We start from the raw sequence: 57,252 nt of genomic DNA, 5'->3' as shown, positions 1-57,252 counted from the left end.
TTCCGTGTCGATCGCCCGTCAGGAACTCGGGTACTGGGGAGGGGACGGTTCGGGGGGAAAGGAACGGCCACCGTCGTTTCGCGGAGGCCACTTGTTAAGCGAAGACAATGGAAGGTTTCGTTAGCGTCGCGCGCCGCCACCGTGGAAGCCGCCACCTCCATGGAAGCCGCCAAAATTGCCTCCATTGTGGAAGCCTTCGAAGCCTCTACTGTTGTGGAAGCCTTCGAAATGGCCTCCCCCGTCCTGAACTCCGTCGCGGTGAGCGATCACGTGCCCGTAGCCTCCACGGTTAAACCCGAAGCGGTTCCCATAGTAGCCTCCGCCATAGAATCCGCCCCAGTAGGGGTAGAACCCGCCGCCCCAGCCGAAGGGATAGAAGCCAAATCCGAACGGGCTGGCGAACGGCCCAAAGCCCATGTAGGCGTAGTCATAGGCCCATGGATCCCAGTGCCAGCCCGGACCGGAATAGGCACCGCCGTAGTCGGCCGCAATCTGGTTGTTGGCTTCGGCCATGTACTCGGAGCGCAGGCTGTTCCAGTTGTACAACTCATCTTTGGCGTCGTTCTTGTTGAAGTCGGCGGGCTTTTCGTTTTTGAGCGCCGGGCCCTCATTCAAGGCCAGTTCGTGATGGCCCTTGATTTCGCGCCACTTGTTGTCGCCTACCTGGACGTGTGCTTCTCCGTCGAAGGCCATCGCTTCAGGCTGGTTGGCGTCGAACTCGTAGTATCCGCGTTTGTTCAGGCGCGTTGTGACGCCGGCATCGATTATCTGCAGATCGTTCTGGTCGTGGATTTCGTCAACTTCAACTCCGGCGCGGCCTTTGTCGAGCTCTACTTGTGTGAGCGCAAGGTCAGGCGAAATCATTTTTGCGGCGCTGTCGTCATCGAGGCGCAGAAAGATGCCCGGCGTGAGGAGAACCTCAGCTTTACCTTTGCCGGTGGTGATTTCTTCTCCAGGCGCAAGGGCTTGGTTTCCAACGTCCTTGGAAGTTAGCTTTGATCCGTTCAAATAGACAGCACCTTCCACATAATTGACCGTGCCGGGAACGGCCTGCCTAGTTTGATCCGAGCCAGAATCGCCCGTAGTCACAAACACGGCGCCCTGACCCGCAGCAACCAACGGCAATCCCATGAGTCCCAGACCGAGCAGCGCGAACATCGTTATTGATCGGCTTTTCATTTCATTTGTCTCCACCCTTACCTCATGCATGCCGTACCTGCGCCAAAGTTCCGGTGGCGCGGCGTCATCGATTGCGTGAAATCAAAGCGAAAACTGTGCGGATCTGGAACTTTTTCGCGCCAGATTCATCGTGGACGGATGGGCCGCTATGCGTACTATTTGCGGCTACAGCCGGGCTAGAAATGACACCGAATGTTCAGGCCCCGGGGAATGCATTCCGTTAGAATCGATATTTCAGGAAGGAAGTCATGATCGATCCAGGCGCTCTTGCAGCAGCAATCACCAAGCAAACCGTTGTGGCCATGAAAGCGCATGATGCTGAACGTACCGGCACTCTGCGCTTGATCAAGGCGGCGCTGATGAACAAGGCGCTCGAGAAGAATGCAGTACTGACGCCTGCTGACGAGCAGCAGACGCTGACCATGATGATCAAGCAGCGCCGCGACTCGATCGTACACTTCACAAAGGGGAACCGCCCGGAACTGGCAGCCAAGGAAGCGGCAGAGATCGTGGTGATTGAGGAGTTTTTGCCGAAAGCGCTCAATGAAGAGGGACTACGCACAATGGTGGCCGAAGTGGTGGCAGAGCACGCGAACGCCACGGGGCGCGCTGCGACGCCCAAGGACATGGGGCCGGTGATCAAGGCCGTTCAGGCGCGGTTGCAGCAGGCGGGCGTGCGCGCCGAGGGGCGCATTGTGAGCGAGATGGTGAAGCAGGCGCTGGCAGGGTAGTGATGAGCGACGCGGCGAGGGTCACGTTTTGTCCTTGCGATCGTCACCGGCGAGCCGGCGCGGATGCTCCTCGTGGAGTTCGTGGTGGAGCTCATCCACTTTTTCCCTCGCCTTTTCGAGGGCGCGTTTTCCCGCTGGAGTGATTTTGTAGAGCCTGCGCCGACGGCCTTCAACGCGATCAAACGCCGATCGAAGCAGGCCTGCTCGCTCCAGGCCGTGCAGAAGAGGGTAAAGCGTACCCGGGCCGATCCGATATCCGTGATGCTCCAGTTCCTTCATCATCGCGAGTCCAAAAATGGGCTCGTGCACCGCATGGAGCAGAACATGGATGCGGATCAACCCGTCGAAGAGTTCCCGCTTTTGAAGGGCCACGAGAACAAATATACCTCCGTGCATTTGCCGCGGTCTTGACTATTATCGAATCTCGATATAACGTCGGCTGGAGATGGCTTCCTCAACTCGAATTTTTCCCCAACCTCGAGAAAGATCGCCGAAGAAGTCCGGTCGCTGCCGGTGGATGGCCTTGCTGATCTTGATGGTCGGGCTAAGCGGATCGAAGCTTTGGGCGCAGGGGCCGCCGTTCCAGGTGGACGATCCGGTGCCCGTGGATTTCAAACATTACGAGTTTTATATCTTTGGCGCGACCGATGGAACCCCGGCGGAGACGGATTACACCGGGCCCGCGTTTGAATTCAACTGGGGGGCGGTGCCGCGGGTTCAGTTGCACGCGGTACTGCCGTGGGGCGGGATCAATCCCGCAAACAAGGCGGTCTATGCTCCGGCTGGAGCGGGGCCGAGCGCCAAGGGCCTTATAGATATGGAACTGGGGGCCAAAATCGCGTACATCAAGGAGTCAAAATACATTCCGCAGATCGGCACCTTCACGATGTTCGAAATGCCAACGGGCAACGCCGATAAAGGGCTGGGTGTAGGCCACATCTGGTACAAGCTGCCGTTGTGGCTGCAGAAGAACGAGGGCAAATGGCTGTTCGACGGCGGAGCAGGCGAGACGGTGGTGCCGCAGACAGGGTTCCACGATTATCCGTACGGCGGATTTTTGTTGAAGCGCGAGATGAATAAGAAGCTGGACCTGGCGGTGGAAGTTTTTTCGCATGGGAGTGAGGGGCCCATTGTGCCGCAGGCGCAGGCTTCGACGATGCTCGATGCCGGGGGGTATTGGCATTTGAAGGGCGAGGAGGCGATGCAGCTTCTTTTCGCATACGGGCACTCCATCGCTGGCCGAACGGAAAACTATGCCTATCTCGGGCTCTACTGGACATGGGGCAAAGACGATAAGAAGACCGACGACAAGGACAAGGGCTCCGATGAGAAGAAGACATCGCTGTTGAAGAACGCGATGTTCTCAGGCCACTCGCTGAAGAACGGATTCTGATTCAATCGGAACACGCACTGGCAAAGTGGGAGTAAGCGCCATGGAGTTCACGACGCGCGGTTTCTGGACGATGGTGCACGGCATGGGATTCGGCGCGCTCTATCTGCTTGCATGTTCGTTTGCAATTGTCGAGTTGTATCGGCGTTACAGGCCGCGATCGTTGCAGTCGATCTCTGTCGCGGATGAGACGTTTCTCGGTACGTGGCTGGTTGCGATGGCGGTGGTTGCGTGGATCACGGTACTCACGGGCGCATACATAATTTATCCGTGGTATCGCGCGGTGGCGCCTGCGAGCGCTGCGCTGGCCGCATTTCCGCAGGCGCTGCTCAAGTCAAATCCGAAGACGATTGGCTGGCACACGATGGGCATGGAATGGAAAGAGCATATTGCGTGGTTTGCTCCCATTTCGATCACGATGGCTGCGGCGGTTTTTCTGCGATATCGAAGGAGTCTCACGAATCATCCACAACTGCGTGCCGCGGTGCTGATTTTTGTGATGGCATCGTTTGCAAGCGCGGGTATTGCAGGATTTTTTGGCGCTGAATTGAATAAGCATGCTCCGGTTGATGGTGGAAGCGCGATTCAGCTGATGCGCGGAGGGCAATGATGATGGGGGACGATCAGGTGAGCGGCGTTGCTGCGAGGATGATGCCGAATGGTCCCGGCGCGGCAGCCGTGCTTGCGGCCGGCATCGGCTGCTTCACGCTTGGATTTGTTTCAGTGCTCGCGGACAAGGTGCCCACGCTCGCTCGGGGGCTTTCCTTCTACAGGCCCACTGGCCCTCTGTCGGGGGTTTCAACGGCGTCGATCGTTGTTTGGCTCCTATCGTGGACGATCCTTCATTATTGCTGGCAGAGGCGGGATGTGAATGTACGGTGGACAAACGGAATTGCATTTCTACTTCTGTCGTGCGGGGCGCTGCTTACGTTTCCGCCGATTGGGGGCTTGTTCTGACTCAGCAGAGATGAAACGCCGGAACCGATGCCATAGCTATGGCCTCGGGTTCCGGCGAATCTAATTGATGCGGGTTTGCGTTCAGTTCAAATCATCTACGTAGTGGCCTATCAGGACCGTGTTGCCATTGGTCGGATTCTTGAGCAGCAGGCCGACGACGCGCACGTTGGTGGCCGCGGAGATATCGTACAGTTGCGTGAGACCATCCCGAAATTCGCAATTGTCTGCGATGTAGACGGTGACGATTTGCGGAATGAGCAGACCGGCGAATCCGTTTACCTGCATTTGGAACGAGTCGGTGCTCGAATTCACGCTGCCCGGGACGACGGTTCCATTAAAACCCCAATGGCGCAGCACGACGCGCTTCACTGTGACTGCGCTTGCGCTGGTTGCGCCGCTGGCTGGACCGCCGACGGAGATGTGCTGGCCGGGAAGCAGTCCGCTCTGATTGAAAACGAATTGCGCGAGCGGCCCGTGCATCCAGTAGATCGAGTATTTTTCTGATCCGCTAAGATCGATAGTCGCAAGCTGGCCGAGAGTGAGGCCGGTGGTTGTGGGCAGAAGGCCGCGCACATAGAGGTCGAAGCTCGACGCTGGGCCGGAGGCCGGGTTGACGTAGGTGACCTGGCCGCTGGCGTAGAAGCCACTCTGCGAGAGGATGGCAATTTCGTCGGCGTCGATGGTTGCGTCAGCGCGATCGAGGAAGCCGGAGACTTGAATGATGGAACTGGAACTGAGGTCGCTGAAGGTGTCGCCTCCGTCCCATTCCGTCGTACCAGTAACATTGACTGTAAATTGGCGGCCATGCGGACCCTGGATCGTGATGGTCTGCTTGCCTGCGTCGGTGTTGACGACGGCCGCGTCAAATTCGTCGATGTAGGCGCCTTTGTCGTTGTTGTTGACGCCGTTGACGGTGAAGGTGGGATTCACATCGCCGGTGATCTGGCCACCGCTGACGCCAATGGATTTTCGGAGATTGAAGTCCATGTGCAGGCCAACCGGCGCTCCGGTCTGGGCCACGATCATCGGCTTTGTAAGTGTGTAGGTGACGGTGGGATTGGTGATGTTGGCTGCGATGGACTTGATGGTCGGTTCGGCAGTGCCGGTATCGAGGTAGCCGATGGTGCCGTTGCTCAGCGTGATGGCAACGGAGGAGTAGGTGCCCACCGGGACATCATTCATGTCGATCAGCGTCTGCAGGCCGTTGAAGCGCGCGAAGTCAACGGCGGGCGAGCCGCTGGTTAACTGCACGGCGTTGCCGTTTGCGTCTGTTGCAGTGATGCTGATCTGAACGTTGAAGGAAATGACACTGGCCATCGGCGCATCGGTGCCGACGACGAAGGAAGAACCAGTGACCGTGTGCGTGTTGTTGTTGGGGTTGGAGGTATAGCTGCTGCCGCAGCCTGCTGCCAGAAGAGTGGCAATCGTCAATGCGACAAGAGACGGAAGGACGTGCCTTCCCGACTTTGAAATAAGCATTCCAGATTCACCGCGCTTTCTGCGAATGCCCGTGGCCTCACGGAGCGTTTCGCGGGTTGGGGCACAGCATCGATTGGGGTAGGTTGTTGGCTGTGTCCCTATTGCGCGGAACACGCGTATGCGGAAGGAAGTTGCGAAATTCTTAAGCTATTTTTAAGGAGACTTACGCACGTAACTAAAGCGAATCGAAGGAGATTACCCTAATGTCGGAAATTTTGTGCGCAAGGCTCAACTTGCGCGCCAGTTATCCGTCTATCAATCTCTCGCGCTGTTCAAGGAAGCGACGCACGGAGGGGTCTCGTTCCAGACCGATGGCAATCGAATACGCATGGCGGGATTGTTCCCGAGCGTTTATGCGTGACAGCAGATCTGCCCGCGCTGCCCAATAGGGTTGGTACTCGACGAGGCGCGAGTCTGCGGCTACAGTCGCCCATTCTTCAAGCGCGCGCTGCGGACCGAGAGCGATTGACGGCGGCGATGGGAGAGCCGCTGATCGCGGGCAAGGCATCGTGGATCTCGACAATTGCCGCCCAATCGGGATGACCGACGATGACGCGCGAGGCGCCCGGATTTCGGCAACGAGGGATTCTTTTTCTGCGCGGCGCTTCGCCTGGAATTAGTACATCCGCGAGTCGCCGGCTGGGATTGGGGCGAACTTGAGCAGGCCGAGTTCGCCGGCGAGACGTTCGAGCTTAGCGCGCGTGGCGGGCATCGGGGGGACGAGCGGCAGACGGACCGTGTCCGATGCACGTCCCATCAGATTCAGAACCGTCTTCACCGGGCCGGGATTGGACTCCCAGAAATTTGCCTCAAAGAGTCGTCCGAAGCGGCGTTCAAGCTCGCGGGCTTCGGCCCATTCATCGTGCAATGCCGCGCCGACCATGCGCGCCATTTCCGCGGGAATTTCGTTGGAGGCTACGCTGATGAGTCCCTGCGCGCCTACGCCGATGGCGGCCAGGGCCAGGTTGTCATCGCCCGAGAAGACCTTGAAGCTGGACGGAAGAGAGTGAACCAGTTGGGCGATTTGCGGCAGCTTGCCGCTGGCTTCCTTGATGGCCACGATGTTTGAGGCGGCTTCAGCCAAACGCACGACGGTTTCGGGATCGAGATTGACGCCGGTGCGGCCAGGCACGTTGTAGAGGCAGACGGGAATGGGGTCCACCAGTTTAGCCAGGGCCAGAAAGTGCTGGAACTGACCTTCCTGTGTGGGCTTGTTGTAATAAGGATTGGCGGAGAGGACGGCATCGACGCCCGAAACCTGGCGCAGCATAGCAGCCTGACGGAGCAGAGTACGGGTGCAGTTGTGGGTGCAGCCGGCCCATACAGGTACGCGGCCAGCGGCGGCGTCGATCACGATGCGAACGGCGCGCAGCCACTCGGCTTCATCCAAAGTCGCGGCCTCGCCGGTGGAGCCGCAGGCCACAATGAAGTCGATTCCCGCGTCAATCTGCCAGTTCACCAGGGACCAGAGCGCTGTCTCGTCGATCGATCCGTCCGCCTTGAAAGGCGTGACGATTGCCGTACCGCAACCCGTAGTTTCCATCACTGAGAAGTGTATATCGGGCGGAGGCGGGTGTGATGAAGAGCAGGGAACAGGGACGAGGGACGAAGGGAACGGGGACAAGGGACAAAGGGACAAAGGGACAAGGAACAAGGGACAAAGGGATTAGGGACAAAGGGATTAAGGGACAAGGGAGCGGGGATTTGGACTGCGACTAGTTGTATTCGGTTTCCAGAATTGACATCAGGCAGAGATTGCACCAGTGATCTTCACGTCGGGCGGCTTCGCGCATGAGGCCTTCGTACTGGAAGCCGAGGCTTTCGTAAGGGTGCCTTGCACGGGCGTTGTCTTCATAGACGTCGAGAAACAGCCTGTGTGCACCCAGTTCACAAAAGGCGATGCGCATCACTTCCTTGAGCATACGACGGCCTAGTCCGCGCTCCGGTACGGCAATCACGATGCGCTTGAGTTCGATGGCGAGCGAACTTTCCTGGAGGCCGCGCAGAATGGCATAGCCCTGCACCTCGCCCCAATCCGTCTCGCTGACGAAGTAGCGCGCATTGCCGCCGGCGAGGGTAGCGCGATGGCGATCCTCACTCCATTGACCTACAAATTCGCGGGCCATGGGCGTGCGCTCGAGAGCAAGGATGGCAGGGATGTCGTCCAGGGTGGCGAGGCGGAGAAGCATGGTGGATCAGTCCATTGTAGTCACGCGGAGAGGGAACTCCCGGTCTCCGAGCTTCACCTTTTCGATCGGAGTCCGGGTTTGCATGGCACTTTCCCCTGCGAGAGTCGGGTTAGCCGCAGGGTGTTTGCCAGTGGGCGATACGTGACGAAAGGCATGTATCTCCTAGTACCTAGTAGTTCCATCGGGGGTACGAACCCATATACCATGACCGTTACAGACCGGAATCCAGCCTGCGCCGTTCATCGGGAAAATCCGGGACCATACGGTGCATTTAGCTGAATTCAAAGGATCTTGATCTGCGAGGGCTGGAATCGATTCGCAGGCGGTTGTCACTTCTTTTCCCAGATCCGTTTGCAATGCCGATTGTCTCGATGGGATTTCATGCCCATTTTTGACGCGTCTGGCCTTGCACCATGTCGACCCCAGAGCTGCGGCCGGACGGCAACAGCAGCGGCATTGGCCATCGACATTGACCGTTAAGAAGGATCGAGGATCATGATCGCCAGAGCTGAGATGTCGACCAACGCGCAGAGCACCCAAGCCGAACAGAGCGCCTCAAAGGGCATGTCTGTCGCCCTGATCGGCCCAAACGACGCGCATCGCAAAATTGTCGCGCGTGCTCTTGCTTCATCCCAGGGACGCGAGGTCCACGAGTTCATCGACTATCCAAGCAACCTGAACGACCTGCCCGCCATGGTCGAGCAGAGCTTCGACGTTGTGCTTGTCGATGTGGACACCGACGAAAGCTACGCGTTGCAGATCATCGGGAAGCTGGCCGAGATCGGGCAACCGGTGATGGCGTATTCCGCGCGCACCGACCAGGAATTGTTGGTGAGCTGCATGCGGGCCGGGGCTCGCGATTTTCTTCCGCTGCCGACCGAGAATGCGCCGGAAGAAAACCGTTCAGAACAGAACCATCCAGAGCAGAGCCGTACAGTGCCGCCTGCTGCTGCACCCGTGGCCAAGCCGGCTGCTGCCGCCGCACCTCCGGTTGCTGCACGGCCCGTAGAATCGAGACCCGCGCAGGTGCCCGTGGCTCCTACGGCTCCCGCCGTGCGTAGCAACGTGAAGCCGATTGCGCCGCAAAACCGGCTTGATCCGGGCGCCGAAACGTGGTTTGCGCGAGCCCAGGAAGAAAACAAGATTCCCGCGATTGCTCACAAAGATCCCGCGATTGCGCAGGTCATCGAAGAGATCACGATCGGATCCCGTTCACAGAATTCCGGGTCTGAGATGTCCGCCACTGAGAAGGCTCCATCTGAATTCGACGCTTGGGACGCTGCCAATTTGCGACCGGCGCCGCCGGCACCGACGCCCATCAAGCGCGCTGAAAACCGTCCGCGTCCCGCTCTTGTTCCGGAGCGCAGGAAGACCGAGGCTCCGGCTCGCACGGTGCCGAGCCTGGATTCAACCCCGGCGCCCGCGATCGAGCGGCCGCCGGTTGCGGTGGAACTCTTCCGCTCTTCCCAACTTCATACGGAGTCTGAACCCGACGAAGCCGCGGAGAAACAGGGTGCCAAGTGGATCAAGTGGCTTCTGATCGCTGCCGGTCCCATGGTGCTTGCGCTTGTGCTGCTGGTGGTCTTTACGCGGCCCTCGGCTCCGAACCCGGCGGCAAAGCCCGTCAAAGAGGCGACGCCGACCCCGGACCTGAACCAGGCAAACCTTATCGTGAATCAGCCGGTGAATTCATCTGCCAAGCCGATCGCTGGAACGTTGGTCGCGAAGCCGGCTGCGACTGCAGCAGACGCAACCGCTTCAACCGAATCCGCACCGGTTTCGCCGGATGCGATGGCTGAGCAGCTTGTAGCGCCGACACGAATCGCAGGCTCAATCAAGAAGCCGGCGTCGGCTGACGCGCCCCCACCGGCAGCTCCATCTGCAGTGTCGATGGACGATAACGGCGGAGTTCCGGGTTCTCTATTTAAAAGCGCGAGCAAGGCGAAGGTCGCGCCTAACGTGGTGGCGATTTCCGCCGGTGTTGCGGATGGCATGATCCTGCGCAAGACGCCGCCCATTTATCCCAAGTTTGCCCAGGACGCGCACATTACGGGCAAGGTCGTTTTGAAGGCGACGATCACCAAGCAGGGTACGCTTGAGGGAGTGCAAGTGCTCAGCGGCCCGAAAATGCTGGCTCCAGCCGCGGTCGATGCGGTGAAGACATGGAAGTACAAGCCTTACATGCTCGACAACCAGCCGGTATCGGTGGAAACCAATATCACCATCGTTTTCGGCATGGCGGGCAAGTAGGCTTCAGTCCTGCCAATGAACTCAGTTCTCTGAAAGGCGCTCGATGTGGTCGATGACGACAACATCAACGGGCGCCTTTGCAGGTTCGAGCTTGAGGCCCAGTTGATCCTGAAGAGCGGTGAAGATGGATGGGCCGGTGTCCGTCTCATCGTCGGGCGACCACGTGAGGTCGATGTCGTAAAGCCCCGTAAGCCCGGTCTTGTCGATAACGACACGGTCAACGGCACCGCCGAGACCAAAAATCAGACTACCAATCTGGCTTCGATGGAGCGTGAGCTTTCCCTGGCCTGCGTATGAGCCGCCCTGTTCGTCGGGGGCAGCCTCTTGCAGCCTCTTTCAACGTCGGTCCCCGCTTCGCGACGACGAGGTTGTAGACGGGAAGATCACGCTTCTCGATGTGGAACTTCAAGCCGAAGCGATCTTCGAGGATCCGGCGAAAAAGCAGGTGGGACTGCAGATGGCGCTTTTCACGATCCAGACTGTGGAATGCCGCAGAGGTCTCGGCGTCCATCTTGGCCTGTATATCGAAGTGCTCGGAGCTCACCCAATCGGGCAAGCCTACGAGCTGATTATTTGACTTGATCTCGAATGCGCTGAGAATGACCGAACCGAGAGTCATATTTCGCAGCTCAAGCTCGTCAGATGGCCAACTCATCGAGCCGGAGTTATTCAGCGAATGGTTTGGTTTGACGGAAATGACGTCCCATGTGAGGGGCTTGGGCGTGGCGTTGGACGCAGGGGCAGGCGTTTGAGAGTGAGCGAGAAGGACTGTGATCGTGAGGTAGACAGCGCCCGCAACGAGGATGCTCTGCACGACAAAGCCTCCAGCGATTTTCGAACCCAGAAATATCGAACAGGGAATTTGCACGTGCGCAGAGCTATAGCTTATCGAAGATTTCGCGGAACTCCCAGACACCGGATTTGCTGCAAAGCCATTCGGCGGCGCGGACGGCTCCGATGGCGAAGCTGCGGCGCGAGTGGGCGTCGTGGCGCAGTTCGATGACGTCGTGTTCGCTTTTTGCGGTGACGATGTGTTCGCCGTTGGCGTCGCCGACGCGTTGTGAATCGATGCGTACTTCGATGCCGGGCTGCACGGACTGGATGATCTGCTTGAGGGTGATGGCAGTGCCGGAGGGCGCATCGAGTTTGGAAGTATGGTGCGTCTCGCGGATGGAGAATTTGTAGCCTTCGATGCAGGCGAGCTCGGCGGTGAGGCGAAAGAGTTTTTGCACGCCGATGGAGAAATTGGTTCCGTAAAGCAGACCGCCGCTGCGGCGTTCGGCGATGGCTTTCAGCTCAGGCAAGTGCGCATACCAGCCGGTAGTGCCGACGACGATGCGGCAGCCGAGCGCGAGAACGGCGCGGATGTTTTCGACGGCGGCATCGGGTGTGGTGAAGTCGATGATCACGTCGACGCCGGCAAGGTTGGGCGCGGTGAGGGCCGAGGCGTGCTGATTTTCGTTGATGTCGAGTGCGCGGACGCCGTGACCGCGCTTGCGGGCGACTTCGGCGACGAGTGATCCGGTCTTTCCTTTGCCTAGAACGAGAAGAAGCATGTTCGATTCCAGCCTTCAGCCATTAGCTATCAGCTTTCAGCTTATCGTGAGGGCCCGGCCGCCTTGCTAGAAAAAACATGCACCAGCCGTCTCCGCAAACTGGGGCTGCAAGCTGAAGGCTGAGAGCTGACGGCTTGCTTACGAAATGACGGCGGCTTTGCGGGATTCGGTGTCGAAGATGGTTGGGTCGGGCTCTTTGAAGAAGGCGGCGTGGAGGGAGCGGACGGCTTCGTCGGCGTCGTCTTCTTCAATCATGAAACTCATGTTGATTTCGCTGGCACCCTGGGAGATCATACGCACGTTGACGTGCTTGATGGCGCCGAAGACCTGGGCAGCCATGCCGCTTTGCCCGCGAATATCTTCCCCGACAAGGCAGACAAGCGCCTTTTTCCCTTCGTATTTCACGTCGGCGAGCTGGCTGAGGTCAGCGGCGATGAGGGGTAGCTTGTCATTGGAGTCGACGGTGAGGGAGACGGAGACTTCACTGGTGGAGACCATGTCGACGGGGCACTGGTGCTTGTCGAAGATGTCGAAGATGGCCTTGAGATAGCCGTGCGTCATGAGCATGCGGCTGGCGACGACGTCGATGATGGATAGCTTCTTTTTGACCGCGATGGATTTGAAGGGACTGCTGCAATGCGGCGCGATGGAGATGATGCGCGTGCCTTCGTTGGCGGGGTTCCTGCTGTTGAGCACCAGCACGGGGATGTTTTTCCGGACCGCGGGCAGGATGGTGGCCGGGTGCAGGACCTTGGCGCCGAAGTAGGCGAGTTCGGCGGCTTCTTCAAAGCTGATGACCTTGACGCGGAGGGCGTCGGGGCAAACGCGGGGATCGCTGGTCATGATGCCATCGACGTCCGTCCAGATTTCGATGGCGCCTGCGGCGAGCGCTCCGCCGAGAAGGGCGGCCGTGAAATCGGAGCCGCCGCGGCCGAGCGTAGTGGTGATGCCTTCTTCGTTGGAGGCGATGAAGCCGCCAATCACCGGGATCTTGCCATGGTCGAGCAACGGGCGCAGATGTTCAACGGCGCGTTTCTCGATGGGGACGTCGAGAGGTGCGGCTTTGCCAAATTGCGAGTCGGTAACGATGACTTCGCGCGCGTCGACGTGGGAGGCGTTGATGCCGCGCTCGATGAAGGCGGCGGCGATGATCCGGCTGGAGAGACGTTCGCCGTAGCTGACGACGAGGTCGGAGATGCGCGGCGTGAGTTCGAGAATGGCAGCGAGGCCGCGGAGGATTTCGTCGAGCGAATCGAATTTCTGCTCGATGAGATTGCAGAGCGCGGAGGCGTCTGCCGGCGTCTTGATGAGGGCGCATGCGGTGTCGCGGTGGCGTGCGCGCAGGCGGGAACTGATGGCGAGGGCGCCGGTGCGGTCGCCTTTGGCTGCGGCGGCCGCTGCGCGGAGAAGCTGGTCAGTGACCTTGGCCATGGCGCTGACGACCACGACGGTTTGTTTGCCGGCGGCGACGCGGCCCGCGACGATGGAGGCGGTGCGGTTGATTGCGGCCGGGTCTTCCACCGAGGTGCCGCCGAATTTCATCACGACCAGGCTCATGCGAGCATTCCTATCGTTCAAGTGAGCAAACCGGATTAGGGCAGAGTCACAATGCTGCCGACAGTCCTTCAATCACGGAATCAACTGTTTCAATCGTCTTCTTGCGCTGCAACGATCCTGACTTGTCAGACGGGGCCGCGGGGTCCAGTTTGCCGAGGCTCCTGAGCAACTCCGCGTTGAGGATGGCGGCGCCGGCGGCTCCGCGAATGGTGTTGTGCGAAAGCAAGGTGAACTTCCAGTCAAGCACGGTACAGGGGCGCAGACGGCCGACGGTGACAGCCATGCCGCGTCCGCGATTGCGATCGAGGCGGGGCTGGGGACGGTCGGGCTGCGGTGCGAATTCGATAGGCTGCTCGGGAGCCATGGGAAGATGCTGCAGCTTGAGGGGTTGGAATTCAGACCAGGCGGCGAGTATGTCCTCTTGGGAGACGGGTCGGCGGAGTTTATCACCGAGCTTGATGGAGACGTTCTCGGTGTGGCCGTCTTCGACGGCGACACGGTTGCAGTGTGCGCTTATTCTTGCGGCAAGTGGGGTGACGTGGTTGCCGTCGAGATGGCCGAGCAGCTTCAGCGTTTCGGCTTCCATCTTTTCTTCTTCGCTGCCGATGTAGGGGATGACGTTGCCGAGGATGTCCAGGGAGGGGACGCCGGGGTAGCCTGCGCCGGAGATGGCCTGCATGGTGGTGACAAAGATCTGTTCGATGCCGAAGCGTTCTTCGAGGGGCTTGAGGGCCATGACGAGGCCGATGGTGGAGCAGTTGGGATTGGTGACCATGTAGCCGCCGGATTCGCGGCGCGAGGGCTGTTCTTCGATCAGGTGCAGGTGGTCAGCGTTGATTTCGGGAATGACGAGGGGGACGTTGGGCGCCATGCGGTAGGCGCTGGAGTTTGAGACGACAGCACAGCCGGCATTGGCGAATTTCGGCTCCAGCTCGCGGGCTATGGCGGCGTCGAGTGCGGCGAAGATAATTCCAGGTGCGCCCTGGGGCTCGGCGGGTGAGACGGTCATGCGCGCGATGCGATCGGGAAGAGGGGTGTCGAGGCGCCACTTTGCGGCTTCGCCGTAAACCTTGCCGCTTGACCGGTCGCTAGCGGCGAGCCAGGTGATTTCAAACCACGGATGGTCTTCGAGCAGTTGAATGAAGCGCTGGCCAACCATTCCGGTCGCGCCCAGGATGCCAATTGGATATTTGTTTTGCATGACGAGTGAACACTTCAGTGTACAGGAAGGGAGGACAGGGAACAGGGACAGGGGTCAGGGTTCAGGGGATAGGCGAACGCCACGTATTGGGGGTGTGGAACACGGAGAATTGACCTTACGGAAGCAGGAACAGAGAACCGGGGTCAGGGATTGGCAAAGCGCTGCGATTGTGCCCGTAAGCCCCATCATGTATTGTTGTTGCCAATTTTTGTGTGGGATCGATTTGCAGGCTTCGATTCAATAAAAATGTCAGTTGCGCCTGTGGTGTGTATGATGGACGACACAGCAGGCCACCGTTCCCCCGCTACCTGCCCAGGGTGTTAGAGTGCCGGATCAAAGCCGGCTTCCCAGCTTCGCTCGCCCGCTGCGAAGCTCTCACCTGGAAAGGCAGGCATTTACGAGCGTTCATCTGGTTAATCCCAGCGACAATTCCTTTGGCACAGCAGTCATCACTCCGCGTTGGCTGTTTGTTCTTGCGGCGGCGACGCCTGAATTTGCAGGGACCCCCATCCTGGTGGATGAATCTCTCGAGCAGATTGTGCCGGAAAGCATTCAACCGGGCGATATCGTCGGCATCAGCGTGCACACCGGCAACGCGTTGCGCGGTTACCAGGTTGGCCGCATGGCACGGGCACGCGGCGCATGGGTAGTATACGGCGGCATTCACGCCACGTTATTTCCTGAGGAAGCACTGGAACGTGGCGAAGCGCATGCGGTGGTGAAGGGCGATGGCGACATAGCCTGGGGTAAGGCCGTAGCGGACTGCATCGCCGGTGCTCCGGAGAGGATTTACGAAGGCGGCCGGATTGAAGGCACGCAGTTTCTTGCGGCGCGATGGGACCTGATGCGTCCCGACAAATATATGTGGGCGTCGGTGCAAACGATTCGGGGATGCCCGAAGCATTGCTCGTTCTGCAGCGTGTGGCGAACGGACGGGCAGAAGCCGCGTCAGCGGTCGTTTCAAAAGGTGATCGACGAGATCGTCAGCCTGCGGAGGCTTGGGTTCCGGTTCATTGCGCTGGCCGATGACAATTTCTATCCGGTGACGCTGACGGATCTGCGCCTGGCGCGGGAGCAGAAGAACTTTGCCAAGGTGGACGAGCTGACTCAGATTCGCAACGAACGATTCCAACTGATGGAGGAACTCGCGAAGCTGCCGAAGGACATGGTGTTCTACACCCAGATCACCATGGAAGCGGGCGAAGACGGCGACTACCTCGATGCCATGCGCAGAGCCAATATCAAGGGCGCGCTGGTCGGCGTTGAAGCGGTAACGCCGGAAGGACTGAAGGCGGTCTTCAAAGATTGGAACTACTCCGGCGAGGCGCTGGCGAAGCAGTTACAAACATTCAAGAAGCATGGTGTTCACGTGCTTGGCTCGTTCATCTTTGGATTGCCGACCGACAAGCCCGAGACTTTCGATGCAACGGTGCAGATGGCGCTGAAGGCGGGCGTGACGTTTGCGCAATTTGTGATGATGACGCCGTTTCCGGGCACGGTGGATTTTGGCCGATGGGAGAAGGAACAGTCGACGCATCCGACGATGGTGGGCGATGTGCCGATTACCCGCTACTGGCTGATACCGATCGAGGTACGGCCAAAGATGTTTACACCGCATCCCTCCATGAGTTCCGATGAAATTCGCGAGCGTACGCAGCGGGTGTGGGACCGGTTTTACAACTGGAGCGCCATCTGGGAGCGATCTGCGTGCACTCCCAATCTGCGCGCGCGGCTTGCGTTCATTTTCCTTTCGAAGCTCTACCGGCAGATGTATGCGGGCACGGGGATTTCGACCGACAGCGCGCGCCGCAAGAAATCGAAGAGATGGGCGCGATGGACCGCGAGGCAGTGCAAGAAGCTGTTCCAGGCCAAGCCGATGCCGGAACTGCAGTTGCCGTCGTGGCAAACTGCTGCGGCTGGCGTGGATTCACACGCGGGGATTGATTTTCCACGTGTGAGCACACCGTTCGTCGTGCTGAGGGAAGAAGAGTAAGAACAGCGGGATGCGTGCGGATCAAGGGGATTCAGGCGCGCTTAATCTGCCGCTGAAGTTTCGGCTGGCCGCTTGGGATTGGCGGCAATATCGCCGACGACCGTGGTCCATTCGCGGACGTACCAGCGCTTGACGATGCCGCTGGTGACGTAGGGGTCGGCCGTGGCGAATTTCTCCGCGACCGCGGACGAGTCACCCTTGAAGAGAAGCAGAGCGCCGTCGACGGGATTCGCCAGCGCGCCGCCGAGGATGAGTTCGCCGCGCTCGGCTGCTTCCCAGCCCAATTTCAGGTGAACGTTGCGGAACTCTGCGCGGCGGGTTAGGTAGTCGTCGGCTACTTCGTAGAAGAGCAGGTAGTGCATGGGAGGATCCATTCCTTTCTTTTGGCTGAGACGCGGTTTAACCCAAAGGCCGTTGCAAGCGCAAAAGCAAAGCTTCAGAGTATCTGCTTGAGCACGACGGATACCGTACGCGTGTTTGCGCCGCGGCGTACGGTGAGGTGGAGAATGGTGCCGGCGGCCCGGGTGAATGCGGACACCATGGTGATGTCGGTTGGCGGCTTGCCGTCGATCTTCGTGATGACATCCTCTTCTTTCAAACCGGCTCTCGCACCAGGGCTGCCGGGGAGGACGGTCTTGATTGTCAGGTGCTCAGGATAATCATCGAGCATGAGGCCAACGCGGTTGAAGACGTCGGGCTTGCCATAGTTCGCATTTTTCTCGAGGTACATTTTGCCTTCGGGGCCATCGAAAACGATGGTGAACTGGCGCAGGATGTGGAGACCGATGTTGCCGGCTACGGTGATGGACGACTCTGCGCCCAGGATGTCTGTGGAGAGAACGGTAATGGGACGGACCATTTCAAAATCGCCGAGCTGGAGGGTGTCAGCGCGGGTATAAAAACCGTGGTCTGATCCTCCGAACCCCTCGCCGGCATAACCCTGGATTTTCGCGTGATAGTGCCGGACAAGCTTGTGCTGCTTTACGAACGGGGCAAAGAGGGACAGGGAATAGGAATCGCCCGTGTCGATGCCGAAGAGGCCGTCGATGCCGTCAACCGTGGCCTCGGCAAGAAGAGCGCCATCTTTGGGATGGATCAGAACTTCGGTCCCGTGTCCAGTGTAGGTAAATCCCTGCTTGGAGTAGAAGGTGATTTCCTCTTTCTCAAAGTCAACGCGGATGGGGAGATTCTGCAGCAGAAGATCACCGACGAAGATGCCGTCCTGATCCTGGGTTACGGGCGTGTCGACCACGGCGAACCATTGATCGGACATGGTGAGGTCGCCGATCTTTACAGTGTCGACTTTCACAACTTTTGCCGGCACCATCCCTCCGCCAGCATTGAGCGTGGCGGAGCCTTCGAGCTTAAGGCCGAGGCGTTTGGCGAGGCTGGCGGTGATCAGGTTTCCGGAGCCGGTGTCGAAGATCGCATCAAAGGGTCCTTGGCCGTTGATGGTGGCTTTGAGTTCAACGCCGTTTTTGGCCGGCACGGTGACGGCGCGTGCAGCGGCAGCGCTGGCTGTGGCGCGCGCCGTTTTCTGGGCAAGAGTGTTTTGCGCGACCATGGCAAAAGGGAGGAGCGCCACGATGCAAGAAGCAACGCCGGTTGCCAGACGGGTGAGAGTCCTTGTCTTCAAAGAGCGCCTCTAATGCAATCCTAAAAGACTCTCCGCTGTTTGTGCGTGTGCTTCTGATTGGTGGCGATCGGAAGCGCGCAATTGCTGCGAAGGGTGTTCGCCACTAGACTGGTTACGAGTGAACTCGCGAACAGCACAACCCCCGGATATCGAAGTTCCGATGCGCGCACTGCTGGCCGGTGCACGTCGCAAACAACCTGCGCTAGTCGAGCTTGCACGGAGGCTGGTGGAGATTGAATCACCGTCGGATGCGAAGGCGGCTGTGGATGCCTGCGTTGCACTCGCAGCCGAAGCCGGGCATGGACTGGGCGGAGGCATCAAGCTGCATCGGCGGCGCAGTTACGGCGATGTGCTGGAAATGCGGTTCGGGCCGCGCGGAAAGCGCGATGGGAAGAAACCAATTCTGCTGCTGGGACACCTCGACACGGTTTGGCCGATCGGCACGTTGCGGAACATGCCGTGCAGAATTGCTGACGGGCGTTTGTGGGGGCCGGGCACACTGGACATGAAGGTTGGCGTGGCGATGGCGCTGACTGCAATTGAAATGCTGGCCGAGGCAGAGCTGCTGAATCGCGAGGTTGTTATGCTGCTGAACAGCGACGAAGAAATCGGCAGTCCGGTGTCGCGGCCGATCACGGAAAAGACTGCGAAGAATTGCGGCGCGGTGTTTGTGCTGGAACCGGCCCAGGGACTGGCCTACAAGACGGCGCGCAAGGGAACGGGGAACTGGCGCATCGATATTCGGGGAGTGGCTGCGCATGCCGGTGTCGATTTCGGAAAAGGCGCCAGCGCGCTGCGGGAGCTGTCGCGCGTGATTGGGACCGTGAGCGACTGGACGGAGTTGAAGCGCGGCCTGACGGTCAGTGTTGGCGTCGCCGGCGGTGGCAGCAAGACTAACGTGATCCCCGCCGAAGCCTTTGCCGAAGTGGACGTGCGCATCGCCAGAACTTCCGACGGCCGGCGAATCGAGCGCAGGTTTGCATCGCTAAAAGCGGCAGACAAGCGGTGTGCTCTTGCTGTGACGGGCGGCATCAATCGGCCGCCGATGGAGCGGACGCGGGGAACGGCAAAGCTGTTTGCGCAGGCCCGCGTACTTGCAGGCGAACTTGGTTTTGCTCTTGATGAAGCATCCACGGGCGGCGCCTCGGACGGCAATTTTACTTCGGCTCTCGGCATTTCGACGCTTGATGGGATGGGCGCCGTGGGCGAAGGTGCGCATGCCAGCCATGAATCTGTTGTGCTCGAGCACCTTGGGCCGCGCACTGCGCTGCTCGCGGGGATGCTGGCGCAATCAAGTTGATTACTTATGCTGCGTTCTGGCGCGGATTACCATGACATCGGAAGCGGAGGTTGATTTTCATGCGTCGTTTCTCTTCCTGGATCGCGATCGGAATCGTATTGACTGTGACCGGCGTTGCCACATCACAGACTCCCCCGCCGTCGCCGTCGGGTGTTGACGCAATCATGGCCTATGCAGGGACATGGAAGGTGCATGGCGAGCACTTTGCGACGGCTTACAGCCAAGTCGGCAAAGAGGACAAGACGCTGCGCAACGATTGCTGGAAAAGCGGCGCATACGTGGCATGCAACCAGTATGTCGACGGGGATTCGAAGGTCCTGCTGATCTTTACGTACAACGACAAAGACAAGATGTACACGACGTACCAGATTCCGCAGGGTGGCGAAGCCGCGGGCTGGGGGCGCCTGCAGATCCAGGGGAACATCTGGACGTTTCCCTGGCAGGTGACGCAGGGCGATACCACGATGTATTTCCACGTGGTGAATGTTTTCACCGATACGGATCACATCGACTACGCACAGGAGTTCTCACCGGACAATGTGCACTGGACGCCGATGGCGAAGGGATCGGAGACGCGGGTTTCGAAGTAGGGATGATTGCAACAGGGAACATCGCTGAGGGGCTAAGGCCCGCAGTTTTATTGGCCTTTTGCAGCACGACTGAAGTCATGCCCTGATACAAACCAAGCCCTCGCCGAGTTTTCCGCAGCCTCTGAATTCGTGGCCTGACACACACCTCCTTAAGCGTTCCGGAATGACGAAAGTGGTGCCCATTCAGAACTTTTTTGGATATCTACTTCTAGCTTGGGAAGGTGAGGGAGTCAACGCACCGGGTGGAAGGCGTAGTTCTGGACAAAGAAGTACGCGGCGGTCATGAAGCCAATGGCGGCGACTGTCCTGCGCATGATGGCCTGGTTGATCAAGCGGCTGTAATGCGCGCCGATGTAGCCGCCCAGCGCTGCCAGGAATGCCATCTCGAGACAGAAGCTCCAGTGAACGCGGCCTGCAAGGATGAAGGAGACGGCGGGAATCCCGATAGAAACTGCCGCGGTGAGCACTTTCAGCGCATTCATCTCGTGGATATCGTGAACGCCGCAGATGCCAAAGAGCGCCATAACGAGGAATCCGCCGCCGGCGCCGAAGTAGCCGACGTACACGCTGACGATGATCATTCCGACGATGAGAAGGGTGTTGTGGCGCTCGCCGCCGGAGCGAGTCTGCAGCCAGCGGCCCAATGGGAAGCTGAGCACAAACATGATGGCCGCAAAGAGCAGGAGCCATGGCAGCAATTGGCGGAACATGTGGTTGGCGGTTCTTAACAACAAAAAGCCGCCGAACCACCCGCCAATGCCTGACGCGATGCCGAGGGGAAGCAACTCCCAGCCGTATTCGCGCAGTTCCTTGCGGAAGGCGATGAGGCCGGTCAGCTGGCCGGGCCAAAGAGCGACCGTGTTTGTAGCCTGTACGGTAATTGCGCCGATGCCGACGGCGGCTGCGCTATCAAAAAGAGCAGGAAGCGAAAGGAAGGATCCGCCGCCGGCGATGGAATTGAGGACGCCCGCAAGGAAGGATGCGGCGGGCAGCCACGAAAGATGAAGAAGCTGAAGAAAGATTTCGACCATGAGTTACTGTAGCGATTGGGGCATAAAGCCCCTATAAGATTTCGGGATTCCAGGCCGCTCGGGAGGGGTTTGGAGCGGCTGTTACACTCCCGATGAGAACAAATCGGAGCCCTCTTTCGCAATGAAACAATTCATCGCTGTCGTAATTATTTCTGGAGCTTGCACTCTGGGCGTCGTCGGCTGTCATCATCCAAAAATGACCCAGGTGCAGACCCCCAAACTACCGCCGGCACTTGGGGACAGCCTTCCACCTGGAGTACCACCGGTTTCTGGAGATATAAAGACAGCATTTGCATTGCGGTATCAGGACATCGATATCGGCACAGGCGCAGAAGCCGAGCCTAACAAGATCTATAAGGTGAACTACACGGGCTGGCTGGCCGCAGACGGGCACAAATTCGACTCGTCGTACGATCTAAGACCCCGGTGATGGGCAAGGACGGCAAGCCGGAGATGGACGCGGATGGCAAGCCCAAGATGAATGATGGCGAGCCCATCAGCTTTCCGCAGGGTTTTGGGCGCGTGATCCCGGGCTTCGACCAGGGATTCGCGGCGATGAGGATTGGGGGCAAGCGCAGACTATTTATTCCATGGCAACTTGCGTACGGCGCGCGCGGCCGCCCGGGACCGAATGCGGCGAACCCCGGCATTCCGCCCAAGGCGGACCTGATCTTTGACATTGAGCTCGTGGACGTGACCGAGATGCCCGCGCCACAGGTTAGACCTGGGATGATCAACGGGCCGAATGGCCAGCCGATGCGGAGGATGCCGAACCCGACAGCGCCGGGAGCTGCGCCTCCGGCGGGAACTCCGCCTCCGGCTAGTGCGCCGGCAACTCCGCCGCCCGCGAGCACAACGACGAATCCGCTTCCGGCGGGCAAGCCGCAATCGAAGTGAGGGATCAGGCTGCGCCTGGAGTTTCCGGTTCAGGCAATTCCGCCGTGGCCGCCAGGAGATGGCGCGTGTAGTTTTCGCGTGGTGCGCGCACAGCGATTCGGCCTCGCCAAGTAACGAATGGATTCACCCGAGACGATGCGGCGTTCGCTCGGGCTCAGTCCAGCTTGGGGTGCAGCTTGTTGAAGCCCGTGGCTTGCTGATACGCGTTGGCGAAGGCGGCGAGTTTGGCGTCCTGGTATAACGCAGCGAGGAACGTAATGGAGACCGGCGTGCCAGGTCCGCCGATATTGTCGTTCTCGCCATCATAGGTTTTAGGCGGCGTGGGCGCATCGTTGCCGCGCAGGCCGTTGGGGACGATGAGAGCGGGATGGCCGGTGAGATTGGTTGCCAGCAACTGTTGTCCGCCAGAGGGCGCGACGATGATGTCGACCTTTTCGAAAAGCGCGGAGACCTGCTGGACTGCGAACGTGCGTGCGCGATTTGCCTGGATGTAGTCGACCGCCGAGTAGAAGCGCGCGACGCGAAAAGCGTTCGGCCAATCTTCAGGGCCCTGTTCAGTGAGAAGGCGGTCGCGGCCGCTCAGTGTGAGGTCGTCGAAAGCGGCGGCAGCCTCGGCGGTGAGCAGGGGCACCATCGCACCGTAGGGAAGCTTGGGCAACTCGACGGGGATGAGGTTGATGTTCATGGAACGTAGCGCGTCGAGGGCGGCAAGGTCGTAGCGGCGATCGTAGTCGCGACGGGCGCGCCCGACTCTACGAGCGGCTTCACGTTTTTCGCGCTCCGTTTTCTGTTCCGCAGTTTCACCGGGTGGCGGCGGAGGAAGCTTGAAGGGCGGCGGCTGGTCGAAATCGCTTTGGAGATAGCCGACGCGCAAGGCATGGATATCCAACCCGGGGTTCCAGTCAAAGGGAGCGCGATGCACGGAGGTATCCTGGCCGTCGGGGCCGTGGATCGCGCTGAGAACGAGTGCACAGTCTTCGGCTTTGCGGGCAATGGGCCCGAGCTTGTCCATCGTCCAACTGAGGGCCATGGCGCCGGTGCGGGGCACAAAGCCGAAGGTTGGGCGCAGGCCAGTGGCGCCGCAGCGCGTTGAGGGCGAACTGATGGAGCCGAGCGTTTCAGAACCGATTGCGAAGGCGACGCATCCCGCAGCCACGGCGCTGGCGGGACCGGCCGACGATCCGCTCGACCCCTGCGCTGGGTTCCACGGATTGCGTGTCTGGCCGCCGAACCACTTGTCGCCCATGGCCAGCGCACCAAGCGTGAGCTTCGCGACGAGCACCGCTCCGGCCGCATCGAGGCGCTTGACCACGGTTGCGTCTTCATCGATGGTCTGATGCTCGAAGCCGCCCGCTCCCCATGTTGTGGGGTAGCCCTTGACGGCGAGCAGATCTTTTGCGCCCCAGGGGATGCCGTGCAGCGGGCCGCGATATTTGCCGGCGGCGATTTCAGCGTCGGCCGCTTTGGCCTGCGCGAGCGCTCGCTCCTCAGTGAGGGTGATGACGAAGTGCAATTTGGGGTCGTAGCGCTTGAGGCGAGCAAGATACATCTGCGTGAGTGCGAGCGAGGTGATCTTGCGCGCATGGAGAAGGCCGGCGAGATCGCGAATGGGCGCGAAGGCCAGCTGTTCGATTGGCGGAGCTTCCGGTCCGTCGACCATCCCTAATACAGGCAGAGCCGTTGCGCTCGAAGCTTGGTTGTCGCCTTGTGCCGCTGATTCCGACGTCGCAGGCAAAGGATGAAAGACGAAGGCTGGGGCAACGGAATTGGGCAGGTTGAGTTTGCGAATGGCTTTGATTGAGCCGTTGTCATCGGTGAGCCCCTCGATCATCACTTTCTTCTGCTCGTCGGTGAATGGACCTATGCCGGCCAGGATCGCGGCCTGGTCGATCAATTCAGGCGTGATCTTCGGCGGCATCGATTGATCCATGTACGCCGGTTCCTGGGCCTGCGATGCAAGCGTGTACAGCACCCCGGGAAACAGGGCAGACGTGATTCCAGCGCGACTACAGGCAGCGAGAAAACCTCGACGGTCCAGGTGCATTGGATGTCCTCGTGAGACGGGGAATAGTGCTTCGCCAACTATAACCGAGCGAATCCGGAATGGACGAGGATCGTCAGGTCGTCAGACGGTCGGGAGAGATGGCGGCGAGGGGCCATTGTCTGACTTTGAGAGCTGTTTCCGTTATCAGCTCGATCTGAAGCTCGGTCTTGGCTGGCTGGAGGGTGTAGACGCGGCTGGTGAGCGCTTCGCGGCCCGCGATGAATGATTCGATCACGGATGCATCGATGAAGATGCGAAGGACGTCGTCGGATTTTAGTCGTGAAGGGAGCGCGAATTCTATGCTGCCGCACGTGACAAGATGCGCGGAAGCATCGAGCAGCAGTTCCCAGACCACGCTGCCCTGTGTGAGGAGGCGAACCGCGACTTTCGGCTTCGCGTCACCGATTGAGATTAGGAGTTCTCTCCGGAATGCAGTCAGGGTTTGCTTGAGTGGAGCGCCAGGTTGCAACGTTGATGACTCTTCCGCGCCGCGCAGGGTTTCGACCTCGACGGCGGGGTTCATCTCAAGTTCGTCGTCACTGTTTATTGTGAGTACACGGGGAATCGACATGGCGCCGGACCATCCGGCTGGGGCGAACTGGGCTTCGGGACGCGTTTCGCGAATCCATCCCCAAAGGATGCGACGGCGGTCGGGAGCGAGAAAACTTTTCGGTGCGTAGTAGGAGCCGTGGTCGAGCACGCCGGTGCGCATGGGGATGTAGAGGTGGCGGAGCGTGTCGTATTCGCCAGTCGTCCAGAAGACCTGGTTCTCTGTTGAGTAGAGCAGGCAGTGATGGCCGTTTACGGCGAAGAAGTCAGGACACTCCCACATCTCGCCGCTGTCGCAGGGATTGACGGCGACCAGGCCGTTTGGTTTGCCCTGGACAAGTTTATGCAAGTATTCCCAGTGCCGCAGATCGTGAGAGCGATAGAGCAGGACGCAGCCTCCGATACCGCGCTCGCCGGACCCAATGCCCAGATACCAGGCGTCGCCTTCACGCCACGGGCAAGGGTCGCGGAAGCCGGTGACGTAGATGCCCTGCGGCGGGGTTGCGATGATGGGTGTCTCGAGCTTCTTCCAATTGAGAAGTTGATCGTCTTCAGCGACAGCGAGCATTTGCGTTTCGCGGAGCTTGTCGTTGCCGTCGTGGATCGTGGTTTCGGAGGGCGGAGCATTCTGCACGCCGGTATAGATGAAGGTGGGCTTGCCATCGAAGACAACAGCAGATCCGCTGAAGCAGCCTTCGCTGTCAGCGCTGCCCGGCGTTGGAGCGAGTGCGATGGGCAGATGACGCCAGCGGATCATGTCAGGGCTGACGGCGTGGCCCCAGTGCATGTCGCCCCATACGGCGGCGTGCGGATTGAGCTGATAGAAGAGGTGGTACTGGCCTTTCCACCAGATGGGGCCGTTGGGATCGTTCATCCAGTTGTGCGGCGGCATCAGGTGAAGCTCAGGGCGGAGAGGGTCGTGCGCGATGTCGGCAAGTGGGGCTGAGAGCGCGGCGCTTTGGCCGCGGGCCAGCAGGATCCCGGTTGCCGTTCCCAAACCGAGCGACTTCAAGAACTGACGCCGATGCTGCTTCATCCGGCAGAGTCTCCCCTGCAACTATAACGCCGCGCACGGTGCCGAAAGTTTCGCGATAGCAGCGCAACAGTTCCGCAGGTGAGGTGTTTCAACTGGAGAAGCACTCCACCGTCGTGTCGGGTGCCGAGTTATATTCGAGGTCCACTATGCGTAAAGCACTTGCAATTGCTCTACTGACACTTCCTCTTGTACTTGCCGGCTGTGCCGAGCACGAGAGGGCATACTACTCAGCACCGTACGCTCCAGCGCATGAACAATTTGGGGAGCGTGGGTTTCACGATGGATTTGAAGCAGGCCGCCACGATATGTCGAAAAGCTGGAGGCCTGACGCAGATAGGCACGGCGACTTCCGCAATCCGCCTGTACCGAGGGGCGCGGTGGATGAATACCGTCACGGCTTTCACGACGGGTACGAACGAGCATTTCGCGGCCAGGGTTATCGGTAGATGTTGACTGCACACGCGGCGAGCCTGCCCGAGCCCAGGGCTCGCCGCATGATTTATTTTGCTGTCAGCTTCAGCGTGTACGCATATTTGCATGGCGCTCCTGGCGGGAGCGTGACTTCAAGCGCGTCTGAAGCCTGATTGAAGGTGACCTTCTCAGAAGAGCCGAGCAGCTCAACGTTGCCTACGGGCATGGAACCGCCTTCGTGTGCGCTTCCGAGTGCATGGATGCTTGCTTTTCCGTCGGTGGGACAGGCCATTCCGATGGCGTAGACGGTATTTCCCTTTGCCGTGAAGCGAAAATCGGCGGGCGTGTACGGCTTGACGTCGGTGTCGTGGAAAGCGCCACCCTTTACCTCGGTTGGCCCCTCGCCGAAAATCTTCCACGGCGTGGTGGCGTAGATAGCTTCGCCGTTGACCTTGAGCCATGCGCCCATCTCGAGCAGCGTGGTGCGGACTTCTTCAGGTACGGTCCCGTCGGAGCGAGGGCCGAAGTTGAGCAGCAGATTACCATTCTTGCTGACGATGTCCACGAGTTGATGGACGAGGAATTCGGGCGACTTGAAAGTGTCGTGCTCGATGTATCCCCACGATGCATTGCTGATGGAGGTGTCGGTCTGCCAGTGATCGGCGATGATGTGATCCTGCTGTCCGCGCTCGAAGTCGCGCGTGCCGGACTTCCAGTTGAGTGAGTAATCCTTGAAATCGACGACGCCGGTGTAGCCGTGGGCGGCGGCGAAGTTGTAGTAGAAGGCTGTGAATTCGGTGACGGCGCGACGGAAGTTGGGCTGCCCGATCCACCAGTCAAAGTAGACGATCTCGGGTTTGTATTTCTCAACGAGTTCGGTGTCGCGCGCTAGCCAGTCGCGCGTCCAGGCGTCGCTGACGTATGTCCAATCGTCGTCGAGGCCGTGCGCGTCTCCCGGTGCGGCGAACCATTGGTGCGCGGGGCCGTAGAGAGATGCGTACTTCGGATCGTTGACGTCGGAGCGGGTGGTGCGGCCGAAGGAATAGAAGAAGTTGTGTTCCGCGCGGTGGGAGCTGAGTCCGAAATGCAGACCTTCAGCACGCACGGCGGCAGCAAGTTCGGCGAGCGTGTCGCGTTTCGGTCCCATCTTTACGACGGTCCAATCGGAGAGGTGGGAGTCGTACATGGAGAAGCCGTCGTGATGCTCGGCAACAGGAACCACATATTGCGCGCCGGAGGCTTTGAAGAGCTGTGCCCATTCAGTGGCGTTGAAGTGCTCGGCGCGGAAGAGTGGGATCAGATCCTTGTAGCCCTTTGAATCGTCGCCGTTCGCGAAGTGCTGTTTGAAGTTTTTGTAGGCGCCATTCTTTTCGTCGTACATGCTGCGCGGGTACCACTCGTTCTCAGCGGCTGGAACGGAGTAGACGCCCCAGTGGATGAAGATGCCGAATTTTGCGTCCTTGTACCACTGCGGCTGCTGATACTTGATCAGCGTGGCCCAATCGGGTCGGTAGGGGCCATCGTGTGCCTGGCGGTCGGCTTCGGCGACAAGCCGATTGCGCTCCGCGTCGTACTTGCTCACCGATTGCTGCCATTCGCGATCGATCTGCTCGGCGGATTTTACGTCCTGCGTTGGCGCGAGAGGATCAGATGCCGGCGGAGGCGCCTGGGCAAAAAGAAGGGGAAAGACAACGGTAAAAATTGCAGGGAGAAGAAACTGACGGATTTTCATACGCGGGAATCGTAATTGATTGGAGAGGGCGCTGCAAACGCTTTCATTTCGATTACAAGTTCTCTGGAAAAAGTTCTTGACATATGCCGATATGGGAATATATTTGATTTCATGATGGCTCGAGCGGCGACAACCTCGGATGCGTTCAATGCAGTAGCAGAGCCGCGACGGCGGGAGATCCTGCTGCTGCTGGCAGACCGCGAGCACTCGGTGAACGAGATTGTGGCCGTACTGCGCGTCGATCAGCCTTCCGTATCGAAGCACCTGCGCGTGCTGCGGGACGTGGGGCTGGTAAGGATGCGGTGCAATGGGCGGCAGAAGCTGTACAAGACAAATGCAGAGGGCATTCGGCCGTTGCACGAGTGGGCGTCGGAGTTTGAGCGCTACTGGAGCCACCAGTTGAATCGTGTGAAGGAGCGGGCCGAGAAACTTGCAGCTGCCCGCAGGGCGACGGAATCAGGCAAAACCCCAGACACAAAGGAGGGTCAATGATCGTTAACGCTACTACCGCTATTGAGGATCTGACCTTGCTCGTGGAGCAGGAGATTCATGTGCACGCATCGCTGGAGGACACCTTCGCCGCGCTGCTGGAACAACTCGGTCCCGGGAACGAGGTCGGTGAAAGAGGGCCGATGCCCATGGTTCTCGAAGCCTGGCCAGGCGGACGCTGGTATCGCGATCTCGGCAGCGACAACGGGCACTTCTGGGCGCATGTGCAGGCCATTAAGCGGCCAACGCTGCTGGAATTTTGCGGGCCACTGATGATGTCGCACCCGGTGACCAACAACGTGCAGTACAGGCTGAGTGAAGAGCCGGGTGGAACGTTGATCAAGTTCCGTCATTCCGGATTTGGGTTGGTTCAGGAAGATCACCGCAAGGGCGTTGTCGGCGGATGGAGCTACATCCACGGCAAAGTGCGCGAGCGCGCGGAAGGTTCGATCACGAAGTAACCCTGAACTGCCGGACGATCGAAGGCAAAGAAATTTCCCCCAGGACACAAGGAGGTCCCTATGTCGATTACTCAAACGCTCATCGGTGAATCCATTGCGCAGGCGATGCTTGCGGAATTCGAAACGCAGGAACCCATTACGCGCAGGTTCCTCGAACGGCTCCCGGAAGACAAACTGACCTGGAAGCCGCACGAAAAATCCATGACGGCGGGCCAACTGGCCTTCCACATCGCATCTACGCCGGGCGGTCTTGTCCGCTTTGTGCAAACCAACCCCGCGCAAGCTCCAAACTTTACGTTTCCGCAGCCGGCGAGCTGCCAGGAAATTCTGCACGCCTTTGACCAAAGCGCGGCTGCGGTCCGCGAGATTCTCCCCACGATTGACGATGCGGAGATGGCCGAGACGTGGCGCCTGATAGCAGACGGGAAGGAAGTGCTGGCGCAAGAGCGCGGGTTGTTTCTGCGCGACGTGATGTTCAGCCACATTTACCAGCATCGCGGCCAGTTCAGCGTCTACCTGCGCATCCTGAATATTCCTGTACCGGCGAGCTGGGGACCGAGCGCCGACGAGCCGCCATTGTTCATGCAGAGAGGCTGATCCGGATCGTCGAGGAGGAGCCTATGTGCCCGTTCTGCCTTGCTACCGCTGCCGTGGTGGCCGCGAGCGCCTCCGGAGCCGGCGGCGTTGCAGCGCTCTTTACCGGCAAGATGCTGCGGAGAGCGAATCGACAAATCTTCACGAAAACGACCGACACGAAGGAGGTTCAACATGGCCACGATGACAACGGCCCCGAAGCTCGAGAAGGTGGTATCGCACAGCGAGTGGATTGAAGCGCGCAAGGCGTTTCTAGCGAAAGAGAAAGAGTTTACGCGACTGCGGGACGAACTCAGCCGGCAGCGCCGCGAACTGCCGTGGGAGAAGATCGAGAAGGATTACGTATTTGAAGGACCCCGCGGCAGGGAGACCCTCGCGGATCTGTTTGACGGGCGCAGCCAGCTGCTGATTTACCACTTCATGCTTGGCCCGGGGTGGGCGGCTGGATGTCCGAGCTGCTCGTACATCTCCGATCAATTCGATGGGATGACGATTCACCTGGCGCATCGCGACGTGACGCTCGCCGTGGTTTCGCGCGCTCCATATGCGGAGATTGATGCATTCAAGGAGCGCATGGGATGGAAATTCCACTGGGCATCGTCGTTTGGTTCGGACTTCAATTTCGGCTATCACGTTTCGGCAACCGCGGCAGAGAAGGGGACAGGGACGGCCGATTACAACTACGCCATCACGAGCTTTCCCAGCGAGGAACGGCCGGGAGCGAGCGTGTTCGTCAAGGATGCGGACGGCGAGATCTACCACACGTATTCGACGTATGCACGCGGGCTCGACATCCTGATTGGGACGTATAACTTCCTGGACCTTGTGCCGAAGGGACGGGATGAAGCAGGAATGGCGCACTCGATGGCGTGGGTTCGCCATCACGACAAGTATGACGGCGGATACTTTGTCGATCCGAACCAGAAATACGAGCAGCCGAAGACGGTGAAAGCGGGATCGTGCTGCTCTGGCGAGCACCATGGGTAGCGCGATTCGTTCCTGCTCCCCGCGAAGCCGAGACATCGCGAAGATAGAGCAGGGCCGTGGATAATGCCTGTCCACGGCCCCGTTTTTATTGCTACGGTTGCGACTTGCCGGCGTCGCTGGCAAGTTTTTCGGCGCGGGCCAATGCGTCGGAACGTTTCTGTATCTCGGCCTTCATGGCGGTTGCACCCTCTTCGTGCCGCGGTGGGTGCTTGGCGAACTCATCGAGGCGTTTTTGGCCTTCGCTGACTAGAGTATTCACAGTGGTCTGGGCCTTCGGCATTACTTCGTGGAAGTGCGCGATCTCTTTCTGCGCGGTTTCGGGGTGATAGCCGATGCGGTCTCCAGTCTGCATCGCGTCGATCAGGAGGTCGGGTGGTGCGGCAACTGGCGAAGTCGTGTTGAGCGCGTTGTAAGTTTCACGCAAGCGTGCCATCGCACCATTGAAGCCGTCGAGTTCATTGCGGCGGGCTATGAGGCCGGCGGCGCGACGAACTTCGATCGTGACCTTCGATGAGGTGCTCAGGCGTTCAACTGGAATGATGGTCGTGAGCGAATTGCCATCGAAGCTCCAGCCACCTTTGCCGGTGGGGCCAGCCTGCTTGACGGCAACGCCATTGACCGTGACCGATGCGGGCGGCCAGTCCGCGGGCAACTTCAGGGTGTAGCCACGATCTTTCAGCATGCCTGTGAAGCTACCTTCAACCGGGCCGATCTCAACGCGCAGCGTGTCGCCGGTTTGCGCAGCCTTGATGGGCGTGTGCGTGAAGACACCGTGCTGATACTCTTCGGCGACACCGTTGTCTTCGTAGAGTGTGTAGCTCGAAGCGGTCCCGGGATCGAGGGGCCAAACATTGACGATGAGGGGATCGACAGGTTTTTCGCCGGTGTAGCTCATCTCCGGTTGCATGGGCACAATGGCTCCGGCCTTGAGATAAACGGGCGTCTGCTCGATCGAGAAGCTGCGATCGGCGGAAGTTGGCCCGGTGAAGTGCTTGCCGGTCGGCCATTCGATCCATTCGCCTTCGGGTAGCCAAACCTTCTCTGTCGCAAGACCGGAGGCTTTGTCGCCCGGAGTCACAATGGGTGAAATCAGCATCTGGTCGCCAAAGAGATACTCATCCTTATTGTCGTAAGCTTCGTTAGCCTCAGGCCAGTCGTAGTAGAGAGGGCGCAGAAATGCGATGCCAGTGTCGTATGTTCGCCGCGCCTCAGTGTAGATGTAGGGCTGCAAGGCATAGCGCAACTGAAAGGTTGCACGAAGAATGGACGAGAAGGGCTCAGGATAGGCCCAGATGCGCCGCTCCGATTCCGGATTCTTGGTGGTGTGGGTACGCAGGATGGGACTGAATGCGCCGAACTCGACCCAGCGGGTGAACAACTCGGGATCGACCGCGCCAGGCATGTGGCCGCCAATATCGTGGCTCCAGTAGGCGTAGCCGACGTTGGCTGCGGTTGCGGTGAACCAGGGCTGGAAGGCCAGCGAATCCCAGACAGAGACAGTGTCGCCGGAGAAGCCGATCTGATAGCGATGGTTGCCGAGGCCGCCCCAGCGATGGAAGAGGATTGGACGCTTGCCCTCGCGCTCCTGGTCAGTGAACTGCACGTAGTTGATCCACCAGGTTGGCTTGACGCCGGGCATCTTGGTGTTTTGCTCCTGTTGCCAGTCGAGCCACCAGAAATCGATGCCCTGTTTCTCAAGCGGATGAAGGACGAGCTTGAAGTAGTTTTCTGCGAACTTTTTGTTGGTGATGTCGTAGGGAACATACTGCTTCGTTGCCGGGTCGATACCCATAGCTTTGGCCATCGCCGGATACGATGCCTCCCACGGCTGAATGCCGGAGGCGGGATGCAGATTGAGGCTCGTCTTCAGGTGATTCGCATGCAGCCGATCCAGAAATCCCTCCGGATCAGGGATGAGCTCCTTGTTCCATGTGTATCCGCTCCAGCCAAGGAAATGGTGCGACTGATCTTCGTTGTTTTTATCGCCATAGCCCATCGCCTTCAACTGTTCCATGCTGATGTGCCAGCCCATGTCGATTACGAACACATCGAGCGGCGTGGAGTTCTCGTGGAAGCCACGGATGATTTCTTCAATCTCCTGATCGCTGTAGTCCCAGTAGCGCGACCACCATGTGCCGAAGGCGAAGCGCGGCGGAATCGGAATGCGGCCGGCAACTTTGACGTAGTCGCCGAGGGCTTTGCGGTAGTCGTGGCCGTAGCCGAAGAAGTACAAATCCTGTCGCTCGCCGGTGGGGCGTTCAATGACCCAGGGCCAGGGACTCTTCTCGCCTTCTTTGAAGCTGAAGTTTGCAGAATCGAAGAGCGGCCTTGTCGAGTCGTCTACAAGCGCCCAGCCGGAGCGGGAGACGAGGCCCTGCTCAATCGGTTCGCGTGTTTTGGAACCAAGCGCCCCATCGAGTGTACGCGTTGTGCCCTGCAGGTTTTCGGGGTCCGTTTCGCCGGGATGCCATGTTACCGGCTTGCCATCTACGGTGAGCTCGATGGAGAGATTCTCGGAGGTGAACCGGCCATTTTGACCGGCCGATGCGTCATATATGAGTGTGAAAGCGGACGTCTTTATAGTCAGCTTGTGATCCGCTTCATCCTTTGAAAACTTGGGGACGGGTAGGCGCCGGTTGATGAAGACGAATGAGGCGTGGTCTTCAAACTTGCCATCCGTGGCCCACTCCATGCGGATCAACTCCGGGGTGAGAACGGTGAATCTTGCATTGCCTGTCACGACAACGGCCTTTGGATCGGCAACCGGATCATCGGCGGCCCCCCGCGGTGTGTGCTGCATGCTTGCCGGAGCTGCTGTTTGCATTAGCGGTTGTCCCGGTGCATGCGTTATCGCTTCCTGCTGGGGCGCCTGCGCCGACATTCCGATGGTTGAACTGACGACGAACCCGATTGCGGCGAAGTGAAGCAAAAAAGAAGTACGCACGGATTTCTCCTCTGTTTTTAGTCCATGGGAAGGCTACCACCGGAGGGCGGACGGTGGGATACAAAACCAGTCTGCCCAAGGCGCTAATAGACGAGGTTGGAGTTTGATCTCATTGATTAGTGGAGTCAGGTTTTTTGGGTGACGTGCAGCATTCGTTGCTCTACGATTTCAGAATGCGGTTCCGGTTGGGCTTTCATAAGGAGACCCAATGCATGCTATCTTGAAAGACGTTCGCTTAGCGCTCCGGCAGTTGCGCAAATCGCCCGCATTTACGCTGACGACTGTACTGACGCTGGCATTGGGCATTGGCGCTACCACGGCGGTGTTTTCGCTGGTAGAGGGCATTCTGCTACGGCCATTTCCGTTTCCAAATCCAGAAAGACTGGTGATTCTGGGCGATCGCATCTGGAACGGCGTGAGTACGCCGGTGACAGCGCGCGACATTGGCACCTATTCGAAATCTGCGAGCGCATTTTCCTCGATGGGAGGATACGCACTCGGCACCTATGAGTTGTCGGGTGGGCAGTTCCCTGAGGAGATTTCCGGCGCCAGGATGACCGCGAGTACATTCGCTACACTTGGCGTTCAACCGCAGCTCGGGCGCGTGTTCAACCGGCAGGAAGATGAAGGGCGTCAACCGGTCGCGATCATCAGCGATGCGCTCTGGCAGAATCGCTATCATCGGGACCCACGGGTGCTGGGAACTACGATTGAACTCGATCGCAAGGCGTACTCGATTATCGGTGTGATGCCGCGCAGCTTCGAATTTCCTCTTGACGCGGGGCGGCTGAACCAACCGCAACTATGGGTGCCTTTGAGCCTGACGCCAGACGAGCTTTCAGAGCAGGCAGCGGGGTTCTTTGGATATCACATCGTGGCGCGTCTGAAAGACGGTGTGGCCCTGCCAGCCGCTGCGCAGGATGCGGACCGGGTAGCCCACGAAATCATGCGTAACTATCCGGCCACGATGACGCAAATTCGCATTCGCGGAGATGTGGCTCAGCTGCATGATTACGTTGTCGGCGAGACGAAGCCCATTCTGCGCGCTCTGTTTGTCGCCGTCGGCATTGTGTTGCTGATTGCATGCGTGAATGTTGCGGTGCTGCTGCTGGTACGCGCCATTCGACGCCGTCGCGAATCGGCGGTACGGCTGGCGCTTGGTGCGCGGGCGTCGACCATCATTCGCGAATCGATGGTTGAGGGGATTGTGCTGAGCACCGCGGGAGCGCTGCTGGGCTTTGCGCTGGCTGCAATTGCGGTCCGCACTTCACTTGGATTTTTGCCGGATTCGATTGCGCGTATTGATTCCGTTTCCATCGATGGCGGGGTTGCATTTTTCGCGCTCGCGCTTGCAATTGTGAGTGGAGTGGTTTCAAGCATGGCGCCGGCATTCGCCGCCGTAAGGGCCAACATCACCGACACGCTGAAGGATGGCGCAAGGGCCGGTTCAGGCGGCAGGACGCATGCGTGGCTGCGGTCCAGCTTGATCGCAGCGGAGATTGCGATTGCCCTGGTTTTGCTGACGACATGCGGCGCCTTCCTGCGCAGCTATCAGAAGATGCTCGCGGTCGATCCGGGTTTCAAGCCCGATCGCGTACTGGTGGCCGGATTTCAATTGCCGCTGAACGAATACAAGACCTACTCCGCGTTCGACAATTTCAATCGCGAGGTTGTTGCGCGGTTGGCGAGCAAGCCGGGCATTGTCGACGTGGGCATCAGCAATCTTGTGCCGGGGTCTGACTCGTTCGGGCGAGCGGCGTACACGATCGAAGGCCAACCGACCGCGAGCTGGAAACTGCAGTTTGCGGCCTTCGGCCCGGTCTACGGCGACTATTTCAAATCATTGGGAATCGCGTTGCTGGAGGGTCGGACTTTCAATGAGCGGGATCGCGCCGACGCACCGCTGGTGGCAATCGTCAACCGATCCATGGCCGATCACTACTGGCCGGGCCAGAGCGCGATTGGAAAACGCATGCACGTCGGCAATCCCAACAAGGGGCTACCATGGGCGACGATTGTGGGAGTTGTGGCTAATACCAAGATTGGCGCTCTCGATACTCCCGACGAGGACCAATGGTATTTCCCGTTCGAACAACCGGCGATACTCGAGGGGGTTAACCCCTCCCCAAATCTTCTGAATCCAGCTGGAGGATTGATTGTTACCCGCTCTACGCTGCCTGCAGATCAGATCATTCGGACGGTGCGCCAGACGGTTGCCGGAATCGACCCTCTGCTTCCTTTGCAACAAGTGCAGTCGATGTCTGCAGTGCTCGAGAATGTGGAAGCCCCGCGCCGCTTCAACACGGATCTGATCACGGTGTTCGCACTTGGAGCCCTTGTGCTCGCGATTACCGGCATTTATGCAGTTGTCGCGTTTTCGATTTCAATTCGCGCGCAGGAGATCGCGATTCGCATGGCGCTGGGTGCGCAGCGCGGCAATATTGCGCGGCTGGTTCTGCTGGACGGGGCGAGGCTGGCGCTGATTGGTTGTGGACTGGGCCTGCTGGGGTCTTTTGCCGTCTCGCATATCGTGAGCGCATTTCTTTTCAATGTCAGTGCGACAGATCCGCTGATTTATACCGGGAGCGTTCTGGTGATGATCGCTGTGGCTTTGCTTGCGTCGGCGTTGCCGGCGGTTCGCGCCGCTTCCTCTGACCCTGTGGATGCGTTGCGCGCAGTTTAGCGGAGAGCCCTACGGTTTGGGGAAATCGAATTGAAAGGCAACGCTGCGATCGGATTCGCGGAGGACAGCGCGTCGGCGGCTGGCGAGCAATTCGGCCGCGCCCACGGTTCCCATCAAGCGATTCGTCTCACGATCGACGACCAGCAGGCTCATCCGTCCCGTGGTGGCCATCTCTTCCGCGACAGCGCGACAGGTTTCGTCGGAGAAGACATAGGTCTCCGGGAGTTGATCGGGACCGCCTACAGTCACTTCCTCGTCCGGTGGCAGCTCTGACATCACTTCGGCAGCGGTGAGCAGTTCCAGAGGATCGACACCGTATTCGCGCGACAGATGGTATCCGCGACGCCCGAGTTTCTCCGTGAGGATGGAACGCGGCATAATGAGCGAAGTCACCAGGTACGATGCCGTACAGGCAAGCACCAACGGCAGAATTGCGGGTAGCGCGTGCGTCAGTTCCAGCGAGAAGAGCACCGCAGTCAGGGGAACACCGAGAGCGCCTGCGAGCATGGCGCCCATGGCCATCAATGCCCATAGCGCCTGCGTCTGGCCGGGGAGATGCGCGAGATGCGCGGCTGATTCTCCAATCGCTGCGCCAATCATTAACAAGGGAGCAAGCACGCCGCCCGAGGTTCCGGAACTGAGCGAGAAGGCCCACATCAGCGACTTGGCGATTACCAATCCAAGCAGCAACGCGACGGGTGCGTTGCCGCGCAATAACTCGGCGATGTTGTCGTAGCCAACGCCAAGGCCGCGGGGAAAGAAGTATCCACCGATGCCAATGCCGATGCCGCCGATGGCCGGCCACCACATCCAGTGAATGTGAACGCGTCCGCAGAAGTGCTCGAAGGCGTCTTCGAGGCCATACATCAGGCGGGACAGGCCCGCGGCAGCGAGCCCGACGAGGATTCCGAGCGGAACCGCAATCAAAAGCGATTGCTCGAGGTGAATGTTTGATGGTAGATCCACGGGGAACAGGGGACCAGGTCCGAGCCACCAGATGCGCAATGCTCCTGCCGTGACGCTTGCTACGGCGACTGGCACAAGCGAGCGCGGCCGCCATTCAGAGAGGAGTAATTCTACGGCGATGAGGATGGCGGCGATGGGCGCGGCGAATGTTGCCGACATGCCAGCGGCGGCTCCAGCGACCAGGAGGGTTGTGCGTTCAGCATCGGAGAGACGCAACCATTGCGCGACAAGGGAGCCGAAAGCTCCGCCGGTCATGATGATGGGCCCTTCTGCGCCAAACGGGCCGCCGGAACCGATGGCGATGGCTGCGGAGATTGGCTTGAGCACGGCGACGCGAGGCTCGACGCGAGCACCGCGTAGGAGGATCGCTTCAATGGCTTCGGGAATGCCGTGGCCACGAATCTTGTCGGTGCCGTAACGCGCCATCAGGCCGACGAGAATGCCACCAATGACTGGAATGAACAACACCGTTGCGTGTGGTTGGGTCGACCCAGCGGGGCCGACCATGGCGATGCTCAGGCGGTGATAAAAGAAGATGTTTGTTGCCAGCGCGATGGCACGCAGCAACAGGACGGCAAGAGCCGCTCCGCCGGCGCCGATGACGACCGCGACGGCCGACATAAACCAGGTGCGGCGATCGACGGTGAAGTCGCGGAGAGCCGATGGCCTTGATCTCACAGTGCCTCCTGGGCAAGGGAGGTACTCGAATGAAGTTGCACGCGCCGCAGGGCCCGGACCAGCCTCGGAGCCATTTCGTTTAATTCCCGCACGTGATCGTCAGAGAGTTTGTGAAGGACTTGCCGGCCCTTGCGCGTCACATGGAGGATGGCGCGACGCTTGTCATTCTTGTCGATGGTTCGTTCGATCAGGTCTTCGCGTTCGGAGCGATCGACCAACTCGACAGTGCTGTTGTGCCTGAGGCCGAGACGGATCGCAGCGTAGGCAATTGTGACGGGCGTGCCTTCGGCGGCTCCTGCGACCTGGAGCAGAAGTTGATGCTGCTGAGGCTGCAGGTCCGCGGCGATCGACGCATTTTCGCTGAACTGGAGGAATTTTCGGAGTTCAAATCGAAATTCTGCCAGCGTGACGAGCAGGTGATCCGCATAATTGAGATCGGGTTTCATATATATATCGTATCACGATATATATATGATGCATGAAATAGCAACAGGGCACCTGCCGCCGCCCGCGTAAACTACTCTTGATTTATTAATGGCTTAAGGAGCACTCGATGGATCTGGGAGCAGGGAAGTGCGTGAGGCTTGCATGGCTTCTTGTTGCGATGACCGGCATTGGATTGACTTTAGCGGCGCAGGATTCGGCCGGAGATATTCGGCCTGCTCCTTACCAGGTTGCGTGGCAGGATCTGGAATTCGGCGTTATTCTGCACTTCTCCACCAACACGTTTCTTGATCGCGAATGGGGCGATGGTACGGCGAGTCCCTCGGTGTTCAATCCCACGCAGTTTGATCCCGACCAGTGGATGAAGGCGATCCGCGACTCAGGCGCGAAGTATGTAGTGCTGGTTGCGAAGCATCACGATGGCTTTTGCCTATGGCCCACCGAACAAACGGGTTACAGCGTGAAGAGCAGCCCGTGGAAGGACGGCAAGGGAGACGTGGTTGGTGATGTGGCGCGCGCGGCGCGGAAGTACGGGCTCAAATTCGGAATCTATTTGTCGCCCTGGGATCGGCACGAACCGCGGTACAAGGACTCGGCGGAGTACGACAAGTATTACAACGCGGAACTGGAAGAACTGGCGCAAAACTACGGCGACCTGGTTGAGTTCTGGCTGGATGGAGCGGGAAGCGCGGGGCACGTCTACGACTTCAAGAAGATTATCGAGACCCTGCGAACATATCAGCCGGATACAGTTGTCTTTGCGGACACGGGGTTGTTTGAATATGGCGATGCGCGCTGGGTTGGGAACGAGGCTGGCATTGTGAACTATGAGAACTGGAACGTGATCGATCGACACGGATATCGGCGGTGGCGTCCCGTGGAGGCCGACACGCCGCTGCGTAATCTGCATTGGTTCTGGCATCCCAACGATGAAGCCTCATTGAAGAGCCTCGACACGTTGCTCGGTACGTACGACAAGACTGTGGGGCGCGGAGCACAGCTGATGCTGGGGGTTGCGCCAGATAATCGCGGGCTTCTGCCGGACTCGGATGTGAAGCGGCTGGAGGAGTTCGGCGCGGCGCTTCGCAAACGGGGAGAGAACAATCTTGCGCTCCGGCAACATCGCACCAGCAATGGATTTGAGGCGGCGCTCGACGGGAATACTGATACATTCTGGTCGTCGCCTGCAGGATCGCACAGTTCTGTGGAAGAGATTGACTTCGATCGGTCCATTACCTTCGATCATGCGGTCACGATGGAGTGGCTGAATGTTGGCCAGCACATCCAGAAATACGCGATTGAAGTCTGGAGCGATACGGACAAGGCGTGGAAGCGAATCGCAGAGGGCCAGGCGATCGGCCACAAGAAGATTGATGAATTTCAACCGGTGACGGCGCAGCGCGTTCGCCTGAATATTCTTTCGAGCACGTCTGAGGCGCACATCCGGGAGTTTCAGCTTTACGACTGGGGCACTCAAAAACCTGTGGAGAACGGACGGCGCTAGACGGCCATGATTTTTACGCCGGCTGCGGCGAACGCGCGCGTGGCTTCTTCCAAGATTCCATTGTCCGTTATTAGCAGATCGATGTCGTTTGCGGGGCAGACGACGGCTGGACTTACGCGGCCCACTTTGCTCGAATCAGCCACCACGATAATCTGGCGAGCCTGCCGGGCCATGGCGCGAAACACCGCAGCTTCGTCGGGCTGAATGAGGGTGGCGCCGTGTTCAGCGTCGACTCCTGTCGCGCTGAGGAAGAGGCGATCCATCACCACGAGAGCGAGCGCCTCGATGGCGGCGGGACCCACCAGCGAAAACGCGCCTGCCCAGCGCAAATTACCTCCGGTAAGCATGGTCTGCAGGCGAGCGGTCGAACTCAGTTCCATGCCGATATTCACGGCATTCGTAACGATCTGAATGTTCTTGCGATGCAGCAGCTGGCGGGCAACCAGCGTGGTGGTGGTGCCTGCGGCGAAGCCGATAGTTTCGTTTTCCTGGATGAGGGCCGCTCCTGCGCGTGCGATGCGCTGCTTCTCCGCGGCGAAACGGTCTTCGCGAACCTGGAACGAGGCATCGAAGCGAAAGGGCTCGTAGACAGCGTTGCCGCTTCCAGCCAGCATAGCGCCACCGTGGGTGCGGGTGACCAGGCCATGGCTTTCCAGTCGAACCAGGTCGCGACGAATACTTGCAGGCGAAATGCCGAGGATCGACGTGAGTTCGTCGACAGAGGCTTTGCCCTGATTCAGCAGCAGCCGCAAAATCTCTTTGGCTCGTTTATCTGTCTTGGATGACATAACGGTACGCTGCGCTGGAAACGAGACTGGATTGAAACCTGCGCTATTGTAAGCGGGCACCCTGCTTGGATTCCACAGCAATTGCATCGAGAGCCGTCTTGAATGCGCGCACATCATGCTCGAGGACGCGAAAGCTCTTGTGAGGGTTGAGTCGCGCTCCGAACTCCGCACCGCCGTCGGAGGGCTTTGCTTCTACGTCTTTGCTGAGCGACGTATGAACCTCGCGAACGCCCGTCATCAGGGCGACAGTGCGCACGTTTGAAGCGCGAATGCCGCCGCCAGCCATGATCCCGATGCGATCACCGGCTTTCTTGTGCAGTTGTGCAATTTTCGCCGCGCCCCGCATAGCATCGTGTTTGCCGCCGGAGGTGAGGATGCGATCAGCTCCGCAGGCGATCACGTCTTCCAGGGCTCGATCCATGTCCAGGGTGAGATCGAAGGCGCGATGAAAGGTGACCTGAAGGGGGCGGGCCACTTCAATCAGTTGGCGCACGCGTGCAACGTCAACGGCACCAGCCTCGGTAAGTATGCCAAGAACGACGCCGTCGACCTTATGTGCCTTGGCCTCAAGAATGTCCTTGTACATGACATCCAGTTCCGGATCGGAGTACACAAAGTCGCCGCCGCGCGGGCGAATGATGACGAATACATCGATCTTGACTGCTGAGCGCACCGCGCTGATGAGGCCGGTGCTCGGCGTAATACCGCCTTCGCTCAGAGCGCTGCAAAGTTCAATTCGCTTTGCACCGCCCCTGGCTGCAGCGATCGCCGATTCAACTGAATCGACACAGATTTCAAGGTTCATGATAAGTGTGCCTATTTTCCCACGTCAGCAGTTCTCTTGAAAACAGGTTAGAGCGTGTGAATTCGAGGTCCAATGGTTTACACCGGCTGTCGCGGAAGGTGGGCGGCAGCCGGCAGGTTAGAACGAGTACTTGAGGGAGAACTGCAGATGACGCTCGACTGAGCGGACTCCCTGAAAAGACACGTTTCCGAAGTTGGAGTCCGTAATCCCCGTGTCCGGATTGCCGTAACTCACCATGTTGAAGGCGTTGAAGGCGTCAAACCGGAATCCGACGGTCTGCTCTCGCCAGGTGTGGAAGTCCTTGAACATCGAAAGATCCACGTTGTGGTATCCGGGGCCTCGCACTGCACCGGGGTGTTCAGTCCCGAATGTGTTGGAAGCCGGAACACCGAAGGCGCATGCGCCGTTATCGACGCCGGCGGTGGTACATGGCATCGCGGAAGCATCCGTGCCAAACGAGTTCTCATTGGAGCGACCGAAAACCTTGAGCTTCCGGTACTGGTTGACGCGTGAGACCCCGTAGCTGTTGGAGTTGTTGCCAGACCCCGAGATGGTCTCAGGGAAGCCGGAGTACGCCACAATGCCGGTGGAGATCTTCCATCCGCCGATTGCCTCATCCATCAGGGTGTTGGCGTTGGAGAGGAACTCCTTTCCGCGGCCTACTGGGAGCGCATACACGGCTGTTGCTGAGATGTTATGCCGTACGTCGTAGCCAGCCGAACCATAGTCGGCGCCGCTGTCATAGTAGTTCTGGAACGCACCGCTGAAGCCGTTGACATTGAGCCCGTAGTTTCCGAGGCTGTTTGTCAGCGCCTGGCCATAGGTATAGTTGGCGGTGAATTCGAGGCCGTGGTTGAGGTGCTCGCGAAAGACGACCTGCATCGCGTTGTACTTCATCATCGCGCGCGACTCGGTGATCAGGAGACCGCCGCTTCCACCGACGCCGAGTTCAGGGTCGATTCCATTTACCCCGAGGTACTGGTTGTTGTAGAACGGGGCGGACGTCTGATCATTGTTGACTTTCCATTGATTGACGTTCCCGTAATCTTCAATGTGGTCACCCTTTTCGCCGATGTAGCCGACCTGCAAGGTCGCGGTGTGGGTCAAAGCATATTCAGCGGTCAGGTTCCACTCCTGCACGTACGCAGGCTGGATGTCTTGCGGATAAACGGTATAGCCGTTGTTGGAAGCGCTGTATTGAATGGAGGTGTCGGGGTTGGTGAAGCCCTCTTCCGCGGTGTTAGGTGTGGGCACTGAGGTTGTGGTCGGTGCGCTAACTGTGAATCCTGCAGCCTGCAGGAATGGTGTAATTGCCGTAAGGCGTTGATTGAAGGAGTTGCCTTCGTAGAAGCCGGTGGCTCCGTATCCGGCGCGAACAACAAGTCGGTCGTTGACCTGATCGGCAAATCCAACGTGGGGCATCCACTGGCGATAGTTGGGCCGGTAGCAGGCCAGATTGCTGCAGAGTCCCGATCCTGCAGGAGCGCCTGGAGGAAGATGGCCGGCATAGAGAATCTGACCAGTCGTCAGGTTCACGTTTCCGGTTCTATCGCTTTGTTCGACCCATGGTTCGTCGAATTCGTAGCGAAGGCCGAAGATCAACGTAAAGTCGGGACGGATCTTGTAGTTGTCCTGCGCAAAGCCGGCCGTACGCCATTGGCGCTGGCCGACGTTGACGCTGCCCAGAGTAACGCCTCCCGACGATACGCGGTCCAGCACGAAATCCGCGCCACCGTAGCCGCCGGAGCCGTTGCCATTCGAGGTGAAGGCGCCGCTGTAGTTGAGTGAGCCGAGATAGCCGTCATTGTTGCCGGTGGGGTAGTTGTTCTGGTAGCGGCGAGCTTCGATTCCGATGCTGATGTAATGCAGACCGCGCTGCCAGGTCAGGTTGTCGATGTAGCTATATGTATTGTCGACGACGCCGCCGTTGTAAGCCGATGTGCCGACACCGCTGATGCCGCCACTGATTCCCTGGTTGGTAAAGCCGTTGTATTTCTGGCCAGGAAACGAAATGCCGACTTTTGAATTGCCTGAAGTGCCGAAGGCGCCGGTGGGGTCCTGCGGGAAGCCCTGGTTCCATATTGTTCGCGTGAAACCGATCCGCGCTGAATTGACCAGCGATGGCGAGAAGGTGTGTACCCAGTTAGACCCCACGATCCAGGTGGGATAGAGGTTGATTCCCGGAAAGCTGATCGCAAGCACGGGAGTGGACCCGTCGTAGGCGTGAGAGATGGAATAGAAGCCGGTGATTTTGTCGGCTGAGCGAGGGTCGTATTCGATTTTGACGTCACCCTGATTGTTCGCCTTGTAGCTGCGCGACGGTGCCAGGTAATTGTTCTGCACGATTCCGTCGGTGGGTGTTGCATTGGGCAGCGGGTAGTATTTCGGGTTCGCGAAAAGGAATTTCGCAACAGGATTCACAATCGGTACACCCTGGTTGTTTGCGTAGGGCGCGAAGTTGTTCAGCGGGTCGTAGAGCTGGATGGGATTGGCACCGGCGAGCAGAACTGAGAAGTCGCCGTTGCGCATGGCCTGGGTCATTACGCTGGCCTGTCCAGTGCCGCCGCGGTGCCAGCGCGATCCCAGATAATTGCCGAAGAAGAACAGCTTGTTGTGGATGATGGGGCCGCCGATTGTGCCCCCGAATTGAGCAAAGGAAAAGGGGTTGATGGGCGTGACGGGGTTGGATTGGCCATTGCCGTAGGAGTTGGCGTCGAACCGGTAATCCTGCGCGTAGCCGTAAGCCGCCCCGTGGAACTGGTTGGTGCCGCTTTTGAGAACGGCGACCACCGCACCGCCGTTCACATTGCCATAGTCGGTCGAGGAATTGGCCGTGATGACCTGGACTTCCTGCAGCGCTTCGGGCGCCGGACTGTAGGAGATCAAGTTGTTGTAGGTCTCGTTCATGTCGATGCCGTCGAGCGTGTAGTTGTTGGCCTGCGCTCGATTGCCATTCATATTGGGCGTGTCGGTGTAGTAGGTGCTGCGCTCGAAACTCGTGGGACCATTGACTCCCGCGGTGTCGACCGAGCCGGGAACGTAGAGAGTGAGCGCCGAGAAGTCGAGCCCGTTGAGGGGCAGATTGGCGATTGTGTTCGCGGTGAAGGTGCTGTCGACGCTGAGGCTCTCAGTCTGCAGAATGGGTGCAGCGGCAGAGACGTTGACCGAGGTGTTTGTGCTTCCGACTTGCAGCTTGATATTGAAGTTTGCAGTCTGCCGCACCTCAAGAGAGAACTCCGGCACCGTGGCGGTCCCGAAGCCGGTGGCCTGCACGGTCACGGTGTAGCGGCCGATGGGTAGAAACTCGATGCGGTACTGTCCCTCCGCATTGGTGGTGGTAGAGGTATCGATCCCGGTTGCAAGCGCATGGGCGGTTACATGCGCTCCAGCGACCACGGCTCCGCTGGGATCGGTGACCTCGCCGGTAATAGAGCCAGTTACCACTTGGGCGATCGCTGCCGGCGTGAGTGCGAGCAGCGTGATCGCAGATCCTAGGACGATCCGAAACAGACTTTTTCTCATTGAGACCTCACAGGAAAGTTGGTGCAGATGTTGGGGGCATATGCCTCTATCAATCATTTAGAGCCGGAGACTAACCGACGCCTCCGATGACGGCGCCGACGGAGTGCGATGAGTTGGCTTATAGTGCCGAAGGGGTCACATCGGACTTCTCAGCCGTGGAGCAAATTTACAACGAAATGATTGTATTGTCCATAATTTTGATCAATATGAGCATTATGTGGAGATAAATTGCCATTTTGCGTGCTATATTGGGCCGCATCTTCGCAAGTCCTGGAAGGAAACCAATCCCATGAAAATGACTTCTTCCCCCGGAGCGCTCGGCAGGAAAGTAATCGCCGTGGCGATTGTTTCTGCGTTTGCAGCACTTGCGTCGGCGCAGGTTGTGACTGTACCGACGACGCCGCAAATTGGATCATCCAACCCCATTACCGCCGCACCGCTGGTGCAGCGACCCGCGACGACGCCATGCGTCGTTCCCCTCTTTCAGAACCTCGCGTTTGCCGACTTCACCCCGAAAACCTTCAGCTACACACCGCCTGCCGGCTGTCCCGGACCGTGGGCGAAAGTTGTGTTCACGGCAGATTTCACCGTTACCGCCGGTCGGCAATATGATCGGACGGCAGCGTTTTACCTTGGAAAAGCGAACATCTTCTACGGCACGACGGCCGAACCTCGCGCCTCGCTGAGCCCTTCATGGCACGTTGAGCACGATGTGACCGATCTGACGGCTCTCTTCGAATCGGCACAGACCGGCGAAGCCAATATCGGTAATTTCGTTGGTGTCTATGCCGGCGTCACGTACAACGGGATCATCTACGCCAACGCGGCGCTGGAGTTTTACCCGGTGTCGTGGAACGATCCGGCGCCGGTGACTGCGGATGTGGTTGTGCCGGTGAATGGCGGTGGAGGCTATGCCGGAACGCTGAACACCACGACCGACACCATCAGCCAGTCGCTCAATTTGCCGACGAATGTGGAGCGCGTCTATCTTGACGTGATTGCGCAGAGCCAGAGCAATGATGAGTTCTGGTATTTCTGCGTGCCCAACGATCAGACGTCGAACCTGGAGAGCTGCGGCAACACTGCATTTCGCGAAACGGAGATCTGGATAGACGGCAAACCGGCGGGGGTTGCGCCCGTTTACCCGTGGATCTACACCGGGGGTATCGATCCCTACCTGTGGGAGCCAATTCCCGGCGTGCAGACACTCGACTTCAAGCCATACCGCGTCGACCTGACGCCGTTCGCGGGAGTTCTTTCGGATGGCAATGCACACACCGTCGCGGTGAGCGTGTACAACGCCAACAGCTACTTTCTTGCGACCGCGAATCTTCTCGTGTTGAGGATCACGGAGGGAGCAAGGTTACGGGCGGAGTTCTGACAAATACCGTGACGGAACCGAACCCGGTGGTCCAGGAGAATGTCGTTACCGGCACTGGCCCAACCTACACCGGTTCAGTCACGGTCGGATCGAATCGGAGCTTCACCATCAGCGGATACGTGAACACGTCGCATGGACGCGTGGAAACGACGGTGGAGCAGACGGTGGACTTCCTGAGCCAGCAGGAGTTTGACGTGAATGCGAACACCGACGTCCAAAATGCGCAGCAGACGTCCACACTCGATTCGCGGGTTACGACCAAGGGCGGTTTCCTTGCGGGGGCCGTTGAGAGGCACTTCTCATACCCGCTGAACATCGGCTACTCGTTCATTGTGAATGCCGACGGCAGCTTCAGCCAGACCACCACGAGCGATCAGCAGGACCTGGTGCATGTCCTCGAGAATCCGCAGGGAGGAAAGGCGACGATCAGCGACCTAAGCAATCATGTGAACGCGACCGATACGCTGAAGTGGGATTCGAACGGCAAATTCCTTGGGCCGATGGGGGCGCGCACGACGCAGACGTATCGACTGCACGATCCGTCGCGGGGTTGCTACGATCGCACGATCGCGGCAGAAAATCAGAAGCTGGTATCTGTAAGTGATGGTCCTGGGTGCAGCAACAACAACTAAGAGTGGGCAGACGGCGAGAGGCGAATTCCCAGCCGGGAGTTCGCCTCTTAGTTTCGATGGAAGTCTGAGCAGTTTTTAGCGCGGCTGCAATTGCGGTTGGTCCGGCTGATTCTGCTGGGTGATGTGAACGGAATGATCGAGCGTAAATGTCAGCAAGCTCTCGGCAGGCAGCACGATCTGCTTATTTCCGGTGAATGCGGTTCCAGCCGTGCCCGCGCCTCCTCCCGCGAGAGCGCCGATGGCAGCACCTTTGCCGCCGCCTGCGATTCCACCGATCAGCGCGCCGAGGCCCGCGCCTCCACCTATAAAGCCTGCGGAGCGCTTACCCTTGCCCTTCTCAGCACGGGAAATAGAACTCGTGGCGACCGGGTAGCTTCCCCATTTGGTATGGATTCGTTCCAGCTTGATTGAGAGCAATGCTCCGCCTTTGAAGCGTCCAAGCGGTTTCGCGTCGATCACTGTGCCTTCCGCTCGCGCACCCTTTGGGACCACGATCGCGCCGTCTTTCCTTACATCGTCCGCAACCGTGGCGCTGAAGGAGTCGCCTGGTTGTGAAATCTTGGAGCCTAGATCGGTGTCAAGCCTAACGCGAATGGCGGTCCCGCTCGGAAGCGTGATGACGGTGGGCGGTGGAGGCGGAGCCGGCACAGATGCCTGCTGGCTTGCGGGCGCTCCGGACTGGGCGGGCGCAGACGGTTGCATTGACGCTGGCTCACCCGAGGAGGGCTGTCCGGCTGCGGGTTGCGAAGTTGCTGGCGATGAGCTGGCCTGGTTTGGCGGCGTGGTACTAGACTTGCATCCCGCGAAGGACAGAGCGATTGCAAGAGTGGCTGATGCGCAGAGAGCTAAGGTGGGACGGATGTTCATGATGCAGACTCCTTTTTCCTTGGGGGATTTTCGGAATAAAGCAACCGGCAACAAGAGGCTTCAGGATCCCGCGGGAACGATGATAACGCCCCGCGACAATCCACGAAAACTGCAGGAGAAAAAAGTGGAAGTTTCAAATGTCGAGGTTCTTGACGTCGAGTGCATTGTCTTCAATGAATTTACGGCGCGATTCTACGTCTTCGCCCATCAGCGTGGTGAAGATTGCCTCTGTTTCGGCAATATCCTCGAGCTTGACTTGGAGCAAGGTTCGCCGGTCGGGATCCATCGTGGTCTCCCAAAGCTGCGGCGAGGTCATTTCACCAAGGCCTTTGTAGCGCTGCACATCGTATTCCTTCTTGCCCTGTTCAACAATGTAGGTGAACAGTTCGCGAGCGGTTGCCTTCTCGACAGGATCGTGCGGGACGCGCGATGCTCGCCGCGCCGCTTTGGCTTCGGCTTTCACCTTGGCCGGCGTCTCGCCTTCTTCAAATTCGGTGCCTTCGAGTTCATCGGCCGCGGGCTCGGGCGCTGCCTTTGCGGCGTATTCGATGAGGAAGGGAGGCTCGAGATACTGGCTAATCTGCGAATACTTTGACATCATCTGGCGAAACTCGGGACTTGAAGCCAGCGTCCAGTCAATGCAGCGCGATGCGCCCTGCGAGTCGGTGAAGCAAACCGACCAAGTGTGGTGCTCATCATCTTCGACCGGCTTGTCGATCTTGATTCCCAAATCATCAGAAATCTCGACGAGTTGGTCGTGGAGCTGTGCGAGCTTCGTGGGAATTTCGTTCCCATTCTTCGAAGTGAAGTCGGCGCGATGGGTCAGCTCAGCGCGCGCGATCAACTCCGTCAGCTTTTCGTTGCGAATACGCTTGTCCACTTTTTCGACAAAGCCAAGATACTCGTTGAGGTATCCCATAAAGCGCGTAAGCTCAGGGCCATCAATGTGGCTTGCGTTTTCGCCATGCCGCACGATCATGCCTTCTGAAGCGCGCTTGATGGCCACACGATTGAGTTCGCGCTCGTCCTTCACATACTGCTCGGACCGGCCCTTCTTGATCTTGAATAAGGGCGGCTGCGCGATGTAGATGTTTCCCCGCTTGATCAGGTCCGTCATGTGGCGGAAGAAGAAGGTGAGCAGCAGGGTGCGGATGTGCGAGCCGTCGACATCGGCGTCGGTCATCAGGATGATCTTGCCGTAGCGGATCTTCGTTGGATCGAAGTCGTCCTTGCCGATGCCGCATCCGAGCGCCGTGATCATGGCGCGTATTTCTTCGTGGCCCAGCATCTTGTCGTAGCGCGCCTTCTCCACATTCAGGATCTTGCCCTTCAGGGGCAGAATTGCCTGGAAGCGCCGATCGCGTCCCTGCTTGGCGGTTCCGCCTGCACTCTCACCCTCGACGAGATAGAGTTCGCATCGGTCGGGATTGCGCTCAGAGCAGTCTGCCAGCTTGCCGGGCAGTCCACCGCCATCGAGGGCGCCTTTGCGACGCGTGAGGTCGCGTGCCTTGCGGGCCGCCTCGCGCGCACGTGCCGCTTCAATCGCCTTGTTGATGATCTTGCGGGCAATCGGCGGATTTTGCTCGAGGAACATCCCCAAACGTTCGTTGACGAATGCCTGCACGGTTCCGGCGATATCGGAGTTGAGCTTGCCCTTGGTCTGGCCTTCAAATTGCGGCTGCGGCAGCTTCACGCTAACCACTGCAACGAGACCTTCGCGCACATCGTCGCCGCTCAGGTTTTCTTTTACGTCTTTGAACAGGCCAAGCTGTTGCCCGATCGCGTTGATAGTGCGCGTAAGCGAAGTGCGGAATCCTGAGAGATGCGTGCCGCCGTCCACGGTGTTGATGTTATTGGCAAAACTGAAGACGGACTCGGAGTAGCTGTCGTTATATTGCAGCGCAATCTCGATCTCCACGTTGTCGCGCTGTGCTTCCATCACGATTGGCTTCTCATGCAGCACCGACTTACCGCGATTGAGGTGCTTGACGAACTCCGCAATGCCGCCGGCGTAGCGAAATTCGGCGCGGCGGGCCTCGCCGGTCTTGGGATCGGACGTGCGCTCGTCAGTCAATATGATTTCGAGCCCCTTGTTGAGGAAAGCGAGTTCGCGCAGACGCTGAGCCAGCGTGTCGTAGTTGTACTCGGTGGCGGTGAAAATCGTCCTGTCGGGCAGGAAGTGAACCTTGGTACCGCGTTTCTTGGATGTGCCGGCCATGCGCAGTTCACTGGTTGCAGTGCCGCAGCTGAAATCCATCTCCCAGGTATGGCCGTCGCGCCATATCTCAACATTCAGTTCCTGGCTGAGTGCGTTGACGCAGCTTACGCCGACGCCGTGGAGTCCGCCTGACACCTTGTAGTTGGAGGAATCGAACTTTCCTCCCGCGTTGAGCTTGGTGAGCACGACTTGCACGGCGGGCATCTGCTCACCGTTGACCAGCGTCATCATGTCGACGGGAATTCCTCGGCCATCGTCGACGACTGTGATCGAGTTGTCGACGTGAATGGTGACGTCGATTTTCTTTGCAAAACCCGCGAGGGCTTCATCGACGGAGTTGTCTACTACTTCGTAAACCAGATGGTGCAGGCCCATCTCTCCGGTGGAGCCGATGTACATGGCCGGGCGGAGTCGCACATGCTCCATGCCCTCCAAAACGGTGATGTCTTCGCCGGTGTACTTGCCGTTACCGTCAGGGGCGGAATTTAGATCGCGTGGTTCAGTTGCCATAATTTTCCATTCGCTGAATGTTCGCCTCGGGCGGTCTTGAGTCGAGGCTGGTCCGGGTGTAAGTCCGGGCCACAATTCTGGGGATTAACCGCTTGAAACACGAGGGTTTCGAGAGAACTCTACGTATAGATATTTTACCATGCGAAACCGTGCAAATCGCGGGTCGCGACGACTCATTACGTGTGCGCAGGAGGAGTAACTAAATTGAGTACTTCGGGGTAGATTACCGAAGAATAATGTTACTTTTGTCACTTACTTGTGCGATACTTTCGATGTAGTTGAAAAAGCTGGACTTAGTGTAGTAATTGCACTACCATAAAAGTGTTAGTAGTCCAACATCTTGATTTGACTTTTCTGTGAGGGGTAACCAACTATGAAACTCGTATTTCGCGTTTTTGTCCTGTCTTTGGTCGTCGCCGGTGCCGCCGCTGCCTCCGTTTCTTCGAGCCCGAAGCAGATGCTTTCGAGCCACCAGTCGGCCACGGCCGGGCTGCCGGTTCCATCATGTGGTCCGGGCATGGGATGCACCAACACCACAAAGTAACTAAAAGGCGTTACTAGCACCAAAGTGCTACACGTCCGGTTTGTGTTTTCATTTGATTCCAAAGGTCGCAGGGACTATTCTGAGAGGACCCTCAGGATAGAAAGGCCTTTGTATGCCTTTGGATTTTATGATGTCTCTAATGAGTGTGGTTGAATTCGCGCTGTGGGCAGCGCTCGGCTTCCTGTTTTGGAAGAAGGGGCTGCATAAGCGTTTTCCCGCATTAAACATATACCTCCTATTGCGAGTAGGCTCGATGCCCGTTTTGTTGGGTCTTCTTTATCTGCAGGCGCAGCCTTGGGGCCACCAGTATTTTCCGTTCTACTTCTACCCATACTGGGCAGTGTACATCGCCAGCGCGATCACACTATTCTTTGTCACTCTCGAAATCTTCCGCTCGGTGCTTTCGGCGTTTTCAGGTTTGAAGCGGCTGGGTACTGTCGTATTTCGCTGGGTTGCCCTGGTCTCCGCCGTCGCGAGCCTCGGCACCGTTTCGTTCGCGCATGTGAACGCGATGCTCATCCCCGACATAGCGTTTGCACTCATGCGCTCAGTGAGCATTCTTGAGCTGTGTCTGTTGGCTTTTCTCTGCTTGTGTCTCAATGCTCTTCAGCTTTCGGCCAGGGATGTTGTCTTTGGTTTTGGAATTGGTTTTGGACTGATGTCCGCGAACGACTTCATCGTTGCTGCGCTTGCAGGGCCCGCGAATCCTTCGCTGAATGCCCCTGTGCAGTTTGCCTACGAGGGCGTGATTCTAGTGACTCTGTGCACGTGGATCGCCTACTGCGCGATGCCGGAGCGAGTGCGCAAGCCGGTGGTGATGCCGGCGAATTCCACCATCTACCGTTGGAACGAAATTGCTTCGGCGCTTGGACACGGCACAAAAGTTGCGGTGCAGCAGCCGGCGAACGGCTTCTTCCTCACTGACGTGGAGCGCGTGGTGGAGAAGGTCTTGACGCGTAACCTGCAAGGCAACGAATCGAAATCGTAAACCTGGTTGAATTCGTAGATAAGGAATGGGCCGAGCCTTTGGGTTTGGCCTTTTCTTTTTCGCTGAAACCGCACTAAAGCTGTTCTGAGGGGAAAACAAAGGCCACGGCGAACCGTGGCCTTGCATGTTCAGATTGGGACTGATCCTATTCCGTTGCGACAGGCTCGACGGAGGCGTAGCGTCCGCGATTGCCGTGATCGGTGAACTTCACGCGACCGGTAACCTTGGCGAAGAGTGTGTCGTCCGAGCCGATGCCGACGTTGGTGCCTGGCTTGATCTTGGTGCCACGCTGGCGCATGATGATCGATCCACCGGTGACGAGCTGCCCGCCAAAGGCCTTCACGCCCAGCCGCTGTGCATTGGAATCGCGTCCGTTTGTGGAGCTGCCTCCACCCTTTTTGTGTGCCATTGCGTTGTTCCCCTTCTAGATCTTTTGGTCCGCTTACTTCTCAGCGGTGTAAGTGACGCCATCGGCAACGATCGCCTTGATGCGCACCTCGGTAAAGTTTTGCCGGTGACCCTGCATCTTCTTGTACTGTTTCTTCCGCTTGAGGTGGAAGACGAGAATCTTGTCGCCGCGACCCTGTCCGACTACTTCGGCCGTCACCTTGGCGGCAGACGGCTTGGTGAGGCTTCCAGCTTCGCCGCTGAAGGCGAGAACGTCGCTAAACTCAAGCGTGTTGCTGTCAGAAGCGACGGATTCGATCTTGACTACGTCGCCTGGCGCGACCCGATATTGCTTGCCACCGGTACGAATGACCGCGAACATAAACCCTCCAGAGCCTGATCACACACGGCGGACCTGCTCCAAGAAATCAAAAGAATTCGGGCGGAAACTTCCAGTCCGCGGTACGCTCGAGCGCCGAAAGACCCGTGGGCGAGCGGTTGGCTCCGCGGCGACAGGCAGGAATCGCCAAACTAGAGTAGTTTACCGGGTTTGCGGGTCGGGGTCAATGCGAGCTTCGAGGATTCGCGGGGAGCCGTGCTCGGACGGCTTTCTTCAGAGCCGCGGGACTCCAAGGGTCGTTTTGAGGCAAAGGCCTGCGGAAGTCCTCGCCTCGGTATCGAAAGCTATATGGCTTCACATGAGCAATTTAGGTGCGAAGCGAATCCTGGCGGATGATGGGATTCCTATTCTTTGACCAAGGCCCAGCGCATGGGTTTTGAGGGTGTGCTTGTCCCAGCGATCTCAATAGATCCATTGGGCGAGTTCTGGATGGGAAGCCGTTTCCCATTTGCCTCGATATGCGAAAACTTGCCGGCTGATCCCTTCTGGATGGCAATGCGAACGGTCCATTTTCCTGCCCTCGCGGGTGCATACCAACCTTCATAGCTTCCATTGGACTTCACGACGCCCACCAGCGGCGAGTCGAAGCGAAACGAATCCAACGGCAGAGTGAGATTCAAATCCAGCCCATCGCGGGTGAATTCCAATCCCAAAAGCTTGGTGGCGGAGTACAGCGAACACGCGTGCGAGTGGAGATTGAGGACAGGAAAATCGGTGCCGTGAAAGTACGGCTCATTGGCGGCGCCGCCTGGACGCTTGTTCAATGGAGAGTTATACGAGTCATTTCCGCTCCACACGCCATACCAGATATCCGGATAAGCATCGGCGTGCGCAGCAAGCGAATTTCTCTTCCACTCGTCCCATGCCATCGCCGGATCAACACCCATCAGCGCCCAGACAAGGGTCTGATTGAGGGATGGCCAGATGGCGCCCAGTTCCAGGGTGCCGACATTCGTTCCGCCTTTATCGCGCATGTCGGGCCCGTCGCTCATCTGGGCTGCCCCCAGGGGGCCTTGCCGCAAGAGATTATTCATGTTTCGCACGAGTTCGCGGGTCTGGGTTTCTGTGGTTGCGCCGGCCAGGATGGCCCATGGTTGTGGCTCGATCCATAGTGTCGATTCTCCGAGCCAACCGAGCGTAGGGCCGAGCCACACTCGCTTGAACCACTTTCCGTTCCATTGCGCGCGGGTTGCCTCGCGTTGTTGGTCCGCACTTGCTCGAAGCTCTTTCGCCAGACTGGGCGAAGCACCCACGAAGTCGAGCATACGTGCGTATTTGTCAAAAACCCAGGCTGCCATTGCGGAGTTCAAGACGCTTTCACTGGTCTGGACGCATTCCTTGAACGCCTTTTGCGCCCAGGTGTAAATGAGCCCGTCGTTCCAGTCGTCCACCTTCATGCGCATGGTGCCGTGCTGTCCGACTCCAACGTCGTTGACCTGGTGTCGATAGCATCGTTCGAGCAGATTGTGGACGGTATCGGTGCGGTCTGCGGTCGACGACAAACGCGCAGGAACTTTTTCATCCAGGAAATCGATGTCCCGCGTCGCCAGCACGTACTCGCTTACGGTCCACAGCAACCACAGCGGAAGATCGCTGGCGTTGTCGGACGCCATCGGCGCCACGACGCCGTGTCCGACGATTCCGTAGGGAAGGGAACCATCGTCACGCACTTCCTTGAGCGCGTAGCGCATGACGCTGCGCACAATCTCAGGATCGCTAAAGAGGAAGGGAAGACAATGCTGCAGCGGATCGCGCGCGGCTCCCTGGAAACCCATGGTGTATTGATAGAAGCCATTCTGATTCAGAATGTGCTCGCCAAAGAAATCGTCGAAGGTCTGGCTGCTCCTGAGGTAGTAGTGGTTCCACGTCGACTCACGCTTCACCCACGGTTCTGCCGGGACGTCGAAGCGCATACCTTTTTGTTTCCACGTCCGGCTTGATTCGGATAAAACGGAGCCTGCGGCCTTCTCGTACTTCGCGATGAGTGCATCGAGCGCGAAACCTTCTGGAAGATAGCCGTAGAGGAATCGAACCGTGTGGCTCTGGTGCGGAGCGAGTTGCAGTGTGCGCTCGAGTAGAAGGCCGGTTTGTTTTTCGCTGGCGTCGATTTTGCCGTCGAGGTGCTGCTTCAAACCGCTGGGATTGGCCGGGCCACCTTCGCCAAAGAATGCAGCGGCGTCGGAACTGAATCCGCTCACGGGACCGTCGAGAGAAGCCAGAAACGTCTGCGGCAGATCGAAACTTTCGAATTCAGTACCCGTCCTCAGGTCGGCGACCGGAGCGGTAAATCCGTTGGGGTTTGCGCGCAACATCGCTTTTGCGCGCTCCCATGCGGCTTCTTCCTGCGCCGATCGCTCTTCGAACTGCTTTGCCTCAAGCAGGCCCTTGCTGCCGTCGATCTGCACGATGCGATGGCTGAACCGTTTGCCAAGATCACGGCGGAGTTTTGTTTGAGTGCCGATTCCGGTCATCGACTCGATGGCGGCACGATACGAAAACTGATACGGCTGGCATCCCCAATACTCCAGCCAACGTATGGTGACAGCGGCGCCGCTGTGATTGGTCAGAGTCGCCTGTGAAATCAGGACAGGATCGTCGCCGAAGGGCGCCGAGATTACCTGGTCGATGGAGTATTTCGCGCCCCGCACTTTCTTGCGGTAATAACCAATGCCAAAGATTCGCTCAAACGCGGCATTGCTCCCGTCGTAACAGGTGGTCAGCGCTTCTTCACCGTCGGTGAGGTAGCCGAGGCCGCCACCGAACTGGTGGGTCTCCGGATCGACGTCGTTCAGGAATTTCGGGCTTCCCTCATCCTGACGAACGCGGACATGGCCGTAGTTTGACGCAAGCGCGATGATCCGATCATTGCCGACCTGGTGGACATGTTCCGTCGGAGTCAGGACTCCGGGCTGAACCTGCGTGACAGCTCGCGGATCGGTGGTTTGATTGCACGTGTATTGGAAGGCGGGCAGTCCGAATTCATCCTCGATCCACGCGCCGAAGTTGCTTGATCCGTATGCAACCTCGTGCGCGCCTGCTGCGGGCCAGAAAGCCGTCCCGTGGTACTTGCTGGTGACCGCGACTCCCAGTGACCCTCGCAAGAACTCCCTGCGCGTTGCTTCCATCTACCACCCTCTCGGTGCAAACATATTGGCCGACACGCGATTGTAGTCGGTGCCGGCCATGGTCTGCGAGCCATGAGGTTTGCGGTTGAATCTCGGGAGCGGTATTAGCAGGAGCGTTGCGCTGTGAGGCCCTTGAAGCGGAAATTTGCCTTTACGCGCCGCTGGAACGGATCGCCGTCAGAATCCGCAGGCAAGGGAGCGGGGACATCGAGAAAGGAGTAACCGCCCGCGGGCTCGGCTGTTTCGAGCGCTTCGGTTGGGCCTTCCTGCGCATCTTGCTGGGTTTCGATAGTTGCGTGAGAAGGGGTCTCGTGACCTTTGTGTTCCATGGTGACAAATACCGGCTGCAGGGCGGTGAGGAGATTCTCGACCAGCTTCTTGCGGGTGCTCAATTGTTCGAACTTCTGGGAAATCAGGGTCAGATCTTCGAGGGCTTTGTCGTATGCCTGGCGATAGGGATCGGGTGTCATGCTCTTGTTCACTCCACGCGAAGTGTAGCATCGGAAATCCTGCAAAAATCAAAGGTCCAATGGTCAGTCCCACCCAAAAGTAATGTGGAATGAATTGTTGCGGTACAAAAGGCAGTTTCGCCCGCTCTCACGCCTGCGGCACGACGTAAAACAGGATGGCAACGTAGTGTGCGACACTTCCGGCCAGCACGAACAAATGCCATGCAGCATGAAAGTACGGAATGCGATCCAATGCGAAAAACACGATGCCGAAGGTGTACGCGAGGCCGCCTGCTCCCAGCCAGATCAGGCCGTGCGGGCTAATGGCATGCATTAATGGCCGGGCCGCGAAAATCACGACCCATCCCTGGAAGAGGTAGACAGCGGCGGAAGCTACCGCAAACCGCCCGACGGCGAAGCTTTTGAAGACGACGCCTGCGGTCGCAAGTGCCCAGACGATCCCAAACAGAGTCCACCCGACCGGACCACGAAGTGAAACAAGCGTAAAGGGCGTGTAGGTTCCTGCAATGAGCAAATAGATGGCCGCGTGATCGAGCACATGTAACACATGGCGCGCGCGCGTTCGCACCAGTGAGTGATAGAGCGTGGAGCAAAGGTAAACGAGCACCAGTGTGCCTGCAAAGATAGAACAGCTTACAACGACCCAGGCTGAACCGCGCGTGCTCGCAACGATCAGGTAGGTCGCTCCCGCAATCGCAAGCACTGCACCCACGCCATGTGTAATCGCGTTGGCCAGGATGTCGCCGAGGCGAAAGTGAGTTTGCACGGCTCGATGATAATCGCGGAAAGGGTCGACCTTCAGTGACTGAACCATATCGCAGGAGATGAATGCTAGAGCATTTCACTAGTTACTGTACACGGGGTCATTTGTGTTGCAAGCTAAAGGTGGCGATTGTCCGCACACCCAGATGCCGGAACCATACTCGAACGATCTGCGAGGGAAGTTCTTTGCGGCGTATGACCGTGGGGAAGGAAGCCTGAAGGAACTGGCGAAGCGGTTTGGTGTCAGTGAGGATTGGGCAAAGAAGCTGTCGGCGCGCCGGCGCAAGACCGGCCAGATCGAGATTGGTGCATGGCGGCACGGTCCGCAAAGCCTGGTTACGGCTGCCATCCGGGAGTGGATGGAGCGACAGATGCGGCGTCAGCCGGACCTGACT

General features: G+C 58.7%; 50 protein-coding genes and 1 pseudogene. 22 read left to right on the top strand and 29 right to left on the bottom strand.

Annotation, left to right across the window (positions count from 1 at the left end; genetic code table 11):
- Positions 1-120: 120 nt before the first annotated feature.
- On the bottom strand, positions 121-1,179 hold the full coding sequence (locus WCA10_RS01620) for a FecR family protein (RefSeq protein WP_472820731.1): 1,059 nt from the start codon (positions 1,177-1,179) through the stop codon (positions 121-123).
- A gap of 248 nt (positions 1,180-1,427) precedes the next feature.
- Here WCA10_RS01620 and WCA10_RS01615 point away from each other — a divergent pair, with 248 nt between their 5' ends.
- On the top strand, positions 1,428-1,910 hold the full coding sequence (locus WCA10_RS01615) for a GatB/YqeY domain-containing protein (protein WP_472820730.1): 483 nt from the start codon (positions 1,428-1,430) through the stop codon (positions 1,908-1,910).
- A gap of 21 nt (positions 1,911-1,931) precedes the next feature.
- Here WCA10_RS01615 and WCA10_RS01610 read toward each other — a convergent pair whose 3' ends face one another.
- Positions 1,932-2,282, bottom strand: a complete 351-nt coding sequence (locus WCA10_RS01610; protein ID WP_472820729.1) for a PadR family transcriptional regulator — start codon at positions 2,280-2,282, stop codon at positions 1,932-1,934.
- A 151-nt stretch (positions 2,283-2,433) separates the two neighbouring features.
- Here WCA10_RS01610 and WCA10_RS01605 point away from each other — a divergent pair, with 151 nt between their 5' ends.
- From WCA10_RS01605 to WCA10_RS01595, 3 genes are read left to right on the top strand one after another with little or no spacing between them, the layout of a single operon-like run.
- Positions 2,434-3,303, top strand: coding sequence for a hypothetical protein (locus tag WCA10_RS01605; protein WP_472820728.1), 870 nt, complete (start codon positions 2,434-2,436; stop codon positions 3,301-3,303).
- A 40-nt stretch (positions 3,304-3,343) separates the two neighbouring features.
- Entirely contained in the window at positions 3,344-3,910 is a 567-nt protein-coding gene (locus WCA10_RS01600) for a hypothetical protein (protein ID WP_472820727.1), read from the top strand.
- A complete protein-coding gene (locus WCA10_RS01595; protein WP_472820726.1) occupies positions 3,907-4,257 on the top strand; it encodes a hypothetical protein in 351 nt (116 codons plus the stop codon). Before WCA10_RS01600 ends, WCA10_RS01595 begins: the two co-directional genes overlap by 4 nt.
- Before the next feature lie 81 nt (positions 4,258-4,338).
- Here the strand turns inward: WCA10_RS01595 and WCA10_RS01590 are convergent, their stop codons facing one another.
- From WCA10_RS01590 to WCA10_RS01580, 3 genes are all read right to left on the bottom strand, one after another.
- Positions 4,339-5,736, bottom strand: coding sequence for a DUF4382 domain-containing protein (locus WCA10_RS01590; RefSeq protein WP_472820725.1), 1,398 nt, complete (start codon positions 5,734-5,736; stop codon positions 4,339-4,341).
- 616 nt (positions 5,737-6,352) lie between these two features.
- On the bottom strand, positions 6,353-7,279 hold the full coding sequence (dapA, locus tag WCA10_RS01585; protein WP_472820724.1) for a 4-hydroxy-tetrahydrodipicolinate synthase: 927 nt from the start codon (positions 7,277-7,279) through the stop codon (positions 6,353-6,355).
- 172 nt (positions 7,280-7,451) lie between these two features.
- On the bottom strand, positions 7,452-7,925 hold the full coding sequence (locus WCA10_RS01580; protein ID WP_472820723.1) for a GNAT family N-acetyltransferase: 474 nt from the start codon (positions 7,923-7,925) through the stop codon (positions 7,452-7,454).
- Between the two features lie 495 nt (positions 7,926-8,420).
- Between WCA10_RS01580 and WCA10_RS01575 the strand changes: the two genes are divergently transcribed.
- Positions 8,421-10,175 carry an energy transducer TonB gene (locus WCA10_RS01575; RefSeq protein WP_472820722.1) on the top strand — a complete coding sequence of 585 codons (1,755 nt, stop codon included), beginning with the start codon at positions 8,421-8,423 and terminating at the stop codon, positions 10,173-10,175.
- A 21-nt stretch (positions 10,176-10,196) separates the two neighbouring features.
- Here the strand turns inward: WCA10_RS01575 and WCA10_RS01570 are convergent, their stop codons facing one another.
- The 5 genes from WCA10_RS01570 to asd form a co-directional block, all read right to left on the bottom strand.
- A complete protein-coding gene (locus tag WCA10_RS01570; protein WP_472820753.1) occupies positions 10,197-10,421 on the bottom strand; it encodes a TIGR03435 family protein in 225 nt (74 codons plus the stop codon).
- Between the two features lies 1 nt (position 10,422).
- Positions 10,423-10,830 carry a TIGR03435 family protein gene (locus tag WCA10_RS01565; RefSeq protein ID WP_472820752.1) on the bottom strand — a complete coding sequence of 136 codons (408 nt, stop codon included), beginning with the start codon at positions 10,828-10,830 and terminating at the stop codon, positions 10,423-10,425.
- Between the two features lie 223 nt (positions 10,831-11,053).
- Entirely contained in the window at positions 11,054-11,731 is a 678-nt protein-coding gene (dapB, locus tag WCA10_RS01560) for a 4-hydroxy-tetrahydrodipicolinate reductase (RefSeq protein ID WP_472820721.1), read from the bottom strand.
- Positions 11,732-11,869: 138 nt separating this feature from the next.
- Positions 11,870-13,288 (bottom strand): lysine-sensitive aspartokinase 3, encoded by a 1,419-nt coding sequence (gene lysC, locus WCA10_RS01555; protein WP_472820720.1) that lies wholly within the window; start codon positions 13,286-13,288, stop codon positions 11,870-11,872.
- Positions 13,289-13,334: 46 nt separating this feature from the next.
- On the bottom strand, positions 13,335-14,489 hold the full coding sequence (asd, locus tag WCA10_RS01550; protein ID WP_472820719.1) for an aspartate-semialdehyde dehydrogenase: 1,155 nt from the start codon (positions 14,487-14,489) through the stop codon (positions 13,335-13,337).
- Between the two features lie 325 nt (positions 14,490-14,814).
- Between asd and WCA10_RS01545 the strand changes: the two genes are divergently transcribed.
- Positions 14,815-16,482 (top strand): B12-binding domain-containing radical SAM protein, encoded by a 1,668-nt coding sequence (locus tag WCA10_RS01545; protein ID WP_472820718.1) that lies wholly within the window; start codon positions 14,815-14,817, stop codon positions 16,480-16,482.
- Positions 16,483-16,523: 41 nt separating this feature from the next.
- Here WCA10_RS01545 and WCA10_RS01540 read toward each other — a convergent pair whose 3' ends face one another.
- Both WCA10_RS01540 and WCA10_RS01535 read right to left on the bottom strand, forming a co-directional pair.
- The gene (locus tag WCA10_RS01540) at positions 16,524-16,856 is read right to left on the bottom strand and encodes a YciI-like protein (protein WP_472820717.1); all 333 of its coding nucleotides are present in this window, start codon (positions 16,854-16,856) and stop codon (positions 16,524-16,526) included.
- A 62-nt stretch (positions 16,857-16,918) separates the two neighbouring features.
- The gene (locus tag WCA10_RS01535) at positions 16,919-18,118 is read right to left on the bottom strand and encodes a retropepsin-like aspartic protease (protein ID WP_472820716.1); all 1,200 of its coding nucleotides are present in this window, start codon (positions 18,116-18,118) and stop codon (positions 16,919-16,921) included.
- A 160-nt stretch (positions 18,119-18,278) separates the two neighbouring features.
- On the opposite strand from WCA10_RS01535, the gene WCA10_RS01530 reads away from it, so the two are divergent.
- Both WCA10_RS01530 and WCA10_RS01525 read left to right on the top strand, forming a co-directional pair.
- A complete protein-coding gene (locus WCA10_RS01530) occupies positions 18,279-19,418 on the top strand; it encodes a M20 family metallopeptidase (protein WP_472820715.1) in 1,140 nt (379 codons plus the stop codon).
- A gap of 59 nt (positions 19,419-19,477) precedes the next feature.
- Positions 19,478-20,008 (top strand): hypothetical protein, encoded by a 531-nt coding sequence (locus tag WCA10_RS01525; protein WP_472820714.1) that lies wholly within the window; start codon positions 19,478-19,480, stop codon positions 20,006-20,008.
- Positions 20,009-20,238: 230 nt separating this feature from the next.
- Here WCA10_RS01525 and WCA10_RS01520 read toward each other — a convergent pair whose 3' ends face one another.
- Entirely contained in the window at positions 20,239-21,039 is an 801-nt protein-coding gene (locus WCA10_RS01520) for a sulfite exporter TauE/SafE family protein (RefSeq protein WP_472820713.1), read from the bottom strand.
- Between the two features lie 121 nt (positions 21,040-21,160).
- Between WCA10_RS01520 and WCA10_RS01515 the strand changes: the two genes are divergently transcribed.
- Positions 21,161-21,469, top strand: coding sequence for an FKBP-type peptidyl-prolyl cis-trans isomerase (locus tag WCA10_RS01515; protein WP_472820712.1), 309 nt, complete (start codon positions 21,161-21,163; stop codon positions 21,467-21,469).
- Positions 21,469-21,936, top strand: coding sequence for an FKBP-type peptidyl-prolyl cis-trans isomerase (locus tag WCA10_RS01510; RefSeq protein WP_472820711.1), 468 nt, complete (start codon positions 21,469-21,471; stop codon positions 21,934-21,936). The genes WCA10_RS01515 and WCA10_RS01510 overlap by 1 nt, the downstream gene beginning before the upstream one ends.
- Positions 21,937-22,090: 154 nt before the next feature.
- Here the strand turns inward: WCA10_RS01510 and WCA10_RS01505 are convergent, their stop codons facing one another.
- Positions 22,091-23,980, bottom strand: a complete 1,890-nt coding sequence (locus WCA10_RS01505; protein ID WP_472820710.1) for an amidase — start codon at positions 23,978-23,980, stop codon at positions 22,091-22,093.
- A 73-nt stretch (positions 23,981-24,053) separates the two neighbouring features.
- On the bottom strand, positions 24,054-25,565 hold the full coding sequence (locus WCA10_RS01500) for a glycoside hydrolase family 32 protein (RefSeq protein ID WP_472820709.1): 1,512 nt from the start codon (positions 25,563-25,565) through the stop codon (positions 24,054-24,056).
- 146 nt (positions 25,566-25,711) lie between these two features.
- Here WCA10_RS01500 and WCA10_RS01495 point away from each other — a divergent pair, with 146 nt between their 5' ends.
- Entirely contained in the window at positions 25,712-26,011 is a 300-nt protein-coding gene (locus WCA10_RS01495) for a hypothetical protein (RefSeq protein ID WP_472820708.1), read from the top strand.
- Between the two features lie 53 nt (positions 26,012-26,064).
- Here WCA10_RS01495 and WCA10_RS01490 read toward each other — a convergent pair whose 3' ends face one another.
- Positions 26,065-27,708: an alpha-L-fucosidase gene (locus tag WCA10_RS01490; RefSeq protein WP_472820707.1), complete on the bottom strand. Its 1,644-nt coding sequence runs from the start codon at positions 27,706-27,708 to the stop codon at positions 26,065-26,067.
- 111 nt (positions 27,709-27,819) lie between these two features.
- Here WCA10_RS01490 and WCA10_RS01485 point away from each other — a divergent pair, with 111 nt between their 5' ends.
- The 4 genes from WCA10_RS01485 to WCA10_RS01470 all read left to right on the top strand — a co-directional run bounded on the left by WCA10_RS01485 (position 27,820) and on the right by WCA10_RS01470 (position 30,239).
- Positions 27,820-28,200 (top strand): ArsR/SmtB family transcription factor, encoded by a 381-nt coding sequence (locus tag WCA10_RS01485; protein WP_472820706.1) that lies wholly within the window; start codon positions 27,820-27,822, stop codon positions 28,198-28,200.
- Positions 28,197-28,658 carry an SRPBCC family protein gene (locus WCA10_RS01480; RefSeq protein WP_472820705.1) on the top strand — a complete coding sequence of 154 codons (462 nt, stop codon included), beginning with the start codon at positions 28,197-28,199 and terminating at the stop codon, positions 28,656-28,658. Before WCA10_RS01485 ends, WCA10_RS01480 begins: the two co-directional genes overlap by 4 nt.
- A 60-nt stretch (positions 28,659-28,718) precedes the next feature.
- On the top strand, positions 28,719-29,255 hold the full coding sequence (locus WCA10_RS01475; protein WP_472820704.1) for a DinB family protein: 537 nt from the start codon (positions 28,719-28,721) through the stop codon (positions 29,253-29,255).
- A gap of 171 nt (positions 29,256-29,426) precedes the next feature.
- Complete coding sequence (locus WCA10_RS01470) at positions 29,427-30,239, top strand: DUF899 domain-containing protein (protein WP_472820703.1); 813 nt, start codon at positions 29,427-29,429, stop codon at positions 30,237-30,239.
- Positions 30,240-30,330: 91 nt separating this feature from the next.
- Here WCA10_RS01470 and WCA10_RS01465 read toward each other — a convergent pair whose 3' ends face one another.
- On the bottom strand, positions 30,331-33,183 hold the full coding sequence (locus WCA10_RS01465; RefSeq protein WP_472820702.1) for a glycoside hydrolase family 31 protein: 2,853 nt from the start codon (positions 33,181-33,183) through the stop codon (positions 30,331-30,333).
- Positions 33,184-33,391: 208 nt separating this feature from the next.
- Between WCA10_RS01465 and WCA10_RS01460 the strand changes: the two genes are divergently transcribed.
- On the top strand, positions 33,392-35,866 hold the full coding sequence (locus tag WCA10_RS01460) for an ABC transporter permease (RefSeq protein ID WP_472820701.1): 2,475 nt from the start codon (positions 33,392-33,394) through the stop codon (positions 35,864-35,866).
- A gap of 9 nt (positions 35,867-35,875) precedes the next feature.
- Here WCA10_RS01460 and WCA10_RS01455 read toward each other — a convergent pair whose 3' ends face one another.
- The gene (locus WCA10_RS01455) at positions 35,876-37,510 is read right to left on the bottom strand and encodes a chloride channel protein (protein WP_472820700.1); all 1,635 of its coding nucleotides are present in this window, start codon (positions 37,508-37,510) and stop codon (positions 35,876-35,878) included.
- Entirely contained in the window at positions 37,507-37,956 is a 450-nt protein-coding gene (locus WCA10_RS01450) for a MarR family transcriptional regulator (RefSeq protein ID WP_472820699.1), read from the bottom strand. The genes WCA10_RS01455 and WCA10_RS01450 overlap by 4 nt, the downstream gene beginning before the upstream one ends.
- A 107-nt stretch (positions 37,957-38,063) precedes the next feature.
- Here WCA10_RS01450 and WCA10_RS01445 point away from each other — a divergent pair, with 107 nt between their 5' ends.
- Positions 38,064-39,458 carry an alpha-L-fucosidase gene (locus WCA10_RS01445; RefSeq protein WP_472820698.1) on the top strand — a complete coding sequence of 465 codons (1,395 nt, stop codon included), beginning with the start codon at positions 38,064-38,066 and terminating at the stop codon, positions 39,456-39,458.
- Here WCA10_RS01445 and WCA10_RS01440 read toward each other — a convergent pair.
- The 3 genes from WCA10_RS01440 to WCA10_RS01430 all read right to left on the bottom strand — a co-directional run bounded on the left by WCA10_RS01440 (position 39,455) and on the right by WCA10_RS01430 (position 44,573).
- Positions 39,455-40,246: a DeoR/GlpR family DNA-binding transcription regulator gene (locus WCA10_RS01440; RefSeq protein WP_472820697.1), complete on the bottom strand. Its 792-nt coding sequence runs from the start codon at positions 40,244-40,246 to the stop codon at positions 39,455-39,457. The genes WCA10_RS01445 and WCA10_RS01440 overlap by 4 nt on opposite strands.
- A 43-nt stretch (positions 40,247-40,289) precedes the next feature.
- The gene (locus WCA10_RS01435; protein ID WP_472820696.1) at positions 40,290-41,051 is read right to left on the bottom strand and encodes a copper homeostasis protein CutC; all 762 of its coding nucleotides are present in this window, start codon (positions 41,049-41,051) and stop codon (positions 40,290-40,292) included.
- A 117-nt stretch (positions 41,052-41,168) separates the two neighbouring features.
- Positions 41,169-44,573 carry a carboxypeptidase-like regulatory domain-containing protein gene (locus tag WCA10_RS01430; RefSeq protein ID WP_472820695.1) on the bottom strand — a complete coding sequence of 1,135 codons (3,405 nt, stop codon included), beginning with the start codon at positions 44,571-44,573 and terminating at the stop codon, positions 41,169-41,171.
- 289 nt (positions 44,574-44,862) lie between these two features.
- Here WCA10_RS01430 and WCA10_RS01425 point away from each other — a divergent pair, with 289 nt between their 5' ends.
- Complete coding sequence (locus WCA10_RS01425; RefSeq protein WP_472820694.1) at positions 44,863-45,954, top strand: peptide-N4-asparagine amidase; 1,092 nt, start codon at positions 44,863-44,865, stop codon at positions 45,952-45,954.
- Positions 45,955-45,962: 8 nt separating this feature from the next.
- Positions 45,963-46,586, top strand: coding sequence for a hypothetical protein (locus tag WCA10_RS01420; protein ID WP_472820693.1), 624 nt, complete (start codon positions 45,963-45,965; stop codon positions 46,584-46,586).
- Between the two features lie 75 nt (positions 46,587-46,661).
- Here WCA10_RS01420 and WCA10_RS01415 read toward each other — a convergent pair whose 3' ends face one another.
- Positions 46,662-47,288 carry a hypothetical protein gene (locus WCA10_RS01415; protein ID WP_472820692.1) on the bottom strand — a complete coding sequence of 209 codons (627 nt, stop codon included), beginning with the start codon at positions 47,286-47,288 and terminating at the stop codon, positions 46,662-46,664.
- 298 nt (positions 47,289-47,586) lie between these two features.
- On the bottom strand, positions 47,587-50,181 hold the full coding sequence (gyrB, locus tag WCA10_RS01410; protein ID WP_472820691.1) for a DNA topoisomerase (ATP-hydrolyzing) subunit B: 2,595 nt from the start codon (positions 50,179-50,181) through the stop codon (positions 47,587-47,589).
- Between the two features lie 373 nt (positions 50,182-50,554).
- Here gyrB and WCA10_RS01405 point away from each other — a divergent pair, with 373 nt between their 5' ends.
- Together WCA10_RS01405 and WCA10_RS01400 are read left to right on the top strand one after the other, a co-directional pair.
- Positions 50,555-50,725 carry a hypothetical protein gene (locus WCA10_RS01405; RefSeq protein ID WP_472820690.1) on the top strand — a complete coding sequence of 57 codons (171 nt, stop codon included), beginning with the start codon at positions 50,555-50,557 and terminating at the stop codon, positions 50,723-50,725.
- A gap of 139 nt (positions 50,726-50,864) precedes the next feature.
- Positions 50,865-51,713 carry a hypothetical protein gene (locus tag WCA10_RS01400; RefSeq protein ID WP_472820689.1) on the top strand — a complete coding sequence of 283 codons (849 nt, stop codon included), beginning with the start codon at positions 50,865-50,867 and terminating at the stop codon, positions 51,711-51,713.
- Positions 51,714-51,858: 145 nt separating this feature from the next.
- On the opposite strand, the gene rpmA is transcribed toward WCA10_RS01400, so the two are convergent.
- From rpmA to trhA, 5 genes are all read right to left on the bottom strand, one after another.
- Positions 51,859-52,122 (bottom strand): 50S ribosomal protein L27, encoded by a 264-nt coding sequence (gene rpmA / locus WCA10_RS01395; protein WP_472820688.1) that lies wholly within the window; start codon positions 52,120-52,122, stop codon positions 51,859-51,861.
- Positions 52,123-52,155: 33 nt separating this feature from the next.
- A complete protein-coding gene (rplU, locus tag WCA10_RS01390; protein WP_472820687.1) occupies positions 52,156-52,482 on the bottom strand; it encodes a 50S ribosomal protein L21 in 327 nt (108 codons plus the stop codon).
- 362 nt (positions 52,483-52,844) lie between these two features.
- Positions 52,845-55,625 carry a GH36-type glycosyl hydrolase domain-containing protein gene (locus tag WCA10_RS01385; RefSeq protein WP_472820686.1) on the bottom strand — a complete coding sequence of 927 codons (2,781 nt, stop codon included), beginning with the start codon at positions 55,623-55,625 and terminating at the stop codon, positions 52,845-52,847.
- 104 nt (positions 55,626-55,729) lie between these two features.
- Positions 55,730-56,095, bottom strand: a complete 366-nt coding sequence (locus tag WCA10_RS01380; RefSeq protein WP_472820685.1) for a hypothetical protein — start codon at positions 56,093-56,095, stop codon at positions 55,730-55,732.
- A 127-nt stretch (positions 56,096-56,222) separates the two neighbouring features.
- Positions 56,223-56,861: a PAQR family membrane homeostasis protein TrhA gene (trhA, locus tag WCA10_RS01375; RefSeq protein ID WP_472820684.1), complete on the bottom strand. Its 639-nt coding sequence runs from the start codon at positions 56,859-56,861 to the stop codon at positions 56,223-56,225.
- A 142-nt stretch (positions 56,862-57,003) separates the two neighbouring features.
- On the opposite strand from trhA, the pseudogene WCA10_RS01370 reads away from it, so the two are divergent.
- Positions 57,004-57,252, top strand: a pseudogene (locus WCA10_RS01370) (hypothetical protein); the annotation flags it as partial.

The organism is Occallatibacter sp., assembly GCF_049582745.1.
Taxonomy (GTDB): domain Bacteria; phylum Acidobacteriota; class Terriglobia; order Terriglobales; family Acidobacteriaceae; genus Telmatobacter.
This window is presented reverse-complemented; position numbering and strand designations above follow the sequence as displayed.

Excerpts from the sequence above, each read along its gene's own strand:
- WCA10_RS01620 (WP_472820731.1), bottom strand. The coding sequence starts at position 1,179 with ATGAAAAGCCGATCAATAACGATGTTCGCGCTGCTCGGTCTGGGACTC.
- WCA10_RS01615 (WP_472820730.1), top strand. The coding sequence starts at position 1,428 with ATGATCGATCCAGGCGCTCTTGCAGCAGCAATCACCAAGCAAACCGTT.
- WCA10_RS01600 (WP_472820727.1), top strand. The coding sequence starts at position 3,344 with ATGGAGTTCACGACGCGCGGTTTCTGGACGATGGTGCACGGCATGGGA.
- WCA10_RS01595 (WP_472820726.1), top strand. The coding sequence starts at position 3,907 with ATGATGATGGGGGACGATCAGGTGAGCGGCGTTGCTGCGAGGATGATG.
- WCA10_RS01590 (WP_472820725.1), bottom strand. The coding sequence starts at position 5,736 with ATGCTTATTTCAAAGTCGGGAAGGCACGTCCTTCCGTCTCTTGTCGCA.
- dapA (WP_472820724.1), bottom strand. The coding sequence starts at position 7,279 with ATGGAAACTACGGGTTGCGGTACGGCAATCGTCACGCCTTTCAAGGCG.
- WCA10_RS01580 (WP_472820723.1), bottom strand. The coding sequence starts at position 7,925 with ATGCTTCTCCGCCTCGCCACCCTGGACGACATCCCTGCCATCCTTGCT.
- WCA10_RS01575 (WP_472820722.1), top strand. The coding sequence starts at position 8,421 with ATGATCGCCAGAGCTGAGATGTCGACCAACGCGCAGAGCACCCAAGCC.
- WCA10_RS01565 (WP_472820752.1), bottom strand. The coding sequence starts at position 10,830 with ATGAGTTGGCCATCTGACGAGCTTGAGCTGCGAAATATGACTCTCGGT.
- dapB (WP_472820721.1), bottom strand. The coding sequence starts at position 11,731 with ATGCTTCTTCTCGTTCTAGGCAAAGGAAAGACCGGATCACTCGTCGCC.
- lysC (WP_472820720.1), bottom strand. The coding sequence starts at position 13,288 with ATGAGCCTGGTCGTGATGAAATTCGGCGGCACCTCGGTGGAAGACCCG.
- asd (WP_472820719.1), bottom strand. The coding sequence starts at position 14,489 with ATGCAAAACAAATATCCAATTGGCATCCTGGGCGCGACCGGAATGGTT.
- WCA10_RS01540 (WP_472820717.1), bottom strand. The coding sequence starts at position 16,856 with ATGGATCCTCCCATGCACTACCTGCTCTTCTACGAAGTAGCCGACGAC.
- WCA10_RS01530 (WP_472820715.1), top strand. The coding sequence starts at position 18,279 with ATGCGCGCACTGCTGGCCGGTGCACGTCGCAAACAACCTGCGCTAGTC.
- WCA10_RS01525 (WP_472820714.1), top strand. The coding sequence starts at position 19,478 with ATGCGTCGTTTCTCTTCCTGGATCGCGATCGGAATCGTATTGACTGTG.
- WCA10_RS01520 (WP_472820713.1), bottom strand. The coding sequence starts at position 21,039 with ATGGTCGAAATCTTTCTTCAGCTTCTTCATCTTTCGTGGCTGCCCGCC.
- WCA10_RS01515 (WP_472820712.1), top strand. The coding sequence starts at position 21,161 with ATGAAACAATTCATCGCTGTCGTAATTATTTCTGGAGCTTGCACTCTG.
- WCA10_RS01510 (WP_472820711.1), top strand. The coding sequence starts at position 21,469 with ATGGGCAAGGACGGCAAGCCGGAGATGGACGCGGATGGCAAGCCCAAG.
- WCA10_RS01505 (WP_472820710.1), bottom strand. The coding sequence starts at position 23,980 with ATGCACCTGGACCGTCGAGGTTTTCTCGCTGCCTGTAGTCGCGCTGGA.
- WCA10_RS01500 (WP_472820709.1), bottom strand. The coding sequence starts at position 25,565 with ATGAAGCAGCATCGGCGTCAGTTCTTGAAGTCGCTCGGTTTGGGAACG.
- WCA10_RS01495 (WP_472820708.1), top strand. The coding sequence starts at position 25,712 with ATGCGTAAAGCACTTGCAATTGCTCTACTGACACTTCCTCTTGTACTT.
- WCA10_RS01490 (WP_472820707.1), bottom strand. The coding sequence starts at position 27,708 with ATGAAAATCCGTCAGTTTCTTCTCCCTGCAATTTTTACCGTTGTCTTT.
- WCA10_RS01485 (WP_472820706.1), top strand. The coding sequence starts at position 27,820 with ATGATGGCTCGAGCGGCGACAACCTCGGATGCGTTCAATGCAGTAGCA.
- WCA10_RS01480 (WP_472820705.1), top strand. The coding sequence starts at position 28,197 with ATGATCGTTAACGCTACTACCGCTATTGAGGATCTGACCTTGCTCGTG.
- WCA10_RS01475 (WP_472820704.1), top strand. The coding sequence starts at position 28,719 with ATGTCGATTACTCAAACGCTCATCGGTGAATCCATTGCGCAGGCGATG.
- WCA10_RS01470 (WP_472820703.1), top strand. The coding sequence starts at position 29,427 with ATGGCCACGATGACAACGGCCCCGAAGCTCGAGAAGGTGGTATCGCAC.
- WCA10_RS01460 (WP_472820701.1), top strand. The coding sequence starts at position 33,392 with ATGCATGCTATCTTGAAAGACGTTCGCTTAGCGCTCCGGCAGTTGCGC.
- WCA10_RS01450 (WP_472820699.1), bottom strand. The coding sequence starts at position 37,956 with ATGAAACCCGATCTCAATTATGCGGATCACCTGCTCGTCACGCTGGCA.
- WCA10_RS01445 (WP_472820698.1), top strand. The coding sequence starts at position 38,064 with ATGGATCTGGGAGCAGGGAAGTGCGTGAGGCTTGCATGGCTTCTTGTT.
- WCA10_RS01440 (WP_472820697.1), bottom strand. The coding sequence starts at position 40,246 with ATGTCATCCAAGACAGATAAACGAGCCAAAGAGATTTTGCGGCTGCTG.
- WCA10_RS01435 (WP_472820696.1), bottom strand. The coding sequence starts at position 41,051 with ATGAACCTTGAAATCTGTGTCGATTCAGTTGAATCGGCGATCGCTGCA.
- WCA10_RS01430 (WP_472820695.1), bottom strand. The coding sequence starts at position 44,573 with ATGAGAAAAAGTCTGTTTCGGATCGTCCTAGGATCTGCGATCACGCTG.
- WCA10_RS01425 (WP_472820694.1), top strand. The coding sequence starts at position 44,863 with ATGAAAATGACTTCTTCCCCCGGAGCGCTCGGCAGGAAAGTAATCGCC.
- WCA10_RS01415 (WP_472820692.1), bottom strand. The coding sequence starts at position 47,288 with ATGCAACCGTCTGCGCCCGCCCAGTCCGGAGCGCCCGCAAGCCAGCAG.
- gyrB (WP_472820691.1), bottom strand. The coding sequence starts at position 50,181 with ATGGCAACTGAACCACGCGATCTAAATTCCGCCCCTGACGGTAACGGC.
- WCA10_RS01405 (WP_472820690.1), top strand. The coding sequence starts at position 50,555 with ATGAAACTCGTATTTCGCGTTTTTGTCCTGTCTTTGGTCGTCGCCGGT.
- WCA10_RS01400 (WP_472820689.1), top strand. The coding sequence starts at position 50,865 with ATGAGTGTGGTTGAATTCGCGCTGTGGGCAGCGCTCGGCTTCCTGTTT.
- rpmA (WP_472820688.1), bottom strand. The coding sequence starts at position 52,122 with ATGGCACACAAAAAGGGTGGAGGCAGCTCCACAAACGGACGCGATTCC.
- rplU (WP_472820687.1), bottom strand. The coding sequence starts at position 52,482 with ATGTTCGCGGTCATTCGTACCGGTGGCAAGCAATATCGGGTCGCGCCA.
- WCA10_RS01385 (WP_472820686.1), bottom strand. The coding sequence starts at position 55,625 with ATGGAAGCAACGCGCAGGGAGTTCTTGCGAGGGTCACTGGGAGTCGCG.
- WCA10_RS01380 (WP_472820685.1), bottom strand. The coding sequence starts at position 56,095 with ATGACACCCGATCCCTATCGCCAGGCATACGACAAAGCCCTCGAAGAT.